Below are 56,758 nucleotides of genomic sequence, written 5' to 3'. Positions count from 1 at the left end.
GATGATTGCCGAAAAACCCGGATACTCTGTGGCCGATACCCGGTATTTCACGTCCATTTTGTTTTTAAGTGTCCCGATCAAGCGGAGGTCACGGTTACGGCGTGAGGCTTCCAACTTGATTCCGATATGCCGTTTCTTGTCATAGGGAACCTTGTAAATGTCCCCTTTCTTCATTGCGTCAAACAGACGCACAGTCTGATAGTTTTCGTCTACTGTAATTTCTCTTACCATAGTTTAAAAATTTGATTGTTTGCTGGCAGAACGGGACTCGAATCCGTGACCTTTTCGCTAACCCTACGAAATGTTCTACCGCCTGAACTATCCGCCAAAAAAAATGCCGAACTTCACAGCCCGGCATCCACTTTTATAACCAACACTAATCAACTAAAATGACCAACGATTTGACCATGTTCTTGAAGTTCTCGAACTTCTTCTCTATTTTGTTTTTCTCTTCACAATAAAAAGTGACTGAATTTCTTGATGATTTCAAGTCTACTTGTAACTCTTCTGCGTATGCCACAAGTTCATCCTGCGTCATAGCCTTCAATTCTTCAACTGTTTTCATGACTATTCTTTTTAATGTTCTTGATTTCCGTTTCTATCTCCTTATCAAACAGTTCCCGTCTGTCCAATTCCCTCGAACGGGCTACTAACAGCGCATTTATGTCTGCAAAATCATCGCAGATGCTCTTTATTATCTTTTGAAGTTCGTCCATTGTCCAGTCTGTTAGCGATTGAAAAACCTGTGATTATAAACCCGATAAATCCTATCCAGTACATAGCAGATAGGTCTTGATTGAAGTGCATCACCAGTACAGACAATGCACAGAGAAAAAGAAGTCTTTTCATAATCGTGCGTTTTAAAATTCGTTCCCGTGGGCGTTCCGGTGGTTGCCTTACTACTTATCCAAGGTTGGGTAAGCCACGGGTATATATAGTTCTTGCTGGTGTCTAATCAGTGAAGATTGTCTTTGTAGCCGGCCTACGGCCACCTGCAATCGTAAAAGTGTCTTTTTGTTGTCGCGGTGATTAATGCGCTGCGTTTGCTTATTGTCAGTCCCTTACTCGCACCCTTTTCACCGTGCCGTTATCGCTACTCAGTCGAATCCCTTTTGCGTCAGACGTAACGGTACGCCTAAAATTTCCATCATGTCAAAGAACCAATCAAGTAGAACCCTGCCCGATTCTCGCTATCGGTTGCCGTTCAGTCCGTCAGCAGGGTAGGTGAGTTACCAGCGTATCACAGGCAAACCTTGTGATAACTGAAGGTTGATGTAGTCCATACCGTCATCTTCTGGCAGGTTGTATTCTTCAAGAAGGGCTTCGTATTTGTCCACCTCTTCAGTAAGTACTTTGATGTATTCTTGCTTGCTGTCAGCGTTGAAAGTCCTGCATACAGTATCTTCATCTGCGTTATAGGCAAAATTCAGGTCTTTGTACAGCCCGTCAAGTTCTTCTTCGATTTCGTGACGTGTCATAGTCATGCGATATTTAAAAGGTTAGCTTTTTTGAAGCATCTGTATTCTTGTCTCTCTGTGTCGAAGTACACCTGAACGGTGTCGTTCTTCTTTCTGTTGTCACCATTTGTAGTAGGTATCAGATTTTCTTTCAGTGTGCCATAAGCCTCTCTGATGCTGCCATCTACCTTTTTGAAGTAGAACTTTACGATTCTTTGCTTCATTGCAGCTTTCAGCTTCATGTTAGCCCAAGCGCATTTCAACGCTTCACTCATAGAGAAACCGTTTCTCTTTACCAACTGCCATGCAAGGCTCATAATCTCGTGTAATACATTTCTTTTCATAATCGTGTGTATTATTGATGTTATTTGTTATCTTTGTTTCGTATCTTAGTTTCGATATGCAAATGTACTAATATTATTGATATATCACTGATATTACAGTGAAAATATCAGTGATATTAACTTTATTTTAGTTTTACCGAAATAATATTACTGATATGTACGATTTAAAAGGATTCAGACAAGCATTTGGACTTACCCAAAAGAATATTGCTGATATTCTTGAATGTGGTCAAGCTAATGTTTCAGGTATGGAAAAGTCTATGAGGGATTTAGAACCTGAACAATATAGAAAGTTGTGTGCTCGATTTGATGCTGCCTCTGTTGACAAGTTTAAGGTTTCCGATTTTATCATTGATAATAAGAAAACAGAAACTGAACCTGTAATAAGTTACACTAATGGTGTACCTTACTATAATGTAGATTTCATAGGAGGATTTGATATTGTCCTAAATGACCAGACTGCAAAACCGGAATACTTGATAGACTTCAAGAAGTACAACGAAGCCACATGCTGGTGTAATGTTACCGGACATTCGATGGAACCGGAAATTACTCATGGAGACATTATTGCATTAAAGAAGATAGAAGATAAGTCTTTTCTTCCACTTGGAGAGGTATATGCGATAGTAACGACAAACGGAATGAGAACGATCAAGAGATTAGGGCCATCAAGTGACCCCAAATGTTATACGTTGGTTCCTACGAATAAATCTCCGGAATATGGTATTCAGGAACTTCCTAAGGATATGATAGAACATATCTTCCAGGTTCTTGGTTGTATGAAAAGATTATAGACATGAAATTCAATAAATACCTTTGGAACCTGTACAAGAACTCTTCTGAAGGAAAGTCCGCCATAGCTGCATTTTCAGACAGAAAAGAATGGATGGAAGAGGAGTGCCTGTTCGAGAAGTACAATCCTAAAATCAAGGATTCTTTCAATTCAGAAGTGATTTGTGGAATCCTCGAAGACTTCTGGTGCTACAAGGTATCTGAACATGAAGGAGCAGAATTGAAGTCCTTGGAAGAAGCTGGTAAACTATATGAAGAAATTATATCCACCGGACTTATAATAGAATCAGAGGAAGTCTTAAAGATAGGGGACTTTGACCGGATGCTTGAGCTTATTCCATTCCTGTCAATGGAGTTGAATTATTTGTTTGGAGAATATTTCTTCCCATATATCTACATAGATGAATTCTATCAACTTACAAGGCTTGCGGACTACTTTGAAATAGAACTTCCTCCAGTTCCCAAGAAACCTGATTATAAATCCAGATGTATGTATTACTGGGAATTATGTAAGGTATTCTACCGATTCAGGACGGAGAACGGATTGTCACCTGACGAATTTAGTGCTTTCATGTATGATTATGCTCCGAATGTTCTTGGTACAGAAGAAAAAGGCAAAATGCCCAAACCGTCGGCTGCATGGTTTATTGGTGGATTGATTGAAGGATATGGTACTCATTGGACTACTGGATTCTGGCAGACAAACATGGACACTAAGAGGGGAGATATTCTTGTTCATTATGAGACTTCTCCTGTGAGTGCCATTACTTGCCTGTGGATTGCGCAGACCGATGGTGTGGTAGACCCATTCTTTCACTATTATAGCAATACATATATCGGAGACAGGATAGCTATACCTAAGATTTCATTGAAAGACCTGAAAGCTGATGGATACTTTTCAAACCATCCGCTCGTAAGGAAAAATTTCCAAGGAGTTAACGGGTGGCCGGTTACTGGAAAGGATTATTCTGAACTTCTTCGTATGCTCGCGGCCAAAGGGTTTGATACGTCCGCACTTCCACAAATCTACACACCTTCATTGCCGGAGGGAGTAACTGTGAATAATGAAAGAGATGTTGAAGTGAATTTACTGGAACCTTTGTTGAATAGTATGGGGTGGTATGAGCATAAGGACTACATCCGTCAGTTGCCAATCCATGCAGGGAGAGGGCACCGTATTTTCCCTGATTATGCGCTTCACTATGATAACAAGCCAGAAGAAGAAAAGGCAAAGGTGTTGATTGAGGCAAAATACCACATGAAGAATAATCAGGAAATAGAAGCGGCATTTCTTCAGGCCTTTTCTTATGCCAAGCTGCTTCTGTCTTCTGTAATCATCTTGTGTGACAAGGAATGCATCATGGTTTATGATGACAAGAATGGATTTAGTAGAAGCCGATACAGAAAATATTATTGGGAGGACATGAAGAATCCCGATTTGTATAATGAACTGAAGAACAAACTTAATACTTGATGTTATGAAGAATATATTGTTTTCTTTCTATGTGATACTGTCTTTTTTGCTTGTATCATGTTCGAATAATGACTCCCCCAAATGGACGGAAGAGACCTTAAGTTTGACTCAAGAAAATCTTGAAGATGGTGAAGGTACATATATTAAAAATTTCGATGGAGAAAATTATGTGTATCTGGTTTTCAAGAATGGCGAAATGAAGGTACTTCTTGTAAACGTATATCAACGCGAAAAGGGAACATATTTGTATCAGATAACAGGAAATGCAATTTCTCTTACAAATGAGGAAACAGGAGAAGTTCATCAGATAGGAGCAAAGTTATTAAGACAAGGAGAATCTAAAATTGAAACATATCTTATTTTAGATGGTGACAATCTCCCTGAATACATTCAGTCGGCAACATATACCAAGTTGTGATTATCGAAAAAATGTTCCAATGAGTATCCTTATTTAGCTCAAAATTAATTATAAATAACTGATAACCAGTGATTTCATTAATTCTTTAGATAATCATTCGTAATGAGTAAGTCGCGGGTTCGAGTCCCGCTTTCGGCTCCAATTAAAAACCACTTAATATCAGGTAAGCATACTATTTTCCGCCTTGACGCACATTATTCACAACCCTACCTTTGCGCCGTAACCTTTAACAATAATGATTATGGCAAAAGAGAAAGTAAACTACCAAGAGGTATATGACCTCTACCAGTTATGCAGCGAGACCAAGGATCTTCGGGAGTTCTGTGCGGATTATGGAGTAAATTACGACAAGTTCATGAACTGGCAGCGTCACCAGCTGTGGAGTGAGAAGTTAGGTAAGGCAGTTCAGACTGAACAACCCAAGGTTGCCAAAGTCCAGATAACCGGCAAGCCTTGCAACAGTCCAACCGTGAAGATGGAAGTGAAACAGCCTGAAGGCGAACCGCCAATAAAATGGGTTAAGTTACAACTGACATCCGGCGCAACACTGTTTCTAAGAAATACCACCGTTCTTGACCTGAGTCTGTTGCTTAATAAAATGATAGGATGATATGCTTGGACTGAGTGCTAACCTGAACTATTACCTGTTCAACGGTAATGTGGATTTACGGAAAGGTATCTTCCGTCTGTGTGAGAGTATAAGGGAAGAGATATCACTCGATCCGAGTGATACATCCAATGTATATATGTTCATGTCCCGTAACCGCAAGGTCGTGAAGATACTTCATTACGAACGCGGTTTTTATGTGCTTTATGAGAAACGTCCAGTCATGGGTAGATTCAAGAAACCTGTATTTGATGAGGTCTCCAAATGCTACCGGATACAATGGTCGGATATGGCCTATCTTACGGAAAGCATAGTGGTTGACAAGATGTACGTTAGTCCGAAATATTAATATTAATACACTGATTATCAATAAAATAATATAAAAATAAACGGTAAAAAGTTTGCGTAACTGCCTGATTTTTCGTACCTTTATATCATGATTGATGAAAGAGCATACGAGTTACTTTGCTGCCAGCTGGGTCTGGCAAATGAGGAAAAGGCAGGGCTTCGCAAACAGGTAAACGAACTGATTGCGAGGCTTAAGGCTATTGAAGAATCAAACAAAGAGAACTCCAAGGCTCTGGTTGATACAATCAATGAGTTGTCCGCAACAGTCGAAAACTATCGAAAAGAAATGGAACTTATGAGAAAGCAGCTTGAGGCAAAAGACGAGGTGAACATGATGCTGGCAAATGAGGTTTCCAATCTCAGGCTTCAGCTTGAGGACAGCAGGAAACATCGTTTCGGCCGTACCTCCGAACAAAGAAGGCTGCTGAACAACCGTAACATTGACAAGTCGGCAATGGAGAAGTCCGAGTATGACGGCTCTGATAAGAAAGATGATAATAATAAGGCAGATGGTAACGGTACTGGCAGCAATACCTCTTCCGGTAACGTACCTGCACAGAACTGCAGGCCTTCAAGGAAAAAGGAAACAGCTCCCCGTGCAGAAAAGACCAGGCTGAAGGTGGATAAGGTAGTTGTTCATGAAATAGAAGATTATTACCAACTCCCGGATGGTGCAAGGCTTATGAACCGTAACGGAATGGCTGATGTGTGGGAATACAGGGTCATAGAACATGTAAGGGCTCATAATGTGGAGCATGTGTACAAGGTGGCGAGGGTAAAGCTTGCCGACGGCACTTTCACAAGCACGATGGAGCATCCGCTGAAAAACCTTGGAGGAATCTTCTCTCCTGAACTGCTTGTCCGCCTGCTTTGTCTGAAATATGACTTCAGCATGCCTGAAAATAGACAGATAAGGCTGCTTGCAAGAGAAGGTATCCATATAAGCAACACCACGCTGAACAGCTATATCCATAACGGAATCGCCAAACTAAAGGAATTTATCGGAGATGCATTCAAGGAGTTTGTACAGAGGGCAAAATACCTTATGGTTGATGAGACTACCGAACTCGTTGGAGTTGAAACACCGGAAGGTAAGGCTTACAGGAGAAAGTACTTATGGGCTTTCTTTGCAAAGCATATAAAGATGGTCTATTATCACTATAACAACGGCAGCAGGTCTTCCGATACGGCAAAGTCGTTCCTGGAATATTTTATGGGAACCATATCCACTGACGGATATACGGTTTACAGGATGTTTGACGGAGAAGCCTCAAAGGTGCTTCACATAGGATGCTGGACGCACTGCAGGAGGTTGTGGGTTGATGCCTTGCCTTCAGACAGGACGGCGATGGACATAATAAATCCTATCGGTGATATGTTCAGAAATGAAGACCTGTTCCGTATGATGAAACTCAGCGGCGAGCAGATTAAGGAAAAAAGACTTAAGCTTACGGGACCGATTCTTGAGCGTATCCATCATAAGGTGGTCATGATGATGCAGGATACCAAAATCATGGCAAACGAACTGATGAGAAAGGCCGTGAACTATACGTTAAACCAGTGGAAGTCCTTGAGAAATATCCTCAAGGACGGTTCAGCGGAAATATCCAACAATCTCTGTGAGCAAAGAATGAAACCTGTAAAGCTGCTGCTCAAGAACTGTATGAATATAGGAAGTGAGGCAGCCGCAGAAAACTCGGCATTCATCTTCTCTCTGATAGAAAGCTGCAAACTTAATGACATAGATCCTCAGGATTACCTGAAGCACTTGTTTGAATGTATTCTTCATGGTAATAACTGCGACAGGAAGGCTCTTCTGCCATGTTTTTATAAACCGGAATGTTAAAACAAAAATATTTTCTTACGGACTTTTTTATTTTATCGGCTGAAAAACAGCCGATAAAATTGTCGTGGCGGAAAATAGAATGGTTACTAATATCAGCGTATTAAGTGGTTTTTTTATTTCCTAGAGAGGCACTCGGAATGGGGCTCAACGTAAAAGCGCAGTTCTCGGTAATAGGGGATAACTTTTTTTTATGATGAAATTTCAGGGAGATGTCGTACTTTTGTGTCACGAAACTAAAAAATTACGATTATGTACCAATCTATTCTTCGTCCCTGGTTGTTCCGTATCGATGCGGAGAAGATTCACAACCAGATTATTTCTTTGCTCCATGTGTATCGTCATCTTCCGTTGGTAAAAGGAATGCTACGTGCTTATTATTGTCCAAAGGCGGCTCCGTTCCAATGGCGGAATCTGACCTTCTGCAACCGGGTGGGTTTGTCTGCCGGGTTTGACAAGGAAGCAAGTTGCTTCGACGAACTGAGTGATTTGGGCTTCGGATTTCTGGAAGTAGGAACGGTGACCCCGGAAAAGGTGGCAGGAAATCCTTCCCCGCGCATTTTCCGTTTGCCGGGAGACCATGCGTTGGTATCGCGTACAGGTTTCAATAATCCTGGCAAAGAGGTCTTTCTGAAAAACCTGCAACGGAAACGGGAAGGAAAATACATTTTAGGAGTTAATATCAATACCAATACGCCAGCCGACGGGGAACGGGCCGCAGCGGATATTACAAGTTTGTATGAGGCGTTCAGCTGGTATGCAGATTACTATACGGTTAACTGGGGCAGCATGACACCTGAGATTCTGGCAGGGGTATTGACGGCCCTTGAATCCTATAAGCAGCGTTTGGAAAAACCGGTATTTCTGAAACTTCCGGCCGATGTGCCTTTGGAGAAATTGGAGGGTATTATTACCTTTGCAAAGACACATCATCTGGATGGGTTTATTGCTACAGGACCGACTCAAGACCGTTCGCTGTTGATTCATTCCAGTCAGTCGGAAGTGACGGAGGTTGGTGCGGGAGGTATCAGCGGACTTCCGGTCATTCATAAGTCGGTGGAGGTAATGAAATATCTGTCGGCTCATGCTCCCAAAGAGATGTTGTTAATCGGTGCTGGAGGAGTGATGACACCGCTGGAGGCCGATGCCATGCGGAATGCAGGCGCTCATCTGGTGCAAATATATTCCGCATTCATTTATGAAGGTCCCGGCGTTGTTAAGCACATAGCCGAGGCATGCGATGAATAAAAGAGGATTTAGAGCTACAAAATATGGAAATGAACGAGAAAAAAGCAGCCGACTGGCAGTTGCATGAATTGTCAGACCGGATGGTGACTTACAATGCAGGTGACCCGAAACGGATACAGCACCTCATCAAGGTGCATTATTTTGCCCGGATGATTGGCTTGTCGGAAGGATTGGACGCGGCTACGCAGCTGATTCTGGAAGCGACCGCGATTGTACACGACATTGGCATTCGGATTTCCGAGAAGAAATATGGAGTGTGTGACGGGAAACATCAGGAACAGGAAGGTTCGGCGGAGGCTCGGAAACTGCTGACCAAGATGGGCACATTCTCTGAAGCGCAGATTGAACGGATATGTTGGCTGGTGGGGCATCACCACACGTACGACTGTATAGAGGGAATGGACTATCAGATTTTGGTGGAAGCCGATTTTCTGGTCAATATTTATGAAGACAACCTGCCGGTAGAAGCTGTCCGGAAGGTACGCGAAAAAATCTTCAAGACAAAGACAGGCCTGTCATTGCTCGACAGAATGTATCTGTAAGCAAGACGGAAGCCGTTGGATGGCGTCTTTTTGAGGCGGTAAAGTGTCTCAAAAAGACGCTTTTTTTGTAGGGTCAGGTGAAAAATTCTGGCAGATACCGTCATTTTGTGGACGGATGATAGGGTGGTTGTCTGATGAAATGTGTATTTTTACCCGTGAATAGACAGATATACCATGAAAAAACAAACCTTATTTCTTTTTTTATGTGGCCTGTGTTTGTGGATGAATACGGCCACGGCGATTGAATATAATGTGCTTCGGCACGGAGTGGTGGGTGATGGAAAAACACTGAATACGGATAGCCTGCAAGCGGCTATCGATAATTTGCATGCATCGGGAGGCGGTCAGTTGTATTTTCCTGCCGGACGGTATCTCACCGGCAGTTTGCAGTTGAAATCGAATGTGGTGCTTTATTTGGAGAAGGAGGCGGTGCTGCTGGGAAGTACGAGCCCGTATGATTATCCGGGTTTCAGCACGGAGAAGGAACTGAAGGTGAACGATGACCATTTTGACCAGGCATTGATTTATGCCGAGGGGGCGGAACATATCGGTATCCGGGGTAACGGTTGTATTGACGGACAGGGTCGGGAACTGGCCTTGACGATTGACAGTCTGCATCATACGGGAGAGCTGGTGGATAAGCATTATAATACATACCGTAAGCGGCCGAATACGCGTCCGAAGCTCCTTTTCATCCGTGGGTGTCGCAATGTGGAGATTCGCAATGCCCGTTTCCGGAGCAGCGCCGCGTGGGGATTGTCGTTTTCATTGTGCTCCGACCTGACGTTGGACAGTCTGCATGTCGAAAACCGGGCTTACTGGAACAACGATGGGATTGACATCAGCGATTGTAAGAAGGTACGCATCTCGAACTGTTACATCAATTCAGCCGACGATGGCATTTGCCTGAAATCGCACAACCGAGGGGCCTGGAACGACGGGGTTTCTATTTCCAACTGTCACATCATCAGCAGTGCCAGTGCCATCAAGTTTGGTACGGAGTCACTTGGCGGATTCAAGCACGTGAAGATTGACAGTATCTGGGTAAAGGATACTTACCGTTCGGCTATTGCCATTGAGTCGGTCGATGGAGCGGAGATTGAGCATGTGCAGGTCTCCAATGTACATGCGGTGAACACGGGCAATGCGATTTTTATCCGTCTGGGGCATCGTTCGGGAGACCAGCCGGGTTACTTGCGTCATGTGTCCATCAAGAATGTGTATGTGGAAGTGCCTTTTGGCCGTCCGGACCTTAATTATGACTTGCGGGGACCTTCGGTGACGTTCTTCCATAACCCGTTCCCCAGTTCCATTTCAGGCATACCGGGGCATGACATTGAAGATGTGACCTTGGAGAACATCGAGATTGTGTATCCGGGCCGCGCTACGCGGGGGATGGCTTACATGCCGGTGAGCCGGTTGAAGGATGTGCCTGAAAATGAAAAGGGATATCCGGAGTTTACCATGTTTGAGGAACTTCCTTCGTGGGGATTTTATGTGCGTCATGTGAAAGGAATTCAGCTGCGTCACATCAAACTGCGTTTGCAGGAAGATGATTTCCGTCCGGCTTTTGTGTTCGACCGTGTAAGCGGTATTCGTCTGACAGGGATTGACCTGCCGGAGGACAAGCAGGCAGGACAGGTAGTCTTGCGGAAATGCACATTACAGGAAGTGGATGCCACCGCAAAGAACCAGTTGCAGGAGGTAGATTGAGTAGAGGCCGGAAAGGTCAATAATATATAAGGTGAAAAAACAAGTATGCCTTCCTGAAGCGCTTAACCGGCGGATTCAGGAAGGCATATTTTTATTCAGTTCGTTTCAAGTTATTCCAGACAAGCATCCAAGTCTTTAATCAGCTGTTCCTTGTCGAGGTGCTGGCCGATGAAGACAATCTTCTGCATGCGGTCACCGTAGCGTTCGTCCCAGTCTCTCACCAGTCCAGGTTCGCGTTTCATCATTTCAATAAGCTCGTCTTCGGGCATGGTGGCATACCAGAGTCCGGCTTCCGTAATCTGTTTCTGGCGTCCGGCCTGTTCGAAGAGGTACGACATGTCACGGTTGTGGGCAAAGTAGCATACCCCTTTGGCACGAATCACGTTGCGCGGCCATTTGGTTGCCAGGAAACGGTCGAACTTATGGATATCGAAGGCCGGACGGCGGTAGTACACGAAACTGCTGATACCGTATTCTTCCGTTTCGCCTTCGTCATGGTGGTGTTCGTGGTCGTGATGATGGTGTCCATGCTCGTGGTCATGTTCATGCGCTTCGTGCTCGTGGTCATGCCCGTGTTCTTCATGATCATGGTCATGGGGATGTCCTTCGTGAGCATGGGCTTCGGCCTCTTCTTCCTCGGTCACCGGACGTTCTATTTCGTGAATCCAGGCTGCAGAAGTCGCTACCTTTTCGTAGTCGAAACGGTGGGTACCGACAATCTTGTCCAAATCTACCTTTGCGTAATCACATTCGATGATTTCCGCACGGGGCTGGATGTTACGGATGATACTTCGGATGCGGGCCAGTTCTTCCGGGCTGACTTCAGAAGCTTTGTTCAGCAGGATAGTAGAACAGAACTCTATCTGCTGAATCAGCAGGTTGGCAATGTCTTCTTCTTCCAAATCCTTGCGGGTCAGTTCCTTTCCACAGTCAAATTCGCTTTGCAGACGAAGGGCATCGACCACCGTCACGATGTTGTCGAGGCGGCAGGTTCCGTATTTGGTATAGGCTCCACCCAGTTGTGGAATGGAACAGATGGTACGGGCGATAGGCTCCGGTTCACATACCCCGCTGGCTTCGATGACGATATAGTCGAAACGCTGCATTTTCATCAGTTCGAAAATCTGTTCGATGAGGTCGGTGCGGAGCGTACAGCAGATGCAACCGTTCTGCAGGGCCACGAGGCTGTCTTCCTTTTGGCCTACGATACCGCCTTTCTGAATCAGTTCCGCATCGATATTGACTTCACCGATGTCGTTCACGATGACGGCAAACTTGATTCCTTCACGGTTGCTCAGCAAATAATTCAATAAAGTGGTTTTCCCGCTTCCCAGATAACCGGTGAGCAGGAGTATAGGCATGTCTTTTGTTTTCATCTTATTGTTCTGTTTTTTTACGTGTCTGCAAAGTTAGTGTTTTTCTGCATATAGTGTCACTTCTTTTCGGCAGAACACGGGTTTAACTTTTGTTATAGGTTGGTGTCACATAGGTGACAAAGTTTCTGGAGGGGAGGCCTTATCTTTGCACTCGTAATCAATAAAATGGAAATCAATAAAAAAGAAAAGAATATGGAAACGAAAGAATGGAAATATACGAGTGTGGGACAAATTGTAGCCGATGACTTTGCAGCAGCTAGAGTGTTTAAGAAATATGGCATCGACTTCTGCTGTCATGGCGAGGTGACGCTGGAAAAGGCTTGTGCCGATTTGGGCTTGTCGGTGGAAGAAGTAGAGCAGGCATTGACGCGTCAGGAAGAGGCTGGGAACGGACAGATTCCGTTTGCTTCATGGCCGTTGGACTTGCTTATGGATTATATTCTGAAGATACACCACCGTGGTATCCGTGCGAATGGACCGGAGTTGTTGGCATTGCTTGAAAAGGTGGAGCGTGTGCATGGGGAAGCACATCCGGAGCTGCACGAACTGAAGGCGTTGGTGAGTGAGTCGCTGGAAGATTTGGAGATGCACTTGCAGAAAGAGGAGAATGTGTTGTTCCCGTATCTCTATGAGCTGTATGCGGCGAAGGAACAGGGGCAGCGTATGGCACCGATGCACTGTGGTACGATTTCCAATCCTATCCGGGTGATGAAGATGGAGCACGAAGGAGAGGGAAACCGCTACTTGCACATCATTCAGCTGACGAATCATTTCGCGGTGCCTCAGGATGGCTGTGGCAGCTACCGTCTGCTGATGCAGGAACTGGAGGCGTTTGTGGATGCCTTGTTCGAGCATATTCACCTGGAAAACAATCTGCTTTTCCCGCGCTTTGAGGAAATAGAACGAGTAACGGTGTATTAATTTAGTAGTATGAATGAAAAGGAGTGCTGCCTACCTGGAGGTAAGTGGCACTCCTTTTTGTATAGAGGGGTGAATCAGTAATCTATCTTATCCAGAATCCCCGCCAGGTAGGCAATGGTCACTCCGTAGTTGGTCATGGGAATCTGCTGGGTGCGGGCCCGGTCGATGCGGTTCAGCACATACTTACGGTTAAACATGCAGGCCCCGCAATGAATAATCAGGTCGTACGGGGTCAGGTCTTCCGGGAAGTCCGTGCCCGATACGATGTCGATTTGCAGGTTTTCACCGATGCGCTTGCGGAGCATGTTCGGAATTTTCACCCGCCCGATGTCTTCTGCCAGTGGGGCATGTGTACATGCTTCGGCAATCAGTACCCGTGATTCCGGGGTCAGCCGGGCAATGGCATTGGCTCCTTCCAGGTAGTAATCGATGTCGCCTTTGTATTGGGCAAAGAGGACGGAGAAGGAGGTGAGTCGGCTCTCGGCCGGTTTCTTGTCATATACCGTGCGGAACACCTGTGAGTCGGTGATAATCAGCTTCGGCGGACGGGCCAGGGCAGCCAGCATGGCATCAATCTTGTCGGTGGTACAGCTCATCACCAGGCATTTGCGGTCCAGCAGTTCCCGGATGGTTTGTACCTGCGGCAGGATGAGGCGGCCTTTGGGGGCCTGGATGTCCTGCGGCATGACCAGCATGACGGTGTCGTTTTCTTCCACCAGCCGGCCTACGATGCCTTGTGCCATGGTTTCATCCGGCAACTTGTGCCGGAGGCTGCGCAGAATGTCGTCCAGCCCTTGTCCGGTGAGGGTGCTCACCAATAAGGGTACTTGTCCGCATTGTTTTTCAATGCGGCGCATGGTCTGTTCGGCATCGGCCAATTGGTCACACTTGTTCAATATCCAGATGATGGGTACATTCTTTTCCTTCAGCAGGTGCTGCCAGTGCAGCTCTTCGTCCAAATGGTCGTCGGTGCAGACCATCAGGGCGATGTCTGTCTTTTCCAGCGCACGCTGTGTCTGGCGGATGCGAAGTTCGCCCAGTTCGCCTTCATCGTCGAATCCGGCCGTATCAATGAACACGCAAGGACCGAGGCCATGGATTTCCATGGCCTTGAAAACCGGGTCAGTGGTCGTGCCGGGGATTTCCGACACGAGGGCCGTGTCCTGGTGCGTCAGGGCATTGATCAGCGACGACTTTCCGGCGTTGCGTTTGCCAAACAGACCGATGTGCAGTCGGTTGGCACGGGGAGTATCGTTCATACGTTTAATCAGTCTTTAAGTCCTACATTTAGAAACGGAAGTCGCGTTTCCCTTCGGCAATTCGTTCTAGATTTTCCAACGCTCTTTTGCGGATGGCGGGATTGGGAATCTCTTCCATCTGCTTGCGGATCATGTCTTCTGCCAGACGGCGTGTCTCCGGTGAGGCATAGTCATAAAGATACTCCTGAAGTGTCATCAGGGCATTGGGGGCACAGCAGTTGGCAATCTGTCCGGTCTTGACCAGCGACATGAAACGGTCGCCCGTACGTCCTTCGCGGTAGCAAGCCGTACAGAAGCTGGGAATGTAGCCCAGTTTCAGCAGCCAGGCCACGATTTCATCCAGGCTGCGGTGGTCGCTCACGTCGAACTGGGCCGAGTTCTCTTCCGGCAGTTCTTCGGTGGCATAGCCTCCCACGCTGGTACGGGAACCACCGCTGATTTGTGATACGCCGAGGGCCAGCACTTTTTCGCGGGAACGCTGTGATTCACGGGTGGAGATAATCATGCCGGTGTAAGGTACGCTGATACGGATAACGGCCACAATCTTCTGGAATATTTCGTCGGAGATGGCGTTCTCGAAGGTAGAAGCATCGATGTCGTCGGCCGAGCAGATACGCGGCACACTGATGGTGTGCGGGCCTACGCCGTAGGTCGCTTCCAGGTGTTCGGCATGCATCAGCAGTCCCACAAAATCGTAGCGGTAAGTGTTCAGGCCGAACAGTACGCCGATGCCCACGTCGTCAATGCCTCCTTGCATGGCGCGGTCCATGGCTTCCGTGTGGTAAGCATAGTTGCTCTTCGGACCTCTGGGATGCAGTTTCTCGTAGTTCTCTTTGTGGTAGGTTTCCTGAAACAGGATATAGGTACCGATGCCGGCCTCTTTCAGGCGGCGGTAGTTTTCTACCGTAGTGGCGGCAATGTTCACGTTCACCCGTCGGATGGCTCCGTTCTTGTGCTTGATGCTATAGATGGTCTGGATGGACTCCAGAATGTACTCAAGTGGATTGTGGATAGGGTCTTCGCCGGCTTCCAGTGCCAGACGTTTGTGTCCCATGTCCTGCAGGGCGATGACCTCGCGGCGGATGTCCTCCTGTGTCAGTTTCTTGCGGGCGATGGTCTTGTTCTTCGCGTGGTAGGGACAATAGGTACAGCTGTTCACGCAATAGTTCGACAAGTACAGCGGGGCGAACATCACGATGCGGTTGCCATAGAATTTCTGCTTGATTTCGCGGGCCAGACGGTAGATTTCTTCCACCAGTTCCGGGTCGTTGCACTCCAAGAGTACGGCAGCTTCGCGATGGGAGAGTCCCTTGCACAGGCGGGCCTTTTCAATGATGGAACGTATCAGTTCCTTGTCCTGGCTCTTGCTTTGGGCATATTCCAGGGTATCCAGAATTTCTTCGTGGCAGATAAATTCCTCTGCCTTTTGAGAATCAATCTTGTACATAGTTGCAATGTAAGTTATAATGTCTTGCCGGGATAGTCTCCGCGGCTTTTATCTATTTCATATCCGATAGCTGCCAGCCGTTGTGCCAGCAGACGCAATCCTTCGGCGGCTTCCGAACCCATGGAGGCTTTGTGGTCGTATAAGGCATATTTCTTCCGTTGTTCCACCGGCGAAAGGTTGGGCATCACCACGTTACCGCCTGCCAGTATACCTTTCTCCCGTCCGTCGGGCGTGAGGCTGGCCAGTGCGGTGGTCGAGGGAATCAGTGCCTTCGGGTGCATCAGCCGGAAAATGGAGAGCAACGTCAGGGTCTGCGTCAGACTTCCGGGCGGACAGGAAGCAAAGGGAGTGTCGTGATGCGGCAGGAAAGGTCCGATGCCAATCATCTGAGGGCGGAACTGCTCAATGAAGAGAATGTCTTCCACCAGGTTATCGACGGTTTGTCCCGGACTTCCCACCATGATGCCGGTACCCGTCTGGAATCCGATGCGTTTCAGGTCGTCCAGACACCGCAAGCGGTTGGACAGTGACATGCTGTCGGGGTGCAGCCGGCGGTAATGGGTTTCGTTGTGCGTCTCGTGACGCAGCAGGTAGCGGTTGGCTCCCGCCTGAAAAAAACGTTCGTAGGAAACAGTGGGGCGTTCACCGAGGGAAAGGGTGATGGCCACATCGGGAAAGGCGGTGCGGATGGCGGTCACTACTGAGGTGACCCTTTCATCGGTCATATAGTTGTCTTCGCCTCCTTGCAGCACAAACGTACGGAATCCCAGTTCGTATCCGTGGCGGCAGCAGGCCAGAATGGTTTCCTCATCCAGGCGGTAGCGTTCCAGGTGGCGGTTGCTTCTCCGGATGCCGCAATACAGACAGTCGTTGTGGCAGCAATTGCCCACTTCGATGAGGCCGCGGATATAGATTTTGTTGCCGAAATGGCTTTGAGCCACCGTGCGTGCCTTTTGCATGAGAAAGTCGAGGTCTTCCCCCCGGCACTCCAGCAGAAGGGTACGCAATTCACCGGGAGCCAGTGTCTGCTCCCGGTAAAGGCGTTCTATCAATTCTTTCATGGATTATTCCTGATTGCTGTTTTCGTACTTGAGGGTACGTTTCAGCAAATCCTGGTTCAACTGGCGTTTTCCGGCCACCGGGTCGTTGTGTGCGCTCGGACCGGTCACGCATCCGCCTTCGCAGGCCATCATTTCAATGAACTGGGCGTCTACCTTACCCGTCTTGGCGTATGCACGGAGCACACCGATGTTCTTCTTCGTGAAGTCGGAGAACTGCATAATCTTGATGCCGTTGGCTTTCGGGCCCAAGTAAGCTTTCACTGCTCCGGCCACACCGCCAGCCTGTGCGAATCCGTGTGCCTCGCAGACCGATTCGTAGGCCACCTTATACGGATTGGCCTTTTCCAGTTCGATGCCCAGTCCGCGGAACATCGGGTGAAGTTCTTCGAAGGTCAGCACGTAGTCCACACATTCGTCGCGCTGTGCCTCTTTCCGTTTGGCGATACACGGGCCGATGAAGACCACCTTGGCATTCGGGTATTTCTGTTTGGCGATGCGAGCTGCGTAATACATCGGAGAGCCGGTGCTCGATACGTAAGGCTTCATGGCCGGAATGTGCTTGTTGACCAGCTCGATATACGACGGACAGCAGGAAGTAGTCATGAATTTCTGTCCTTCTTCCAGTTTCTCCAGCAGTTCGTGTGCCTCGTTGCTGGTGGTATGCATGGCACCTTCGGCCACTTCAATCACATCGGCAAAACCGATTTCTTTCAATGCCCCGTATACTTGGTCGATGGTGGCATTGAACTGTCCCAATACCGATGGAGCTGGGATGGCAATCACCTGTTCCCCCTTGCGGATGGCTTCCAGTACGTCGAACACTTGGGAAATTTCGAAAATGGCACCAAACGGGCAGGCATTCAGACACTTGCCACAGTAGATACATTTGCTTTCGTCGATGTGTTCGATGTAGTGTTCGTCCTTGCTGATGGCTTTTACAGGACAAGCTTCCTCACACGGCACCGGGATGTACACGATGGCGTGGTACGGACAGCTCTTGTGGCAGATACCGCAGCTGATGCACTTGTCGTGGTCAATACGTGCCTGACCGGTTTTCTTGTCGAAATGCACGGCACCTTTCGGACAGTTCATGTAGCAGCTTCTGGCCACACAACCCCGGCAAAGGTTACTTACTTCGTAGTTCACCTGCACGCAGGAAGAACAAGCCTCGTCGATGACACAGAGGATGTTTTCCTTGATTCGTTCCTTGCGGTCCAGTGTCTTGCGGGCATATTCAGAAAGGGGAGTCAGCTCGTCCGTTTCGTCGGTCATATCCCAACCCAGCAGCGGGAGCAGCTTATATTTGGTAACGGCACGTTCCTTGTGGATACAGCAGCGTCCCACCGGCTGTGAACGGCGCGGACTGAGTTCCAGAGGAATACGGTCGATTTTCTCTACTAATTGATTTTCTTTCCATAAAGCAACCAGGTTTTCCAGCAGTTTGTGCCGGACAATCATTACGTTGTTTGTAAAAGCCATAATTGAGTAAAAGGTTTGTTAGTGTTATAGTTATCCTAAATTGTATATACGAAGATAAGTGCGGCGGTTATTCTTCCGTTTGTCCTTCTGCCGCTCTCAGAATCAGGGTTGTGGCACCGAGGGTGATGACGGCTCCGTCTTCAATGCGGACGCGCTCTTTCGGGCCCAGTATTTCGTTCATCAGAAAAGTGCCCGTGATGCTGTCGTTGTCACGGAGCGTATAAATGATTTTTCCTTGTTTGTCTTTTTTGACGTTGATGTAGCAATGCCGGCGGTCCAGGCTCGGGTCGTTGCTCTCGATGGGAATGTCGATGTCGTTTCCCTTGCACCGGCGTCCGATGAGGTTGTCGCCTTCATGCAGCGGCAGCACCTGTTTGTAGGCAAACACGTTCTCTACGGCCAGTACATTGCCGAAGTCCTGCACGCCTTCCTTTTCGTCCACCACCTCAGCCTTGCGGTTGGCCGCGTTCAGTTTGGACTTGCCGATACGGATGCTGAACTGTTTCTTGCAGTTGTCACAAATAAAGACGAGTGACTGTCCTTCTTTATATTTTGTTTCATCAAACTGGATGAAATTGTCACATTTGGGGCATCTTACTCTTTTCATCTGTCTTTAAAGCGTATTTATTTTGAAGTGAAAACCCAAGCATTCTTGAATCCTTCCTGATTGCGCAGTTCCTGTACCTTTTTATAGGCTTCTCCCGAACTGGCATAGCCATCCAGTGCGATGCGGAAACGTCCGTCAGACTCCAGCACTTTGCAGTTCTTGTAACCTTTTTGCTGCAGCTTTTTCAGCTCTTTCTGGGCATCACTGTCCGTGGTCAGGCTGGCCACGATGATATAAGCCTTCTTTTTGCTTGTAGCGGTGGAAGGTGCCGGTGCGGGAGCAGCCGCCGGTTTGGCTGCCGGTACTTTTTTGACAGCCGGTTGGGTTTCTTTCTTGACAGCCGGAACGGCTGCAATCTTTTCCGTCTTGACTGCTACGGGTTTGAGCGTATTGACATTGTTGCGTACGCGTTTCTTCTTTTGCTGTTTTTGGGCAGTCTTTTGAGAGGTAGACTGCGGGGCTGTAGTCTGTATGCTGGTGGCTACCGACTGGTTACGGATGGCATCGAACATACTGAACGAGCCGAGGGATGCATAGTTCGCATCGTCCATGTAGGTGTTTTCTACGGGTACGGACAGGATGAAGAACAGGCATACGGCGGCAGCGATGGCCACTGCGTTGCGCGTGAAATGCCGCAGGGAGAAATGTCGCTTTTTGTCCGTGGCAGGACGGCTCACCTCCGGAAGTTTGTATTCCTTCGGTTCGTCTGCGGGAAGCGCTTTCAACAATGGGAGCGTAAAACTTTCCAGTCCATACAGTCCCGGTGTAAAGAAAGACGGGGAAGCCGGCTCGAAGGCATAGCCTCCATTCATATTATAATAAATCGTACCTACATGGTCGAGGGTAACCTGTCCCTGCTGGTACAACTGGTCTTTCATTTCAGTGACTACCTTTTCAATCCGGCGGGTCGCATCGGGGAAGTCGGTGTTATAGGCCTGCATGTACGACTGGACCAGAAGTCCGTCGTTCATCACCAGCTGCGGATTGAATCCAATGGTGCGGAGGGGCGGCTGGAATTCTCCTGTTTGTGTGGAGATGGCCGCTTGCCGTCTGTGGGCGATGAATCCTCCCAAGCCGGGAACGATAACGCAATCGTTTTCCAGCAGTAATACTTCTATGTGTTTTGCCAATTCAATCATATTGCAAAAATAATACATTTTTCTTTTACGTGGGACATCTTTCAGGGGGCATTTTTCGGTTGGCATTTAATTTTGTTGTATTTTTGCTGCCGGTAAATGTAGAAATCGATTGACGCATGAAAAAAACAGGCTTGATAATGCTTCTGGGGGGTATAGGATGTCTGGCAGGATGTATGTCTCCCCAGCAGAAAGAAGCGGAAAAGCAGGAAGAAGACCGGGAGGCCATGCAGCAGTTGCAAGGCATCTGGCTGGACGACAACACCGAGGCTCCTTTATTCAAAATTCAGGGGGACAGCATTTATTATGCCAGCCAGATTAATGCACCCATGCCTTTCAGCGTGCGTCATGACACGATGACCATCCACAGTGCCCGTCCTATCTATTATTTCATTGAGGAACGGAAGGCGTACAGCTTGCGTTATCGTACCTCGATGGGAGAGGTGGTCAGCCTGCATAAGGCCGAGTCGGACACGCTGTCGTTCGGGACGGTGGTTCCCGTGCGTGAAACGGAAAGCGAAGTGTTCGAGAAAGATTCCGTCATCCTGTATGGGGGAGATCGCTACAGAGGATATGCCTACATCAATCCAACCAAGAAACGGGTGACACTGGTCAGCATCAATGAGGAAGGTCTTCCGGTGGAGAATGTCTACTACGACAACATCATTCATATCTGCGTATATAAAGGAAAGGAACGTTTGTTCTCCAAAGACATCAATAAGGAAATGTTTGCCCGTGTGGTGCCGGCCGATTTCTTGCACACTGCCATTCTGAGCGACATGGATTTTGTGAAGGTCGACGAAAACGGTTACCGCTATGTGGCCACGCTTTGTATTCCCGATGGGGCTTCGTGCTACAATGTGCGGCTGGATGTGAGCAAAGAAGGCAACATCGTCTTTTCCCGCTGAGTGGTGGAATCCGATGGAAGTGACTTTTTATAATCATAGACAAATCCTCCTGTGTGAGTCCTTTTTCAGGTAACTTCACACAGGAGGATTTGTATGTGTGGGCTTTGTGTTATTCGGCCTGTTCCTTGAGCGAACGGTTGATTTGTTCGATGTAGTCCAGGATTTCTTCCCGTCCGGTCTTCTTTTCAGAAGAAGATACGAAATATGGAGGCAGTTCCTCCCATTGTTCTTTCAGTTTCTCCAGGTAGCGGCTGACGTTGGTCTTAGTCTTTCCCGCACTCTGCTTGTCAGCCTTGGTGAAAATCAGGGCGAAAGGGATGCCGTTCTCGCCCAGCCATTCGATGAATTCCAAGTCGATGCGCTGAGGGTCCAGGCGGCTGTCCACCAGTACGAAAAGACAGGTGAGCTGCTCCCGCTCCAGTACATAATATTCGATGAGTTTCTGGATTTTCTCCATCATCTTCTTCCCCCGTTGGGCATAGCCGTAGCCGGGAAGGTCTACCAGATACCATTCCTTGTTGATGAGAAAATGGTTGATGAGCAAGGTTTTTCCCGGCGTGGACGAAGTCATGGCCAGTTTGGGATTCTTGGTCAGCATGTTGATGAGACTGGATTTCCCCACGTTGGAACGCCCGATGAAGGCATATTCCGGCAGTTGGGTCTGTGGGCACATGTCGGCCCGTGAGTTGCTTACGACAAACTCTGCGCTGGTAATGTCCATAGGTCGAAATTGAGTTGTTTGATGCAAAGGTAATCGTTTTTCCCGTTCCCTGCATACAGTCAAAGGATTTTATCCGTATTTTTGCCTTCCGTAAATAAAGAAAACAAGCATGAATCAACAATATCCTTCCGTTTTATTGGAAAAGGCAGTGGGCGAGTTTGCCAAACTTCCCGGCATCGGGCGGAAAACGGCCATGCGGCTGGTCCTGCACCTGTTGCGTCAGGACAATGCCACGGTGGAAGCGTTCAGCAGCGCCATTTCCACGCTGAAAAAAGAAGTGAAGTATTGCAAGGTGTGCCACAATATCTCCGATACGGACGTGTGCCGTATTTGCTCCAACCCTTCGCGCGATGCGACCACGGTGTGCGTGGTGGAGAACATACGCGACGTGATGGCGGTGGAGAACACCCAGCAGTATCGCGGACTGTATCATGTGCTGGGCGGGGTGATTTCGCCCATGGACGGCATCGGGCCTTCCGACCTGGAGATAGACAGCCTCGTGGAGCGGGTGAAGTCGGGCACTGTCAAGGAGGTGATTCTGGCGCTGAGCTCTACCATGGAGGGCGACACGACCAACTTCTATATTTTCCGGAAACTGGCTGGATGTGACGTGAAGATTACGATGATTGCCCGTGGAATTTCCATCGGCGATGAATTGCAATATACGGACGAGGTGACGCTGGGACGTTCTATCGTGAACCGCGTGGCGTTTACCGGAACCCTTTAAATGATAGGAAACAATGGAAAAGAAAATCAATCGATTGCTCCGTGTGCTGGAGGTGGAATTCGCCCTGTTCTGGGTGTTGGCCGTGGCGTGGTGCGTGTTGTATGAAACGGATATCCTGCTTCAGGGCAGCCGGGTGGGAGATGCTCGGGCTGAATACATCCTGCAGACGGTGGGGATTCTGCTGGCGGTGTGCATGATACCGTTGTCGTTGCGCATGTTCAGCCTGTCGCTGGTGCGCCGGGTCCGTGAGTTGTCACTGCCGGAGGCATTGGTGAGCTACCGCCGCTGGTGTGAAATCCGTCTGGCTTTGCTGCTGGCTCCGGTGCTGTTCAACCTGACGGTGTATTATTCTACGTTCAACCTGACCAGTCTGCTGTGTGTCGGTATGTTGCTGGTGGCCTCGCTCTTCTGTGTGCCGGGTCGCAGCCGGCTGATGCGGGAGCTCGATTTGGAAAAAGAAAAGGAGGAACAGTAGGATGGGACTGACAGCCAAGTCATCGCAGGAAACAATCCGTCTCCGGGCACCCGAACCGGAGGATTTGGAGGTGATGCTTTCGTTTGAGAATGAGGCGGAGCTTTGGGAGCTGGGTACGGCTACGGGGCCGTATTCGCGGTATCAGATGAAGCGTTACATTGCCGAAAACCAGAATGATTTGTTTGCCGACGGCCAGTTGCGTCTGATGATGGTGCGGGGTACGGAGGAAGTGGCCGGCATGATTGACGTCTTTTCGTTCGATGCGCGTCACAGTCGGGCAGAAGTGGGACTGGTGGTGCGGAAAGACTTGCGCGGAAAGGGCATCGGAGGAATGGCGCTCGCGTTGCTGGAGTCGCATTGCTTCGGGTTGCTCGGCCTTCACCAGTTGTATGCCTATATCCCGGTGGGGAATACGGCAAGCCGGAAACTGTTTGCGGCGGCAGGTTATACGGAATGTGGCATCCTGAAAGGCTGGATACGGGTGGGAAACTCGTATCAGGATGTCTGTTTGTGTCAGAAAATCAATTGTTTATAATTCTGTAGACATTGTTTGAAAATCGTGTAAAAAAACGCCTTTACGTTTGTCTCAAAACGTACTTGCGTTTTACTTCAAACGTACTTACGTTTCAGTTGAAACGCACTTGCGTTTTGCTTGAAACGTAAAGGCGTTTTGAGGCGGGTGGAAAAAGTCTTCGGAAATCCTCGAATAACCTCAAAAAAGAAAGGCAGCTCATCACATCGGATAAGTTGCCTTTTTTCTGTCGGGGTAGCGGGATTCGAACCCACGACCCCCTGCTCCCAAAGCAGGTGCGCTAACCGGACTGCGCTACACCCCGAACGTTTGTAATAACTTTTACTTTTCTTGACTTCTGTCGGGGTAGCGGGATTCGAACCCACGACCCCCTGCTCCCAAAGCAGGTGCGCTAACCGGACTGCGCTACACCCCGAAGTGTCTTTCTCAAAAGCGATGCAAAGGTAGGGCTTTTTATTTTAATATGCAAATCCGGACACCTCTTTTTTGCGTATTTCAGGGAAAAAACGCTGTAAAAAAGGTGCCCGGAAAGGTTTTAGGGCTTATTTCTGTGGTTTCAGCCAGCGGTCAAGCCAGTTGAAGAAGGTGCGTTGCCAGAGGATACCGTTCTGTGGTTTCAACACCCAGTGGTTCTCGTCCGGGAAAATCAGCAGTTCGGCAGGGATACCTCTCAGCTTGGCGGCGTTGAAGGCAGCCATTCCCTGTGAAGCCAGAATACGGTAGTCTTTCTCGCCGTGGATGCAGAGAATCGGAGTGTCCCATTTGTCTACGAACAGATGGGGAGAGTTGGCGTAGCTGCGCTGTACGGCCGGGTTGCTCTTGTCCCAGTACGGACCACCCAAATCCCAGTTGGTGAACCAGAGTTCCTCGGTTTCGAGATACTGCTGTTCCATGTTGAAGAAGCCGTCGTGGGCGATGAAGGCTTTGAAGCGCTTGTTGTGGTGTCCGGCCAACCAGTATACTGAGTAGCCTCCGAAGCTGGCTCCCACGCATCCCAGACGGTCTTTGTCCACGTAGGGTTCCTTGGCGATGTCATCGATGGCGCTCAGGTAGTCGTCCATGCAGTGGCCGCCATAGTTGGTGCTGATTTCTTCCAGCCATTCCATACCGAATCCCGGCAGTCCGCGACGGTTGGGGGCAATGATGATGTAGTCGTTGGCGGCCATGATCTGCAAGTTCCAGCGGTAGCTCCAGAACTGGCTGACGGGGCTTTGCGGTCCTCCTTCACAGAACAGGAGGGTGGGGTATTTCTTGTTCGGGTCGAAGTTGACCGGATAAACCACCCATGAGAGCATGTCTTTTCCGTCGACAGTCTTGGTCCAGCGGGGCTCAACCTTTCCCAGTTTCAGCTGGCTGAAAATGTGGTCGTTTTCTTTCGTGATACGGGTCACCTCGTTTTTCTTTTTCAGGTCGACCGTAAACAGTTCGTCGGCTTCGCTCAGGGAGTGGCGGGTGGTGAGCAGTTGCTTTTCGTTCAGCATGGCCACGGAAGCATAGTCATACATGCCGTCGGTGAGCTGTTTCACTTCCCCTTTCAGGTTGGTGCTGTGAATCATGCTGGTGGCATGCCATACGCCTGTGAAGTAGAGGGTCTTGTTGTCGGGTGCCCAGCAGTAACTGTCCACGCCCGACTGGAAGGCTTCGGTCACGTAGGTTTTCTTTCCGCTGTTCAGGTCCATCACGCAGAGACGGTTGCGGTCGCTTTCGTATCCGTCGCGTTCCATGCTTTGCCAGGCGATGTTCTTTCCATCGGGTGAGAACTGCGGGTTGGTGTCGTAACCCATGTTCTTGTCGGTGGCATCTTCCTTGCAGAGGTTGCGGGTCTGCTTGGTTTCCACATTGTATAAATAGATGTCTGAATCGGTGGATACGGCATAATCCTTTCCGGTCTTTTTGCGGCAGGTGTAGGCCACAGACTTGGAGTCGGGGCTCCATGCGAGCTGTTCGATGCCGCCGAAAGGTTTCATCGGCGATTCGTAGGGTTCACCGGCCAGGATGTCGGTGGCTTCACCTACTTTATTGTCGGTAAAGGAAGCCACGAACGGATGGGGAACGGTTTCTACCCATTCATCCCAGTGCTTGTACATCAGGTCGTCGATGACTTTTCCGCTGGCTTTGTCCAGGTCGGGGTATTTGTCGGCGGTACGTTCGCCATATTTCACTTGTGAGATGAAAAGCACTTTGGTGCCGTCGGGAGAGAACTTGAATCCGTCGATGCCGCCTGCATAGTCAGAGAGTTGCTGGCGTCCGGTTCCGTCGGGATTCATTTCCCAAATCTGTCCTTTCGTGATAAAGGCCAGTTTGCTTCCGCCTTTAATCCATGCCGGTTCGCCTTCGCTGTCGGCAGAGGTGGTCAGCAGCTTGTTGTCGGAGCCGTCGGCGTTCATCGCATAGATTACCTGATGTCCCTTGTTCAGCTTCACGCTGTAGTAGGATACGGTGTAAGCAATCTTCTTTCCGTCGGGAGACACACAAGAGCTTCCGATACGTCCCATGGCCCACAGGGTTTCCGGGGTCATCCGTCCGTCTTTCACGGTGATTTCCTGCTTGCCGATGAAAGGAGCGTCGCTTCCTTCCGCCTGTACGGCGGCCATCGGAGCCGAGGCCATCAGCACGGCCGCAGTCATGTTCATTAAATCTGTTTTCTTCATGTCTTTATTTTTAATTTTAGAGTATGCGAGTTTTTGTACGCGTTTCCGTCGTGCAAAGGTAAGATAATAAATGGAAAAAGAGAAGGCAAAAAGAAAAAGAGCGGAACGAAAGGCCTTCGATTTCCTTTCTGTTCCGCTCTTTCTGTTCCCTTTCGGGACGTTTTTATTTCTTCTTGTTCAGGTGCTCCTGACGTTCTTTCTGCAAGCGTTCCTGTTCTTTCTGCAGGGCTTCCAATTTGGCCATCAGTCCGCTGGCTTTCTGCTGTGAAGGTTCCTTCTTGTTGGCTTCCAGTTGGGCGAGCAGTTTCTTCTCGTCGGTCATACGGCGCATAATCCACATGGTGATGATACCAATCAGACCGGAGATGAAGTAGTAGTAGCTCAATCCCGATGCATAGTCGTTGAAGATGAAGAAGAACATCACGGGCATGATGTACATCATCCATTTCATGGCGGCCATCTGCGGGTTGTTGCCCATGTCCTGCTGCTTCATCATGATAATCTGGTTCAAGACTGTGGTGATGCTGAACAACAGACAGAACAAGCTCAGGTGGTTACCCAGCAACGGAATGTGGTAGCTCCAGCTAATCAGGTCATCGTATGCCGAGAGGTCGGTTGCCCACAGGAATCCTTGCTGGCGAAGCTCGATGGCATTCGGCACGAAGAAGAAGAGAGCCATGAACACCGGTGTCTGCAACAGCATCGGCAGACAGCCTCCCATCGGGCTGACATTGTACTGTCGGTAGAGGGCCATGGTTTCCTGCTGTTTTTTCAGGGCATCTTCCTGTTTCGGATATTTGGCATTGATTTTGTCCACATACGGTTTCAGGGCTCGCATCTTAGCCGAGGAAATGAAGGATTTCCAGGTGGTAGGAAGTACCAGTACCTTGACGATGATGGTCATGAGCAGGATTACCATACCCATGCTCAGTCCCCAGCCCGACAGCCAGTCGAACAGGTTGATGGTGAACCAGCGGTTAATGAGTCGGATAATCGGCCATCCCAGATAGACCAAATCTTCCAGTTCCTGGTCTTTGTCTTTAAAGCTCAAGTCGTTGCTGGCAAGCAAAGTCTTGAAGTGGTTCGGACCGAAGTAGAACTGCAGGTGTGAGGCCTTGGCACCCGTCGGGTCGAAAGCCGTTTTCATGTCGGCAGTATAGTTTTTCATATAACCGCTGCCTTGCTGTTCCATTTTGGATTCGAGGGTAGCATTGTCGAAGTTCTGCTCTGCCATGAAGACGCAAGAGAAATACTGGTTCTTGAAGGCTACCCAGTCGAGAGCTTCCGGAATGGTTTCTTTGGCATCCTTTGTCTCGCTCAGGTAGTCGAAGCTGTCGTCCACCGGTTTATAGGTCAGCGAGGTGTAACGCTGTTCGAAGTTGTAGCCTTTCTCCATCTGGCGGGCTCGCTGTTTCCATTCGATGCTCATTGTCTTGGTGGAAGGAGAGAAGAAATTCTGCAAGCCGCTGGCCTGGATGGTGAAGTCCACCATGTAGGAATTCGGCAGCAAGCGGTAGTTGAAGTCCAGGTGTCCGCCGTTGGCCGCGTTCAACCGCATGGTTACGGTAGAGTCGGTCACGTTGGTTGCCTCGAAATACATCTGGTCGCTCAGGATGTTTTCTCCCTTTCCTTCGAAGCCGAAATTCATGGAAGCATCTTTTCCGTCGAAAAGAACGAGCGGCTGTTTCTTCTGGTCTTTATACTCTTTCAACAGGGCCTTGCTTACCCGTCCACCTTTGTTGGAGAAGGTCAGCTGCACCAAGTCGTTTTCCAGTACGGTGAACTGTTCCGTACCTTGTGCAGACTGGAAGAAGAGGGAGGAACTGTCCGGACGTGCAGCTTCAACGGCTGCCGCGGCCTTTTTCTCCTGTACTTCCTGCTGTTGCTTGATGACCTGCTGGATAGAGTCTTGATAGTGCTGTGCGCGTGCTCTTTCTTCCTGGCTGGGGCGGTTGTAGATACCAAAACCTACAATCACCGCTCCAATCAGGACAAAGCCCACTAACGTGTTTTTGTCCATTTCTGTTTCTTTACAATGTTATTTTTGACTTACTTGTTGATGGCTGCCTTGATGAAGGACAGGAACAACGGATGGGGTTTCAGTACCGTACTGCTGTATTCCGGATGGAACTGTGTACCGATGAACCATTTCAGAGTCGGGATTTCGATGATTTCCACCAGGTCAGATTCTGGATTGATACCTACGCACTTCATGCCGGCCTTTTCGAATTCTTCCTTGTAGCTGTTGTTGAATTCGTAGCGATGACGGTGGCGTTCCTGAATGTGCTCGCTCTGGTAAGCCTGATAGGTTTTGGAAGTCGGGTCGATGACGCACTCGTAAGCTCCCAGACGCATGGTACCTCCCATGTTGGTGATGGATTTCTGTTCCTCCATGATGTCGATGACATTGTGCGGAGTCTTTTCGTCCATCTCGCGGCTGTTGGCATCGGCATAACCCAGTACATCGCGGGCAAATTCGATGGCCATGCACTGCATTCCCAAACAGATACCGAAGGTCGGCACGTTGTGTGTACGGCAATATTTGATGGCGATGAACTTACCTTCGATACCACGCTGGCCGAATCCCGGACAGATGATAACTCCGTCCATGTCTTTCAGCTTTTCTTCAATGTTTTCTTCTGTCAGGTTCTCACTGTTGATGAAGTGGATGTCTGCCTTGCGGTCGTTGTAGGTAGCCGCCTGTGAAAGGGCTTCGAGGATAGATTTGTAGGCGTCCTGCAAATCGTATTTCCCTACCAGACCGATTTTTACCTTTTCAGTGGCATTGTGACGGCGGTTCAGGAAGTCTCTCCACGGGCCGAGGGTCGGGGTTTCGCCTACCGGAAGTCCCATCTTTTCCAGAATGGTGACATCAAGCTTCTGTTCCTGCATGCGCAAAGGTACTTCGTAAATGGTCGGCATATCCATTGACTGGATAACTGCGCTTTCGTCTACGTTACAGAACAAAGCGACTTTCTTGCGCAGGTTCGTGCTCAGTTCGTGTTCGGTACGCAACACCAGAATGTCCGGCTGGATACCTACTGACTGGAGTTCTTTGACAGAGTGCTGGGTCGGCTTGGTCTTCAGCTCTCCGGCGGCAGCCAGATAAGGCACGTAGGTAAGGTGTACGCACAAAGCGTTTTTGCCCAGCTCCCTTTTCAGCTGGCGGATACTTTCCAAATAAGGGAGTGATTCGATATCACCCACTGTTCCTCCGATTTCAGTGATAACAAAGTCGAATTTGTACTTGTTACCCAGCAGTTTGACATTGCGCTTGATTTCATCGGTGATGTGAGGGATAATCTGGATGGTCTTACCCAGATAGTCACCCCGGCGTTCCTTGTCGATTACACTCTTGTAGATACGGCCGGTAGTAATGTTGTTGGCTTTGGTGGTCTGGATACCCAGGAATCGTTCATAGTGTCCCAGGTCGAGGTCGGCTTCGTGTCCGTCTACGGTTACGTAGCATTCTCCGTGTTCATAAGGGTTCAGAGTTCCCGGGTCGATGTTGATATACGGGTCGAACTTCTGGATGGTTACGCTGTAGCCTCTGGCCTGCAGCAACTTACCGATAGATGATGAGATGATTCCTTTTCCCAGTGAAGAGGCTACACCACCTGTTACGAAAATATACTTTGTTTCTGCCACAATATGAATATTTAAAAATTAAATTTCAATAAAATCTCCGTTTCTCTTTGTCCCTTCGGAAACGGTTTCATAACTATTTGGAACTGTTTTTCCTTCCAAAAGTGAAGAACTACTTCTTCAAAGTTGCAAAATTAGGAAAAAAAGCTGAACTCACAAAAGCAGAAGGGGGTAAAACCTTATTTTGGTGGAAATATCCGTGGGGTTTTGGAGTGTAGATAAATTGTTTTAAACAAAGAATGCGGGAAATATGTTTATTATATGATTAATTGTATAATTACCCGTTGGAAAAACGGCATTCTTTTAGAAATAAATCGTACTTTTGCACAAAAATGAAGAGTAAAGTAAAATGAGAAAGATAGGCTTATTCGTGATATGGTGTATGATATGTGGTGGATTGGCAGCACAACAGACAGGGATTTCTTCAGATACAATCGATAGTGGAGTGGATTCGCTTCGGTTAAGCGTACCAGCCGCGACTGTCCGGAATACTTCTTCAGGGGTGAAACGGGGGGGAGTTTCATCCTTAAAGATGAATGTACCTTCTTGGGAGGTGAGTAAATTCTGGCAGCTGTTGCAGAACTTTCGCAAAGACTACGATGCGCAGCTGGAACGTTGGGATGATATTTATTTGTTGATTACAGGCATTCGTCCGAATCCGGATTATTATAAATTGTCTATGCCGGCTACTTATTATGAGGCTCCCATTGAGCAGGCATTCAGTATCTCAGATTGGAAACCTGAAATACCTTTTATAAAGGAAGACACGTTGAAGAAGCAATTGCCTCAGCTGAAGGATTTGCGTCATTCACAGCAGGTAGATAAATTTGTAAACCGCCAGTTGCTTTCTTTTTACCTGGCATACCCGAATCTGGTGAAACAGAATGAAGAAAATCTGGAAGGTCTGAAACCTATTTATGGTGAGATTTTAGTGGATGAGCCGAGAAAGGAGAATTTGCTCGACATGATGCAGAATGACGAACTGCCTAACCAGGTTTCCGAGAAGGATCTGCTGGTCATCAAGCCTAATTTCTGGACATTTGGAGGAAACGGTTATCTGCAATTCTCACAGAATTATATATCAGGTAACTGGTACAAGGGTGGTGAGAGCACGAAATCTTTACTTTCAGGATTTACCTGGCAGGCAAACTATGATGACAGGCAACGTATTCAGTTTGAAAATAAGATTGAATGGAAACTGGGATTCGTGACGGCGCCATCCGATACGGTACACAGTTACAAGGCTAATAATGACTTGTTGCGATTAAGTTCCAAACTCGGTTATAAAGCTTTCAGTACCTGGTACTATACTTTATCTGCTGAATTCAAGACGCAGTTCTTTTCTAATTATGATACCAACTCCGACAACCTGGTGTCTGCATTCTTCTCTCCAGCGGAACTGAATATCGGTCTCGGTATGGATTATAAGTATGTGAAGGATGGGGTGTGCAACCTGTCTGTGTTGATTAACCCAATCAACTATACTTTATATAGTGTGGCCAGTGATAGGGTAGACCCGACTAAGTTCAACATTGAGGCCGGACATAAACGGGAAAGTGTATGGGGTTCCCGTCTGGAGTCTACGTTGAAATGGAAGGTCTTCTCCATGCTGATGTGGGAATCTCGTTTTTCTTACACCACAAATTATGAGAAGGTGTTGGCCGAATGGGAAAATACCTTTACGTTCTCTATTAATAAGTATCTTTCTACTAAATTGTTCGTGCACGGCCGTTTCGATGATGGAGTGTCACGGGAAGTTGATGACAGTTATTTTCAGTTGCAGGAATTGCTTAGCTTTGGTTTGAGTTATACTTGGTGAAACATTGACTATGGAAACTTTTTTTCAGATACCTTCGTTCGTCACGATTCTGGATTTTGTGGGGACATTCGCGTTTGCCATTAGTGGCATTCGGCTTGCATCGGCCAAACGTTTTGACTGGTTTGGCGCCTATGTGGTGGGGTTGGCTACGGCCATTGGGGGAGGAACCATCCGTGATCTTTTACTGGATGTGACCCCTGCATGGATGACCGATCCCATGTATTTGATTTGTACGGCGTTTGCCATGTTTTTTGTAATTCTGTTCGGAAAGTATGTCATTCGTTTGAACAATACCTTTTTCTTGTTCGATACCATCGGACTGGCATTGTTCACCATTGTAGGCTTCAGTAAGGCCTATACCTTGGGGTATCCTTTTTGGATTGCCATCATCATGGGGAGTATTACGGGAGCAGCCGGTGGAGTGTTGCGTGACATCTTTATCAATGAGATTCCTTTGATTTTCCGTAAGGAGATATATGCAATGGCTTGCGTAATCGGTGGACTGGTATATTGGATTTGCCTGATGCTGGGTGTGGAGTCGGTTCTTTCCCAGATTATTGGAGGGCTCACAGTGTTTGTTACCCGTATCCTTGCGGTGAAGTACAAGATAACTCTCCCCATTCTGAAGGGTGACCCCGAGAATCCCTGATGCCTTATTGTTTTTCAGGTGCAGGGAAAGTGGGGACACATTTCATCAGGTACATGATTTTACGCTGTCGCTTGTACATGTAGGGGCTGGGGTTTCCGGAATCGAATTTCCGGGGATTAGGAAGACTGGCTGCAATAAGTGCGCACTGTTTGCGGGTAAGTTTAGCGGCCGTGGTGTGGAAGTGGGCTTTGGCTACTGCTTCCGCTCCATAGATACCGTCTCCCATTTCGATGGAGTTCAGGTACACCTCCATAATTCTTTCTTTGTCCCAGATGAGTTCAATCAGTACCGTAAAATACACTTCGAATCCTTTTCTTACCCACGATGAGGATGGCCATAAGAATACATTTTTGGCTGTTTGCTGGCTGATGGTGCTGGCCCCCCTGGCTTTTTTCCGTTTTTTGTTTTCTTCCATCGCCTTGCTGATTTCCTTGAAGTCGAATCCGTTGTGGCTTGCAAAGCGGTTGTCTTCCGATGCGATGACCGCCATGGGGAGATGATGTGATATTTTTTCTTTCGGCACCCAGTGGTGTTTCATGACCAGTTTTTCTCCTTTGGCCAGTTGTTCTACGCTGCGTATCACCATTAGCGGGGTGATGTAGACAGGGATAAACCGGAGAGCGACTACAGAAAGAAGGGTAGAGGCGAAAAAGAAAATAATCAGGTTACGAAGGCATTTGAATATCCATTTCTTGTTCATCTTGAGTCTGAATGTGTTATATGAAAATTATGCCGGATCCAGAGACCCGGCATAATGTGTCTTTATCAGCCTGATACGGCCTATAATTATTGTAATGTACCTGCTTCAGCCTGCTGAATCATTTGCTGGCTGGCATACATATATACTTCTACACGGCGGTTCTGCTCACGTCCGGCTGCGGTAGAGTTGTCTGCCACCGGATTCTCTTCACCCATACCGGTAACAGATTTAATCTGGCTGGAAGAAGCGCCGCATCCCAGCAGGTAGCTGGATACGCTCTGTGCACGTTCCTGTGACAAATCAAGGTTTTTCTGCTTGCTCTGTTCGGCAGTACTGTTTTTCCATCCGGTATTGTCTGTGTATCCGTAGATGGCCACATCCATGTCTTTGTTCTGGTTGAGCACATTGTTGGCAAATTTGCTCAGAGCCGATTTGGCAGAAGTGCTTAGTGTGGCACTGCTTGTGCTGAACAAGATACCCGAGTCGAAGGTTACTCTTACTGCCTGCAAACCGTTGTTGTCGGTCACTTGTTCCACTTGTGCTCCTTCAATCTGTTCTGCTTGTGCAGCAGCTTTGTCCATCTTTTTACCAATCAATACGCCGGCACCGGCACCTACCGCAGTTCCTACAGCGGCTCCGATGGCAGCACCTTTTCCGTGGCCGATGACTCCACCTACCAATGCGCCCAATGCAGCACCGCTACCACCTCCGATTAATCCACCTTTGGCTGTATTTGTCATACCACAACTGCTAAATACCAAGCATGCGCTCAGTAAGATAGCCATAGAATTCATCGTTTTCATTTTTTCCCTCCGTTTAGTTAATATGCGAATATAGGATAGTTCTTCATGGTTTCATTCACCCGGTGACGTACAGAAGCGATTACTTCCTCGTTGTCTACATTCGACAGGACAGTTTCAATCATTTCCGCAATTTCGTACATCAGGTCTTCCTTTGCTCCACGGGTTGTGATAGCCGGAGTTCCCAGACGGATACCGGATGTCTGGAAAGCAGAGCGGGTGTCAAACGGAACCATGTTTTTGTTGACTGTGATGTCGGCTGCAACCAGTGCTTTTTCGGCCACCTTTCCAGTCAGGTCAGGATACTTGGTGCGTAAGTCCACCAACATGGAGTGATTGTCAGTTCCTCCTGATACGATGGTAAAGCCGCGGTCCATCAGCGCTTGTGCCAATACGCGGGCATTTTTCTGCACTTGAATCTGGTACTCCTTGTATTCCGGTTGCATGCATTCGTAGAAGGCAACTGCTTTTGCAGCAATCACGTGTTCCAGCGGACCGCCTTGGATACCTGGGAATACGGCAGAATCCAGCAGCTGTGACATCATCTTGATTTCACCTTTCGGCGTTTTCTTGCCCCATGGGTTGGGGAAGTCTTTTCCCATCAGGATGATACCTCCACGCGGGCCACGCAATGTCTTATGCGTAGTAGAAGTCACGATGTGGGCATATTTCACGGGATTGTCCAGCAATCCGGCTGCAATCAGTCCGGCAGGGTGGGCCATATCAATCATCAGCAAGGCACCTACCTTGTCGGCGATGTCGCGCATCCGTTTGTAATCCCACTCGCGAGAGTAGGCAGAACCTCCACCGACAATCAACTTCGGATGTTCCCGCAGTGCGATTTCTTCCATCTGGTCGTAGTCTACACGACCTGTTTCCTTGTTCAGGTTATATTCGCACGGCGTGTACAGAATTCCTGATGTGTTGACAGCAGACCCGTGAGACAGATGACCTCCGTGGGCCAGGTTCAGTCCCATGAATTTGTCGCCCGGATTCAGTACGGCCAGAAATACGGCTGCATTGGCCTGGGCACCGGAATGCGGTTGTACGTTAGCCCATTCCGCGCCAAAAATCTTTTTGATACGGTCGATAGCCAGCTGTTCGCTTTGGTCCACTACCTCACATCCTCCATAATATCTTTTTCCAGGATATCCCTCCGCGTATTTATTGGTGAGGCAGGAACCCATGGCCTGCATGACTTGGTCGCTTACGAAATTTTCAGAAGCAATCAGTTCGATACCTTTCAGTTGTCTCTGATGTTCTTTTTCAATGATGTTAAAAATTGAATCGTCTCGTTTCATGATATATTCTTTTAAAGTGAGAAATCAGATTAGAAAATAACTCCCACGGAAAAACTCAAAATATTCTTGCGTTGCCGCAATCGGATTTCTCCTTCGTTGTGGGGAGATTCGGTGGTATTCGTATTGTAAGACATGTCCCGAATAGAGTTGTGCAAGCCTATCTCATACCGGAAGTCAAAAAAGATGTTGGAGACATTGACCGCCAATCCTACTACACCGCTATATTGTAAAGGGTATTGTTCTTCTTTTATTTCCTGTTGATGGAAACCGGAGAACTCGGTAGAACTGTGTCGTTCCCAGATCCAAGTCACTTTCGGGCCAACAAAGAAAGCCATCCCGTACGGATGTACATCCACAAACTTATAGCCGTAGAGGATAGGGACATCGAAAGTGGTCATTTTCCTCTTTATCAGAGCATTGTCCGACAGAAGTTCCGAGTTTGCCAGAGTAAGCGGGATGGACACACTTCCTTGAGTGATGTTGCACGAAAACTCGGGTTGGATAAAGTGATGTTTTTTGATGTTGAACCGGCAGAATACTGCGGCGAAATACCCCACCTTGTAATTGTTTTGTGCTTGTTCCAAGTCTTTCCCGTTGATGGATACCTCATCGGTAAAGAACATGGAAGAATTGAAGCCCGCTTTCACCCCTAAATTGAAACGAGGTTGCCGTAGTGTGACCATAGGCGTAGTGGTAGCTTGCGCCTGCAGCTCACACACTGCTAGCACTCCGCTTCCAATTACGGTGAGTATGGCTTCTTTCATCATATCTGGTTCATTTCTTTTTCTCCACCGACCAGCCGAACTTGCCAATCTTTTCTCCCAGCTCGTAATAGCCGCCGTGGGCATAGACCAGCAAATTGGCACGTGCCAGTTCGAATTTTCCGGTTTCGGTGTTCAGGTATTTGTCATCGGCTTTCACATTGACCACGTCGGCGATGAACATGTGGTGTGAACCCAGGGCCACGATTTCCTTTACCCGGCATTCAATGCAGAGGGGAGACTCTTCAATGAGAGGTGCCTGCACCATGGAAGCCTTTCCCGGTGTAAGCTTCATCTCTTTGAATTTGTGGTAGTCTTTTCCGGAGCGTACGCCACACCAGTCTGTCGCAAAAGCCATGTCTTTTGTAGTCAGGTTGATGACGAACTCCATATTTTTCTTCAAAATGGGATAGGAGTATCGTTCCGGCCTGACCGAAATATAGCACATAGGTGGGTTGGTACAGATTGTACCCACCCACGCTATGGTAATGATATTGTATTCTTCTTCACAACTTCCGCACGTAATCAAGGCGGCCGGAAGCGGATAAATCATCGTTCCTGGTTTCCAGTCCTGCTTCATCGTTTACAGCAGTTTGATGTTATCCTTCTGCTGTTCCTTCTCGCAGTAGTGGCATTTCAGCAAGCCCTTTTCCTTGTCAATCACGTGGAACCAGGTTTGCATCGGTTCGTTGTTGGTGATGCATTTCGGGTTGTTGCATTTCACGATACCTTTTAGCTCGTCCGGCATCTCTACCTCTTTCTTTTCCACAACCTCATAGTCACGGATAATGTTCAACTTGATTTTGGAAGCCACTACCGACAACCGGCTGATTTCCTCTTCCGTAAAGAAACGGTCGGCAATCTTGATGATGCCTTTCTTTCCCAGTTTCTTGCTTTCAAAGTTATTGCCGATGGTGATGTTGGCATCTTCATTCTGCAGTCCAAGCAGAGATACCACTGTAAACAGCTTGTTGGATGGTATATGGTCGATAACCGTACCGTTTTTGAGTGCGGCTACCTGTAATTCTTTCTTTTCACTCATAGTCACTTGAATTGAATAGGTTTCCGGATTATTTTTCAGTATCAGCTTTCACCTCGTCGAGTGTGATGCCCAGCACGTCGCAAAGGATGGCCTGACGGGCGTAAAGACCGTTCTTGGCCTGTTGGAAATAGTAAGCTTTCGGGTTGTCGTCCACGTCGTAGGTAATTTCGTTTACGCGAGGCAGCGGGTGGAGGATTCGCAGGTTCGGACGTGTATGTTCCAGCATCTTGTTGTTCAGGATGTACACGTCTTTCACTCTTTCATATTCCATCAGGTCGGTGAAGCGCTCGCGCTGCACACGGGTCATGTACAGGATATCCGCATCTGCGATGGTTTCTTCCGTAAAGTCCGTATGCTCCACATATTTGATGTGATGTTCCTCGCAGTACAGCTTGTATTCGTCCGGCATTTTCAATTCGTCCGGCGCGATGAAGTGGAAAGTAGGGTTGAAATGACGCATCGCCATCAGCAAGGAGTGAACGGTTCTTCCATATTTCAGGTCGCCCACCAGATAGATATTCAGGTTTTCCAGTGTACCTTGCGTCTTGTAGATGGAATACAAGTCGAGCATGGTCTGTGAAGGATGCTGGTTGGCACCGTCTCCTGCATTGACGATCGGTACAGGGGCTACTTCACTGGCGTAGCGAGCGGCTCCCTCCAAGTAGTGTCGCATCACGATGATGTCGGCATAGTTGCTCACCATCATAATCGTATCCTTCAGGGTTTCTCCTTTGGAAGAACTGGTCACCTTCGGGTCTGTAAATCCGATGACTCTCGCTCCCAGACGGTTGGCTGCCGTTTCAAAACTCAGCCGGGTACGGGTGGACGGCTCAAAGAACAAGGTGGCGACTACTTTTTCGGCCAGCAGGCGGCGGTTAGGTTTCTTTTCGAACTCTCTTGCCATTTCCAGAAGATACAGGATTTTCTCTTTGGAATGTTCGGCGATAGTAACTAAACTTCTATTTTCCATGTTAGCTGTTTTTGATTACTTTTATAATACCGGAGTTCAAAGGTAGGCAAAAAAAATAGAAAATCCACCGTTTTGGAGAGATTTCGGACAACCTTTTCGCATTTAGGAGGATATTGTGGAAAATAAGCCGTTGTTACAAAGATTTTCCGTAAATTTGCGACTTCATAGAAATAATAAAAGAATTGATAAGCGTATGAGAAAGGTCTTTATATATGTATTGTGGGGATTTGTACTCCTCTGCATGCTCGTGGTAGCCATTATTTTTACGGCTATTGCCAAAGGAAAAATTGGTTATGTTCCTCCTGTGGAAGAACTGGAAAACCCGAATCTGAAATTTGCCACCCAGATTATTTCCGACGACGGAAAATTGTTGGGCACCTGGTCGCTCAGTAAGGAAAATCGTGTGTATGTGGGGTATGAAGATCTCTCTCCCCATCTGGTGCATGCCTTGGTGGCCACCGAGGATGTCCGTTTTGAAGACCATTCCGGTATCGATGCCCGGGCGTTCATGCGTGCGGTCATCAAGCGTGGAATTTTCATGCAGAAGCATGCCGGTGGAGGTAGTACCATCACCCAGCAGCTGGCCAAGCAGTTCTATTCGCCTACGGCCGACAACGTCATGGAGCGTCTGCTGCAGAAACCCATTGAGTGGGTCATCGCTGTTAAGCTGGAACGGTATTACACGAAGGAAGAAATCCTGACCATGTACCTCAACAAGTTTGACTTCTTGAACAATGCCGTAGGTATCAAGACGGCTGCCAAGACGTATTTCGGGAAAGATCCCAAGAACCTGAAGATAGAAGAGGCTGCTACCTTGATAGGCATGTGTAAGAATCCTTCGCTCTATAATCCCCGCCGTTTCAATGAGCGTTCGCGGGGGCGCCGTAATACGGTACTCGACCAGATGCGCAAGGCCGGTTACCTGACGCAGGAGGAATGCGATTCTCTTCAGGCACTTCCGCTGGTATTGAAATTCCAGCCGGTAGACCATAAAGACGGTCTGGCCACCTATTTCCGTGAATATCTGCGTGGCATCATGACGGCCCACAAGCCAGACCGTAGTGATTATCGTGGCTGGCAGATGCAGAAGTATTATGAAGATTCTTTGGCTTGGGAAACCAATCCGCTTTATGGCTGGTGTGCCAAGAACAAGAAGAAGGACGGTACGAACTACAATCTTTACGTAGACGGGTTGAAAATCTATACTACTATCAACTCTCACATGCAACAGTATGCCGAAGAGGCTGTGTATGAGCATGTAGCGAAATATTTGCAACCACGGTTCTTCAAAGAGAAGAGAGGACGCAAGACGGCTCCTTACACCAATCAGCTCACTCCGGAGGAAGTGGAACAGATTCTGAACCGCTCCGTGCACCAGAGCGACCGTTACCGTACAATGAAGGCCGACGGTTGTTCGGAAGCCGAAATCATGAAGGCATTCAATACCAAGTATGAGATGTCGGTGTTCTCTTGGGAAGGGGAGAAGGATACCATCATGACACCGCTTGATTCTATCCGTTATTACAAGCACTTCCTGCGGGCCGGATTCATGTCGATGGACCCTATTACCGGTTACGTGAAGGCTTACGTGGGTGGGCCGAACTATAACTATTTCCAGTATGACATGGCCATGGTGGGCCGTCGTCAGGTGGGTTCAACCATCAAGCCTTACTTGTATGCGCTGGCCATGGAGAACGGATTCTCCCCTTGCGATGAGGTCCGTAACGTGGAGCAGACGCTTTTTGACGAAAACGGAAAAGCCTGGTCACCCCGAAACAGTTCCAAATCGCATTATGGGGAAATGGTGACCCTGAAGTGGGGTCTGGCCAACTCCAACAACTGGATTTCGGCTTACCTGATGAGCAAGCTGAGTCCGTACGACTTGGTTCGTCTGATACATTCGTTTGGGGTGTTGAACAAGGATATCCAGCCCACGGTTTCTTTGTGTTTGGGACCGTGTGAAATCTCTGTGGGAGAAATGGTAAGTGCCTATACTGCCTTTGTAAATAAAGGTATCCGTACCGCTCCGCTGTTTGTCACCCGCATTGAGGACAACGACGGGAATGTGGTGGCTACCTTCACACCTCAGGTGAACGAAGTCATCAGTGAGTCCACTTCTTATAAGATGCTGGTGATGTTGCGTGCCGTAATCAATGAAGGTACGGGCGGTCGTGTACGTCGTCTGTATGGCATCAAGGCTGATATGGGAGGTAAGACGGGAACCACCAACCGTAACTCCGACGGATGGTTTATGGGCTTCACCCCGTCGCTGGTTTCCGGATGCTGGGTAGGCGGTGAAGAACGAGACATTCATTTCGATACGATGCGCGACGGACAAGGTGCTTCTATGGCATTGCCTATCTGGGGAATCTATATGCAGAAGGTCTATGCCGACAAGTCTTTGGGGTATTCACCCGATGAAACGTTCGACATACCGGGCGATTTTGATCCTTGCAAGGACCGTCTGACGGAAATCGAAGAGGAAAACAATACCCGCCTGGACGATGTGTTCTTCCAGTAAAGAGACGGGCGTAATATAAAAGAAATGCGGAAAACCACTGTTTCATCAGATGGGTTTTCCGCATTTCTTTTATAACTCAAATCCGTCTCCGGTGTCAAAGGCTTATAACTTCTTGACATACCCCACAGGGATTTCCACGGTGGCATATCCCAAGTGGTCGATACGTATCATTACTTCCGAGTGTCCAGCCAGTTCTACCAGTTCCCCTTGCAGTCCTTTCAACGGCCCTTTGATGACCTCTACCTTTTCTCCTGGAGCTAATGGCTCGTTTTGGAAGCGGACAGTCTCTTCTGAGTAGTCCAGCATGAATTTGAACTGCTCCATCTCTTCATTCCGGATGATGGCCGGCCGTTTGGTAGCAGGGTCTATCAGGCATCCCGTCAATGACGGAAAGTTTTGAAGCAATTCGATGCGTCCTTTTTCGTCCGTACGAATGAAAATCAGCATAGGAATTATGACTTGTTTGATTTTCTTTTTCCGGTCGCTCCATTGGCGGACTACTTCCTGTATGGGCAGGAAGTGAGTGACGCCCAGCATTTCGAGCTTCTCAGCTGTTTTCTTTTCATGATGCATCCTTACATAGAAGGCATACCAGTGCATCTCTTTGTTTGTTTCCATTCTTTTCTTATCCGGCTGTTGAGGCAGGAATGTTGTCTGTTTCCAGTTGTTTGTTATTGTTTTCAGCTATGCGTCTGCGTGCGGAATTCCTTTTTATTCTTTTCCAAAATCCGGACGGCAAGGCATATTTTAGCTACAAATATAAGCAAAAAGCCTTGACCTCCAACGGGGACAAGGCTTTTTATTCGGATTCGGAAATTTCTTTTGTCAGAATTTTCGGAGTTTCAGCAGGGCATAGTCTGATTCCAGAGTCATCTGCTTGCCATCCGATTCAATAACCTTGAACGTGGTATTGACATCGTTCAACCCGTAGGGGTTTAATTCCCAGACTTCTGCCGGACGGGAATTTTCCGGGGTAGCATACGTACTCATCTCCGATAGCCGGATAGAACGGTTGGACTCGTCATATTGGTACCGTCCGCGAAAGGGAGTCAGTCCTTGCGGACCTTGTTTTTCGGCCACTTCCACCACCCATAACTGGATACTGTAGTAAATGCGTGTACACGGATGGACCTCACCGTCTGCTTTGGTGGTAAATTCCAGCAGCTGCCAGTGCCCTTCAATATCCCGGTTAATCGGTTCTTTCTCGCAGCTGTTGCATAGGATGGCCAGCAGGAGTATACCCCATATAGAGAGAATTTTTTTCATGATTGTCTATGATTTGATTATTAGAAGAGAATGCCTGTCTTTTGGAGGGTCAGCATGCCTCCCGTGGAGTTCCCCAAGTAATTTCCCCGGTCCAGACCCAGTGCCAGTGAGGCTTTCCAGCCTTTGGCCCAAGCGGGGGTATAGGTCACCTCGTAGAGCGAGCTGAACTGTTTGCACTGTTTGTCAAGAGGGGCCTTATAGGTACCCCAGTGTTTGGCGAACGAAACCAGTACCCGGTATCCCCATTCCGGGGAGGGCTGTCCGTTGAAGCCCAGATGATGGGCTGTCACCCGGTTGCTCCGGAAGGAAATGCGGTGGTCGGCGTTGTAGGCCGGTCCCGGAAGAAGTGGGTTCCCCATGCCCATGCCTTGATACTGCCAGGCCCCGTAAAGGTAGTGGTTATAATAATCATCGTCTGCGCTGATTTGATACTCAGGAAATTGTCCCCAGAAACTGTCGTATTGCAAGGGACCTGTCTGGTCTTTTGTGCTCAGCCCTTCCCACACCACGCTGCTGATCCATCGGTTTTTTGGAAAAGTGATTTCCAGTCCCAGCTGTCCGTCCTTCCAGCATCCGTATTGCCAGAACATCTGGGAATGGTCCTCAAAATAATGTTCCAGATATGCCCGGAATCTCCATTCGCCCAGATAGCAGTTCAAGGCAAAATTCCAGCTGCCCAACATATTTCCTTCTACGTTCACCTGTTCTCCTTCGGGGGTGTCATCTCCTCCAGCCTGTGGCCAGAATGCTTTCCAGTAGGCCTTCAGGTTATTAGGCATGTCGAGCACCTTTTGGGCGCTTCCGTCTGCCAGTTTCAGGTATTTGTCACCCCCAAACTGGGTAGCCATCAGGATGCCGAACTCGAACTCCAACGGCAGTTTCTCCTTGTTTCCCAGACGCATCATCAGCGATTTGCTGTGGTAGAGCACATTCTTTACGTAATATTGTCCGGGCCGTACGAAGTCTTTCTGCCAGCCGTTTTCCGGAAAAGAGCCATAAGCAATGTGCCCCTTGAAGGCGAACCACCCTTTGGTGCCCGGCACATTCAGGTATTCTTTTATTTCCCCTCTGATTTGAGGGACAGGCTGGGTGTTGGGGCCTTCTACCATCATTCCGCTGCTGAGTGCCGTGTTTTTGGTCAGCGGAAATCCGGGACGTTCTTTGCTTCCCATGCTGAGGGTCAGCATTTTCCAGGAGAAGTCACTGTATATCTGATGGATGGATACGGGTTGTGTATGGTGGATGCCTCCTGCCATGTCCAGACCTGCTTCAATCCGCCATCCGCGCGGAAACTGCTTGTCGTAGGCAATCCCGGCCCGCAGGTAACCCGAGTTGGGGTTGGTGCTCGACAATCCATAGCGGTTGGCCGTGAGCCACAAGGGGGCGTAGGTTCCGTTTCCGCCAGTACCTCCCAGTTCCAGACGATAGGTGAGAGAGGAAGTGTCGGGCTGTGCTTTTACCAGACCGGCAGACAGGATGCTGAACAATAAAAATGCATTTAGTTTCATGGGGTAGGAAGGTTAGTTTTCTTTTTTCAGGGTATGTTTGAATTGACGGTATGTATCTTTTCCGAAGAGAATCCAAACAGATTCAAGTAGTAAAGCCAGAAAGGCAAAGCCCACCATTATCAGTATCTTTCTGGGAGAAGAAGGTGCCAGGGGTACGGTAGCCGGTTCGACCACCGCAAATACGGGCTTGGCTTCCTGCACCTTTCCTCGAAGCACTTGCAGTTGCCCCATGGACTGGCTGTAGATTTGCTCTGCCAGGCTCAGGTTCTTTTGCAGTCTTTCCTTTTCGGTGGTGACCGTCTGGAGGATGACGTTCCGGTTGGCATCGGCAAACCGGGCATAGGCCTGTTGTGCCTCAAAATATTCTTTCTTATATTGTTCGCACAGGCTCAGTTGAAAATCATAATCCTGTTTGGCCTTCCGCGTGCGGTAGTCGGTGATGTATTCCTGCAATTTGTGTACGGCACTGTCGGCCACTACCGCAGCGGCCAGTGGGTCTTGCAACGACACACTGACCTTGGTCATGTTGGTATTCTTGTCGGTTTCCACCTTTAATACCTTTTTCAGTCGCTCAATGTGTCCGCTTTGAGCGGGTGTGAGATGAAACGGGTCGATGGTCCGCACGGTATCGGCTTCTTTGTCTTTAAACAGTGACAGCACCATTCCGGGGGCCTGGGCGATATAATTCCACCAAGGTTTTTTCTCCGTGTCCAGGTAATCATACAGCAGGATTTGCTTCTCTTTCTGGGTCCGAATCGGAATCTGGAGCATCTCCAGGGCAAAAGGATTTGTCTTTACGATTTCCGGAAACATGTTGAAGGTGAGGGCGTCCTCTCCGAAGCCGCTGGAGCCGTTGCCCAATCCGAACATCGAGGCGATACCCGACAGGCCGCTGGTCCCGTTTACCCCCGATTCCGGTGACAGACTCACATCCACCTGATAGGTTTTGGGGAGGCTGAAACCGACGACGAGTCCGGCCAGAATACCTATGCCTGCCGCTTTATACAGTTTTTTCCGGTGAGAATATAATTTCTGGAATAACACGCTCAGGTCAATTTCCTTTATTTCTTTCTTTTGTATTTTGCTTTCTTCTGCCATTGTAATGAAAGTTATTCGTTGTCTAAAAAATTTTGAGGTTATTTGCGCAACATTTTCCGGTATATCACACTGCGTAGTCGGTTGGGCGTCAGTCGGACCGTAAGGCGGATGAGCAGGTTGCAGACTAATGTCGGAAGATTTAAAAAGCCCATCCGGTAGAAATCTATCTGCGACTTCATGTCGGCAAGGGCATAGCGCCATCCGCCCCGGCGCTTCACCATGCTGGGCGAGAAGCGGAAATAAAGCAGACTCTCCTGCAGGTTGTAGAACCGCGCTCCTTTCCCAAGCATCTTCACCCATAGACGGTAGTCTTCTGGGAATCCTTCGTAACCTCCGGCTTTTAGCACGGCTTCCTTTTTATACATCACTACCGGATGGTTGATGGGGCAGCGGTGCCGGGCGTATTTTTGGATTTCCGCATGCGTTTCCGGCAGTTTCTTGATGGCCAGGATGCGTGTCGGCGTATCTTCAAACTCTTCAATCCAGGCACTGCATATATCCACTTCCGGATGCTGTTCGAACACCTGAAGCTGTTTCTCAAACCGGTCGGGCTTGGCTATGTCGTCCGTGTCCATCCGGGCAATCAAAGGGTAACGGCAATGCTTCAGCCCTTCGTTGAGCGCCTTTCCCAACCCTTGGTTGACCGGCAGGCTGACGGTATGGAGCAGGGGATATTGTTGCTGGTACTGGGCGAGGACGGTTTCCAGCTCTTCCGTCAGAGGCCCGTCCTTCACGAGGATAATCTCCGTGGGAGGTACCGACTGATGCAGGATGCTGTCCAGCGCCTGCGACAAATGGTGTACGTTTTCTTTGTAATAAACCGATAAAAGAACGGATAGCATGATTCTTTTTTCTATGTATGTTGGTAAATCTGGTGGTATCTCTCGTAGAAGGCTTCCGGCGAAAACACCTGAAGGTATCGTTGGTATAGTTTCTGCCCTAGCTCCGGGCTTCCGGCAGCCTGCTGAAGAGCTTGGACGAGGGAAGGAATCTGTTCCAGCTCGAAGAAAACCACTTCGCCTTGCGGACAGAGTTCTTCAAAGATGGGAATCCGGGAGCAGACCACCTTTTTCCGGTATAAGGCCGATTCCATCAGGGTAAGCCCAAATCCTTCGCTCCGGCTCGGCAGCACGAACACGTCGTAATAGGGCAAAAGACGGTAAGCGTCTTTCCGGTAGCCCAGAAACAATACCCTGTCTGCCACTTGCTCGTCGACGGACAGCTTCTCCAGAGAAGCCTTGCTTTTTCCGTCTCCGGCGATGATAAGTTTGTATCCCGGCAATTTTGTCAAGGCCTTGATTACCTGGTCTATGCCTTTGCGGTCGGTCAGGGCGGCATTGACTCCCAGTGTTACGGCTCCCTGCTTGAATTGCAGAATCTGCTGCCGGGTCTGTACATCCAGCGGAGCTTCCAGAACCATCTGGCGGGTGTTGTAGGCATAGGTGAGCTTCCGTGCCGGCAACCTGTGGCGGTAATATTGCAGGGCATCCTTGCTTAACGTGACGATGGTATCGTGTCTTCTGAGGGCCAGCATCCATAAATTGCCGACGGTGTAGGCAATGAATTTGTTATACTGGTAGGAGAAGTCGGGAATGATGTAGTTGTGCAGGGTCGTGAGGCAGCGGGCCTTGCACCGTAGAGGCTTGTGCAGGAAGAGATAGCAGTCGGGTCGCAGGCCATGGGAGTGTACGATGTCAAATTCACGGAAATTGATTTTCTGGAAGAAAGAGATTCGTTGGGTTTTGCAGGGAAACAGAATTTCGTCTCCTTCGTCAAAATAGTATACCGTACAGTCGTGTCCGTGTTCGGACATTGCCTTGACGAGTTCCAGCACCACGAGGATGGGACCTGTATTGGCGGGTTTGGGAATGAGATAAGCTATTTTCATAAAGAAAAGATAAAATGCCTCATGAGAAATATTCCCATGAAGAGGCTACTTGCAGCAGCTTGAGGTAGTTCATGGCGAAAAGCAGAGCGGCCAGCAGCACGTAAAGGATGTATCCGCCCAGGCGAGGCCGGATGGTGGTAGCCAGTGCCGGCAAGATAAAGATTTCGCAGGTGGCGAAGATAGTGGCCAGTCGTCCGCCGATTTCTCCCATGTTGCACGTAAGCAAGAGCAGGATAGTGGAATACAGGTAAGCATTGCGCATGAGATAGTATCCTTTCTGCCTGTCTTTCAGCAACGGTTCAAAGTAGCTGAACAGGAAACAGATGCCCAGCTGGAAAATCAGTACCGGGTTCAGAAGACCCAGATTGGCCGTGCCCACATACCGCAGGAATACGATGTTTCCCGTGGCGATGAGCAGTTTCTTTAAGACCACGCTGCCCAGAAATCCGGTCACCAGACTGAGCGCCAGAAGACCAGTGGTCTGTTTCAGATTGGGCCGTCGGTCATACAGCCAGATAAACGGCAGGACAATGATGGAACTGTAATGGATGAAAGTCATGGCCAGAATGACGCAGGCAAAGGCTTTTTTCCGGTGGCTGAGCAGCAGCTTGAAGGCATAGACGATGACCACCATGGCCAAAGCCTGCCGTATCTGGTTCATGTCACGGATGATGAGGAATCTGGAGTAATACACGCAGAATCCCAGCAGGGGATAGATGGAAAATTCCTTCAGCGATTTTACCAGAAAGAAAATGGTCAGCGCGGAGATGGCTGTAAAATAAAAATCCACGTTGTTCCAGATACTTTTCAGGAGCACCGACAGATAGTAGAATCCATATTCGGCATATCCCTTTTCCACTCCTTCCCAGTTCCAGATGGTATCCGTGTTGTAATTGAAGAAGTCGATATAGACGGGGGAGTCGGCTCCGCTACTCCCTCTGAGGCCGACAAAGAGCACCAAGAGGACTCCCAGCACGTGGAGAGCCTTGTGCTTTTGACTCTCCTTGGCAAAATCAGCCACCAGAAAGAGTAGAATAAGAAGATATATTCCGATGTATATCAGCATGATAACGGCATGTTAGCAGTGATGGAAGAGGGTGAGGAAATCCTGTACCTGGCGGGTGCACGAATAGGCATCCTGATAGTCGGCTGCGATCTGTGCCCGTCGGGCAGGAGAAGGCGGATTCTGCAGGGTACGGAGAAGGGTCTCGGCCAGTGCTTCCGCATCCTGTGGGGGCTGGTAATAGACCAGTTGCCGGCGGGTGGTGTCGGGCAGGGCCTCACAGGTGGAGCAGACCACAGGGCATTGGCAGAGGGCGGCTTCAATGGGGGTATAGCCGAAGCCTTCGCGCAAGGAAGGGGTGATGAACAGACGGGCGTGTTCGTACAAGTACCTGAGCTCCTCTTCGCGGAGGTTCTGCAGGTGGAGGATGCGCGACTCCAGCTGATGTGCCTGTAGATAAGGCAGGAGTTCCTCCAGCCAGTAGGAGGTTTCTTTCCCGACGAGGACCAGCGAATGGCTGATTTTGTTTTTCAGCAGTTGGAAAGCCTTGAGCAGTGTCAGCGGGTTCTTGTGAGGTTGCAACGTATTGACATATAGAAGGTAGTCTTCTGGAGCAGAGGCATTCTTGAAAGGAGAAACTGCTTCTTGGGCCAGCAGGACACTGTTGTAAATGACTTTTATTTTCTCGGGTCGGACGGAAGGATAATGTGTCAGGATATCCTCTTTGGTGTAGTTGGAAATGGCCACAACCACCTCCGCATGCTTCATGAAAGAGGCGTAGAAACGGAAATTGAGGTAGCGGGCTATCTTCCCTGCCCACGAGCGGGGCGTATCCTTGATGACCTTCAAGTCGTGTATCACCACCACTTTCTTCAGGCGGGTCCGGATGTGGGTGTAAGGATACAAGTCGTTGGCAATGAAAAGAATGTCGCAGCCTGACGAATTCACGATGCGTCTGTACACCCGTATCTGTTGGGCGATTCTGAGCAGCTTGTGGCGGGACACGTGGGCCCGGGTTGCCGGAAAAAGCAGGTACGCATACTCTGGATACCGCCGGCGGGTGAAGTCTTCCAGTTCCGAGGGAATGAGCAGGGTGAAATGCTTCCTCTCGGCAGCGGGCATGGCATCCAGTATCCGGAACACATAGATGGATAAGCTGGCATACAGCTTGTCGGGCGTGATATGGGTCATGTCTACAAGGACGTTCATGGGCGGGGAGCATTTTGGGTCAGATACTGATAGACTTTTTCGGCTTGTACCGCATAATCGTATTGACGGCGTAATTTCTCGGAAATCCGTGCCAGCTTTTCGGCTGAAGGCGGATTGGCGAGCAGTTCCCGTATTTTTTGAGCCAGCGCCTGCGGGTCGGTGGCCGGTTCGTAATAGTTGAGCAGTCCCATCGTACTTTCGTATAAAGCGGTTTCTTTGGTGGTCAGTACCGGAGTCCGGTGGATGGCCGCTTCGATGGGCGGATAGCCGAAACCTTCCAGCAACGACGGATGGATGAAGAGGTCGGCAAACTGGTAGTATTGGGCCAGCAGCTGGTCGCTGACGGGTTGGCGGAGGTGAAGAATGTGCGGCTCCAGATGGTGGGCCTGGATATAAGGCACACATACTTTCTCCCAGTACCCATCCATGGGTTTCCCGATGATGACCAGTTTGTGCGGAATCTGGTCTTTCAGCAGATGGAGAGCCTGCAACAGCGTGAAGATATTCTTATACTCCCACAGTGTGCTGACGTACAGCAGGTACTTTTCCGGCAGCGGGGACTCCGGGTAACGGGTGGGGTCTACGCTTACACAGTTGGATATAGTGTGCATTTTCCGGGAGGAAATGAACGGATAGATGCGTTTGATTTCCTTTTGTACGAAGTCTGTAATGGTGATGAGGCGGTGGCTTCTGAGCAGGACAAGCGGCAGGAAGATGCGGAAGGCCCATAACGTCCTGCCCTTGTAAATCTTCAGAGGTTGCAGGTCGTGGACGGTCTGGATGATTCTTTTGGAACTGAAGTAGGTCAGATAAGGGTTGGGCGAGAAAATGACGTCGCAGTCGATGTTCCGTACCTGCCGGTGCCACTTCCATCCGTTCTTGAGAAGCGAACCGTTCTCGTTGTGAATATCCGCCTGGATGCAGGGGTATTCCGGAAAATGGGTCGTGAGGTAATCGCAGATGGCGGAATTACCCAAAAGGATGATATGGGGATAGCGATGTTCCTGGAATCCTTTCAGGATACGCAAGGCATACACCGTCACGCCATCGTATATATTCTGGTTGCTGGATAAGTCAAAAAGAAGTTTCATTACTTTAGCTTGGTTCGTGAAGTCTGAATGAAAAATAGTTTGTTCTTGGGGTAAACGCTTTGTCTTATTTCGAGAACAGCCTGTGCGACAGGTGGATGAAAAGCCATAAAGGTTGGCTCCCCCATCTCTGTTTCAGCAGGTACAAGACCAGCTTCTGTCGCGGAGTCCGGGACAGGAAATACTGTTCGAAAAGGGACGTCCTTTTTTGGGCCGAGGCAATGACGCTCCGGAAATTCGAGGCATCCATGTGATACAAGGCCTGCATAAGCTGTTCCAGTCCGTAAGCGGTGTACACTTCCTTCAGGTAGCGGCTGCCCGTGAGGTGACACTTGACTTCCAGAATGGAAAGGCTGGCCAGCAGGCTGTCCGAAGCCGCCAGCCATACGGAGGGAGGGTAAGTCTTGTTGCTCAAGGATTCGCCCAACTTTTTTTCGTAATGATAGGAGGCACTCTCCATCAGTCTGACACGGGTAATCTGGCACAGGTAATCCCATACGAACGCATGGTCTTCGTGGATAGAAATGGCCGTGTTGAACCGGATAGAATGCCGTTGCAGTTTCTCCTTGTGGTAGAGTTTGGCAAAGGGATACCCATTCTGTAGAAGGTCATACCGGGCTACATCCTCGCCCGAGGAAAGGGGAAACACGCATTCTTTGTAATAGCCGAACCGGAAGTCTTTTTCGGGGTGCTGCTCATGGTTGTGGGTGAAGCCTTGCAGGATGAAGGTGTCCGGTTCAGCTTCCTCCAAACGGAACTGTGCCAGAAAATCCGTTTCCACCCAGTCATCGCTGTCGACGAATGTCACCCATTCGGCCCGTGCCTGTTCGATGCCCAGGTTGCGGGAGGAGCTGACCCCCCGGTTGGGCTGGTGGAACACGCGGATGCGCGGGTCCTTCTGGGCGTACGCGTCGCAGATATTTCCGGAATGGTCCGGACTTCCGTCGTCTATCAACAGTAGTTCAAAATCCTTGAATGTCTGTGCAAGCAGGCTGTCGATGCAGCGCGGAAGGTATTTCTCGGCCTTGTAGACCGGCACGATTACAGACAGGGAGGGAATGGTCGGGTTCATCTTTTCAGTCGGTTTCTCAGTTTATGGGTAATGATACTACGTTCCTTTTCCGTACATCCGAAGAAATACGTACACGAGGTGACGGACAACACACATGCGCTTCCTACCACCAGAAAGGTGAATATGTTCTGCGGAAGGTAGCTGTATAAGAGTAGCGGAATGACAGGAGCCGTTAAGGCTACCTTTACAATCGGCCTGATTACTTCCCTTATATAGGTCTTTCTATCCATGTTAATCATTGGCAACACGATGCGTACCCGGGCATACTGGGTACACAGTTCTACGACGATATGCACCACAAACACGCTCTCCGGAGGTACGTGGAAAAATCGCAGCAGAAGATAGGACAGGGGTACAATCATCAGGAGCATACTGCCCTCGATGAGTTGGAACCGTTTGATGCGTCCGGTGGCATGCACGGAGGTGATGAGCGGGTTGGCCAGACAAAACAGAATACTGGTGAAAAGAATCAGCCGCAGGAACATACGGGTATGTTCGGGATAACTTCCCAGCCACCATTTCAGCACCTGGTCAATCTCCAGGGAGAGCGGAAGACAGATGAAGCACATGAGGAACACCGAAAACTTGGAACTCATCACCAGCAGCTGGTGCATGCGTGCATAATCTTCCTGCGCATAACTTTTGGTGAGTTGCGGATTGACTGCCGTCTGAAAATTGACGCTGAAGTTGTTGATGATGTTCTGTACCTGTACGGCGATGCCTCTCGCTGCATTGACCGCCGGATTGAAAAAAATGTTGAGCAGGATATTCAGGCCCTGCGTATAGCCGAACACGGCCAGGTTGCCGTTCATGGTCCAGCCGGTGTAGTAGAAAATCTCCTTGAACAGGGATTTGTTTATTTTGAGGTGGAGCGATTGCGTCTCCTCGAATTTTCGGGAGCAATACGCGATGTAGACCAGAAAGTCGAAGAACTGGATACACAGGATGAACAACGCATAGAGAATCAGTTTGTCGTAAGGCAGATACATGAGGAGGAACACCGACGCCAGTTTCAAGACGGCATCGCCTATGGTGAGGTAGGCAAAGGCCGACATCTTTTCGTGCGCGATGATGACCGCATTGTAGGGCATGCTGACGAGGCTCCCTATGGCAGTGAGGATGGAGAACTGGTACACCCAGAAGGCCGCCGTTTCTCTTTCTGGAGGAATGTTCAGCTGGGTAGAGACGAACCACAGGCCGAGGGTTTCCCCCAGCGCCAGAATGAGAAGAGCAAAGAGCAGGTGAATGAGGAGGATGTTCCCAAAAGTCGCTTTGAGTTGAGGTAAATCCCCTTTTCCCAGAGAGAATGTGATAAATCGGGATGAGGCCCCGGAAAGGGAGCCGGTGAGAAATCCGAGGAAAGAGATGATGCCGGCCACGACATTGTGGATACCGAAATCTTCCACGCCCAGTGTCTTCAGGACGATACGTGAAGTGTACAGGCTAATCAGTACGAGAAACAGCATTCGTACATATAGCAACACCGTATTTATAGCGATTCGTTTGTTGGAGGAATCGGACATTCGTTCTAGTTTAGGTACGCTTCGCCGTTACCTGTCCCATACCTGTCCATCCGGCCAGATAATAAGGTATGCAAGGTAAGCGTGAGATTTTTCGGATGCAAAAGTATTTCTTTTTGCTGAAAAGCCAAAATAACCCATCTCAAAAAGGCTTTTCCCGAGGGCGTTCAGTAAACAAATGCGTTGTATGGAGAAATACTGCATCCTCTGTTCCGCATTTTTTCAAGCTGTTTTCATGTCGTGAAAGCCACAAATACGGGGCCGGAAAAACGTCCTTACGTTTTACTTGAAACGTAAGTGCGTTTGGATTAAAACGTACTTGCGTTTGAGTTGAAACGCACTTGCGTTTTGAGGTGGGTGTCAAAAGTCTTCATTATCACCTCCAAAGCCTTCGAAAATCTTCGGAAGTCTTCAGGATATGAACGGATTTACAGGGGGATTTGTTCATTTCTTTGTGTATGGATGATTTTTTCGTAGTATTTTACATCTTATCCGCTAAATATTCCATTTCCTGCCCTGTTTGTTTTTTGTTATTTTGCATCCGTAATACAATATAACAGAAAATATCATGAGAAATACACTTATCGCTTGGCTGTTTTGTCTTCCTTTTGTTTCGTGTACAAGTCCTGTCATGCAGGTAGATCTTTCCGGAGAGTGGACAGTATGTCTGGATAGTACAGATGTGGGGATGGACGCTTCTTTTGGCGGAAAATTGTTTGATACTTCCATCGTACTTCCGGGTACGACGGATGAGGCTCATCTGGGCACTAAATGTACATTAAAACCTGCATTGGAGAAACCGCAGCTGCTTCATCTGACCCGTGCCTACAGTTATGTAGGTCCGGCCTGGTATTCACGCGAGATTCAGGTACCTTCCGGCTGGAAAGAAAAAGATTGTATCCTTCATCTGGAACGTGTGTTGTGGGATACACAGGTATGGATAGACGGACAGAAGGTAGCAGGCCATGAGGAAAGTCTGACTACTCCGCATGAGTATGACCTGACTCCTTATATTCGGCCAGGGAAAAAACAAGTGCTGACTGTCAGGGTGGACAATCGCAAGCGCTATGATATGTCGGTGAATGACTTGGCCCATGCCTATACTGATGCTACTCAGGTAAAGTGGAACGGTATTTTAGGTGATATGTACATCAAGGCAGTGGAAAAAACACGCGTAGAAAGTTTGCAGCTTTATCCGGATGCTGCTTCACGCACAGTAAAGACTGTTGTTTCTATTTATAACTCTTCTGCTCAAGCTGAGTCTGTCAATCTTTGTTTACAAGTGAAAGGAAAGGGTGACGGCAAATCATACGCTTCTGCCGAGGCCAAAGCAGAAGCTGTGAAAGGCTATTCAACGGTAGAACTGACCTGCCAATTAGGAGATAATGCTCCTCTGTGGGATGAATTCAATCCTTATCTTTACGATGCTTCTGTAGAATTAGTATCCGGAAAATCGACTTCTCTTACAACTGAAACATTCGGATTGCGCGATATACGCCATGAAGGAAACAAACTGGTGATGAACGAAAAACCGATATTCCTTCGTGGTACATTGGAGTGCTGTATTTTTCCTTTGACCGGCACACCTCCTACAGATGAGGCTTCGTGGGAAAAACTTTATGCTTCTGCACGCGAATATGGAATTAATCATCTCCGTTTTCACTCCTGGTGTCCGCCGGAAGCTGCGTTCAATGTAGCCGATGAAATGGGATTCTATGTGCAGGTAGAGCTTCCAGTATGGAGTGTGACGCTTGGAAAAGATTCTGCTACGGTCGAGTTCCTGCGTGCCGAGGCAAAGCGTATAAGTAAGGAATATGGCAACCATCCTTCTTTCTGCTTCTGGAGCATCGGAAACGAGCTGCAATATGATTTCAATATTTTGGCATCCATGTTGGGTGAAATGAAGGCTGCAGACGACCGCCATTTATATACCACCACTTCCTTTACATTCGAAAAAGGTCACGGCGACTGGCCGGAAAACCAGGATGATTTCTTCGTCACTCAGTGGACCAAGAAAGGATGGGTACGTGGACAGGGAGTATTCAATCAGGAACTGCCGTCATTCGATAAAGATTTCCGTGCATCCATAGAAGGTATGGAAGTGCCTTTGGTAACCCATGAAATAGGACAATATTCTGTCTATCCGGATCTTACGGAGATTCCCAAATATACGGGAACTTTGATGCCGCTGAACTTTATGGCTGTGAAGAATGATTTAGAAAAGAAAGGACTGACAGACAAGGCACCTCAGTACCTGCAGGCTTCCGGGAAATTAGCTGCTATTCTTTATAAAGAAGAAATAGAACGTGCTTTGAAGACACCGGGTATCAGCGGTTTTCAACTGCTTGATTTGCACGACTTTCCCGGACAGGGAACGGCTTTGGTAGGATTGCTCAATGCATTTTGGGAAAGCAAAGGCATTCTTACAGGTGAAGAATTCCGTGAATTTTGCGCACCGGTAGTTCCATTGCTGCGTTTCCCGAAAGCTGTATATACGAATAATGAAACATTCGAAGCACAAATAGAACTTTGTAATTACGGAAAGGATGAGTTGAAGAACAGCACTCTTTCTTGGGAGATTACTGCAGACGGACGCTTGTTAGTCAAGGGAAAGACTCCGGCAGCTGCATTGGCTTTCGGGCATAACGGTGGACTGGGAAAAATTTCATTTCCTTTGCAGCAGGTAACCAACGCTTCGAAATTAGAAGTTTGCTTGTCGCTTGACGGAACAGAATACCGTAACCACTGGAACGTATGGGTTTATCCGTCATCCGTAGACACAAAATGGGGAGACGTGAAATACACCCGCAGTTACGACGAAGCAATGGCGTTGCTCAAGAAAGGTGAGAAAGTATTGTTCAATCCCGACTGGCGCACACTTCAAGGCATTGAAGGAAAGTTTGTGCCGGTTTTCTGGAGTCCGGTACATTTTCCGAATCAGGCTGGCACTATGGGGGTACTTTGCAACCCTGCCCATCCGGCATTAGCTGATTTCCCGACTGATATGCATACCGATTGGCAATGGTGGGATTTGAACATTAATTCGACTACCTTGGTAGTAGACAGCCTTCAGGGAGGTGCTCCTGTGGTAGAGATGGTAGACAATTTTGTTCATAACCGTCGCCTGGCTTCCTTGTATGAGGGCAGTGTGGGTGAAGGAAAACTGATGCTGGCCACTTTTGATTTGCAGACAGCCCTCGACAAACGTCCGGTAGCCCGTCAGATGCTTTATTCAATTCTGAATTACATGAACAGCAAAGAGTTTGCTCCAGCTCCGGTGGAAGGACTGGATAAAATAAAAGGTGTGTTTGGAACCGCCCATAACCAGAAGCAGTCCGCTAAAGGTATCTATTAATAAAACATTTATTTTAACCGTATAATCATGAAAAATCATCAGTTGTTTATCTATTTCATTTGCTTGGTTTCGGCCATGGGAGGCTTGCTTTTCGGGTACGACTGGGTAGTGATAGGAGGTGCGAAACCTTTCTATGAAGAATATTTCCATATTGCCGGTGATGAAGGGATGCAGGCACTGGCTATGAGCATAGCCTTACTGGGTTGTCTGTTGGGAGCCACTATGGCAGGTTTTCTGGCCGACCGTTACGGGCGCAAGAAATTATTGGTGTTGTCTGCTTTTATCTTTTTGGCTTCTTCCTGGGCTACTGGAGTTTCTACGGGCATATCCACCTTTATTGTCGCTCGTCTTGTGGGGGGAATGGCCATCGGGCTGGCAGCCGACCTTTCTCCGATGTACATTGCAGAAGTGGCACCTACCCGGATTCGTGGTAAACTCGTCACATTGAACCAGCTGACCATTGTGTTGGGAATACTTGGTGCACAGATTGTGAATATGCTCATTGCAGAGCCGGTGCCGGAAGGTGCTACGGCAGCCGATATTCTGAACTCATGGAACGGACAGACCGGATGGCGCTGGATGTTCTGGGCTGTATGCGTGCCTTCGGGACTTTTCTTTCTGCTGGCGCTGTTTATTCCTGAAAGTCCGCGCTGGCTGGCCAGTATGAAGCAGATGGAGAAAGCTAGAAAAGTGCTGTGTTCCATTGGGGGAGCTGCGTATGCAGACAGTGAAATTGAAAATTATACTCGTGCAGGTGCTGCTTCGCATGCAGAAAAAGGCGTATTGTCCTTGCTCTTCTCTTCTAAAATGCGGAACGTGCTGATTATCGGCATTGTGGTTGCCATGTTCCAGCAGTGGAGCGGTACCAATGTTATTTTCAATTATGCGCAGGAAATCTTTCAGGCAGCAGGTTATGGCATTTCAGACGTACTGATGAATATTGTTGTGACGGGTATTGCCAATCTGGTCTTTACATTTGTAGCCATCTATACCGTCGACCGCCTAGGAAGAAAGACGTTGATGCTGACTGGTTCCATCGGACTGGCAGGTATCTATACCTTGTTGGGATTAAGCTATTTCTTTGAGTTCAAAGGCTTCATCATGATTGTGTTTGTGGTATTGGCCATCGGATTCTATGCCATGTCGTTAGGTCCTGTCACTTGGGTGCTACTTTCTGAAATATTCCCCAATAAGGTGCGTGGCGTAGCCATGGCTGTATGTACGGCTGCGTTGTGGATTGCTTCCTTCCTGCTTACCTATACTTTCCCTTTCCTGAATTCCGGACTGGGTACAGGCGGTACTTTCCTGCTTTATGCTGTCATCTGTTTCTGTGGCTTCCTGTTCGTTTGGCGCCGTATTCCGGAGACGAAAGGCAAGTCCTTGGAGGAACTGGAAAATGAATTGATTAAGTAAAGGTTTGATGTTTTAGGGTTATAAATTAATGGGTATGAATAAGT

General features: G+C 48.5%; 54 protein-coding genes and 3 tRNA genes (2 of these 57 running past the window's edge). 20 read left to right on the top strand and 37 right to left on the bottom strand.

The annotated features are described in order from the left end of the window. The 6 genes from OIM59_RS08795 to OIM59_RS08770 all read right to left on the bottom strand — a co-directional run. Window positions 1-231: the 5' portion of a hypothetical protein gene (locus tag OIM59_RS08795; protein ID WP_303896220.1), read on the bottom strand. It extends 12 nt beyond the left edge of the window; 231 of the gene's 243 nt are visible here — the first part of the coding sequence; it begins with the start codon at window positions 229-231; the stop codon falls past the left edge of the window. A gap of 22 nt (window positions 232-253) precedes the next feature. Continuing rightward, window positions 254-328 (bottom strand) — tRNA-OTHER (locus OIM59_RS08790). A gap of 48 nt (window positions 329-376) precedes the next feature. Next, window positions 377-565: a hypothetical protein gene (locus tag OIM59_RS08785; RefSeq protein WP_303896217.1), complete on the bottom strand. Its 189-nt coding sequence runs from the start codon at window positions 563-565 to the stop codon at window positions 377-379. Beyond that, entirely contained in the window at window positions 552-716 is a 165-nt protein-coding gene (locus OIM59_RS08780) for a hypothetical protein (protein WP_303896216.1), read from the bottom strand. The genes OIM59_RS08785 and OIM59_RS08780 overlap by 14 nt, the downstream gene beginning before the upstream one ends. 513 nt (window positions 717-1,229) lie before the next feature. Then, on the bottom strand, window positions 1,230-1,478 hold the full coding sequence (locus OIM59_RS08775) for a hypothetical protein (RefSeq protein ID WP_303896214.1): 249 nt from the start codon (window positions 1,476-1,478) through the stop codon (window positions 1,230-1,232). Window positions 1,479-1,480: 2 nt separating this feature from the next. Continuing rightward, the gene (locus OIM59_RS08770) at window positions 1,481-1,801 is read right to left on the bottom strand and encodes an SH3 beta-barrel fold-containing protein (RefSeq protein WP_303896212.1); all 321 of its coding nucleotides are present in this window, start codon (window positions 1,799-1,801) and stop codon (window positions 1,481-1,483) included. A gap of 155 nt (window positions 1,802-1,956) precedes the next feature. Here OIM59_RS08770 and OIM59_RS08765 point away from each other — a divergent pair, with 155 nt between their 5' ends. The 9 genes from OIM59_RS08765 (at window position 1,957) to OIM59_RS08725 (ending at window position 10,786) form a co-directional block, all read left to right on the top strand. Then, window positions 1,957-2,595: an XRE family transcriptional regulator gene (locus OIM59_RS08765; RefSeq protein ID WP_303896210.1), complete on the top strand. Its 639-nt coding sequence runs from the start codon at window positions 1,957-1,959 to the stop codon at window positions 2,593-2,595. A 2-nt stretch (window positions 2,596-2,597) separates the two neighbouring features. Further along, on the top strand, window positions 2,598-4,067 hold the full coding sequence (locus tag OIM59_RS08760) for a type I restriction endonuclease subunit R (RefSeq protein WP_303896208.1): 1,470 nt from the start codon (window positions 2,598-2,600) through the stop codon (window positions 4,065-4,067). A gap of 4 nt (window positions 4,068-4,071) precedes the next feature. Continuing rightward, window positions 4,072-4,485, top strand: a complete 414-nt coding sequence (locus tag OIM59_RS08755; protein WP_303896206.1) for a hypothetical protein — start codon at window positions 4,072-4,074, stop codon at window positions 4,483-4,485. A gap of 241 nt (window positions 4,486-4,726) precedes the next feature. After that, window positions 4,727-5,095 carry a hypothetical protein gene (locus tag OIM59_RS08750; RefSeq protein WP_303895024.1) on the top strand — a complete coding sequence of 123 codons (369 nt, stop codon included), beginning with the start codon at window positions 4,727-4,729 and terminating at the stop codon, window positions 5,093-5,095. 1 nt (window position 5,096) lies between these two features. Further along, window positions 5,097-5,441: an IS66 family insertion sequence element accessory protein TnpB gene (tnpB, locus tag OIM59_RS08745; RefSeq protein WP_303895021.1), complete on the top strand. Its 345-nt coding sequence runs from the start codon at window positions 5,097-5,099 to the stop codon at window positions 5,439-5,441. 87 nt (window positions 5,442-5,528) lie between these two features. After that, window positions 5,529-7,286 (top strand): IS66 family transposase, encoded by a 1,758-nt coding sequence (locus tag OIM59_RS08740; protein WP_303895019.1) that lies wholly within the window; start codon window positions 5,529-5,531, stop codon window positions 7,284-7,286. Window positions 7,287-7,535: 249 nt separating this feature from the next. Then, the gene (locus OIM59_RS08735) at window positions 7,536-8,531 is read left to right on the top strand and encodes a quinone-dependent dihydroorotate dehydrogenase (RefSeq protein WP_303896205.1); all 996 of its coding nucleotides are present in this window, start codon (window positions 7,536-7,538) and stop codon (window positions 8,529-8,531) included. Window positions 8,532-8,560: 29 nt separating this feature from the next. Then, window positions 8,561-9,073: an HD domain-containing protein gene (locus tag OIM59_RS08730; RefSeq protein ID WP_303896203.1), complete on the top strand. Its 513-nt coding sequence runs from the start codon at window positions 8,561-8,563 to the stop codon at window positions 9,071-9,073. 174 nt (window positions 9,074-9,247) lie between these two features. Beyond that, window positions 9,248-10,786 (top strand): glycoside hydrolase family 28 protein, encoded by a 1,539-nt coding sequence (locus OIM59_RS08725; RefSeq protein WP_303896202.1) that lies wholly within the window; start codon window positions 9,248-9,250, stop codon window positions 10,784-10,786. 110 nt (window positions 10,787-10,896) lie between these two features. On the opposite strand, the gene OIM59_RS08720 is transcribed toward OIM59_RS08725, so the two are convergent. Beyond that, a complete protein-coding gene (locus OIM59_RS08720) occupies window positions 10,897-12,162 on the bottom strand; it encodes a GTP-binding protein (RefSeq protein WP_288354594.1) in 1,266 nt (421 codons plus the stop codon). A 192-nt stretch (window positions 12,163-12,354) separates the two neighbouring features. Here OIM59_RS08720 and ric point away from each other — a divergent pair, with 192 nt between their 5' ends. After that, window positions 12,355-13,083 (top strand): iron-sulfur cluster repair di-iron protein, encoded by a 729-nt coding sequence (gene ric / locus OIM59_RS08715; RefSeq protein ID WP_299171783.1) that lies wholly within the window; start codon window positions 12,355-12,357, stop codon window positions 13,081-13,083. A 74-nt stretch (window positions 13,084-13,157) separates the two neighbouring features. On the opposite strand, the gene hydF is transcribed toward ric, so the two are convergent. The 6 genes from hydF to OIM59_RS08685 form a co-directional block, all read right to left on the bottom strand. After that, window positions 13,158-14,342, bottom strand: a complete 1,185-nt coding sequence (gene hydF / locus OIM59_RS08710) for a [FeFe] hydrogenase H-cluster maturation GTPase HydF (protein ID WP_303896199.1) — start codon at window positions 14,340-14,342, stop codon at window positions 13,158-13,160. Between the two features lie 28 nt (window positions 14,343-14,370). After that, complete coding sequence (gene hydG / locus OIM59_RS08705) at window positions 14,371-15,789, bottom strand: [FeFe] hydrogenase H-cluster radical SAM maturase HydG (protein WP_022354153.1); 1,419 nt, start codon at window positions 15,787-15,789, stop codon at window positions 14,371-14,373. A gap of 14 nt (window positions 15,790-15,803) precedes the next feature. Then, complete coding sequence (hydE, locus tag OIM59_RS08700; protein ID WP_303896197.1) at window positions 15,804-16,850, bottom strand: [FeFe] hydrogenase H-cluster radical SAM maturase HydE; 1,047 nt, start codon at window positions 16,848-16,850, stop codon at window positions 15,804-15,806. A 3-nt stretch (window positions 16,851-16,853) separates the two neighbouring features. After that, complete coding sequence (locus OIM59_RS08695; protein WP_299171773.1) at window positions 16,854-18,329, bottom strand: 4Fe-4S dicluster domain-containing protein; 1,476 nt, start codon at window positions 18,327-18,329, stop codon at window positions 16,854-16,856. A 67-nt stretch (window positions 18,330-18,396) separates the two neighbouring features. Further along, on the bottom strand, window positions 18,397-18,936 hold the full coding sequence (locus tag OIM59_RS08690; protein WP_148327984.1) for an FHA domain-containing protein: 540 nt from the start codon (window positions 18,934-18,936) through the stop codon (window positions 18,397-18,399). A gap of 17 nt (window positions 18,937-18,953) precedes the next feature. After that, complete coding sequence (locus tag OIM59_RS08685; protein ID WP_299171768.1) at window positions 18,954-20,075, bottom strand: SPOR domain-containing protein; 1,122 nt, start codon at window positions 20,073-20,075, stop codon at window positions 18,954-18,956. Window positions 20,076-20,191: 116 nt separating this feature from the next. Here OIM59_RS08685 and OIM59_RS08680 point away from each other — a divergent pair, with 116 nt between their 5' ends. Further along, window positions 20,192-20,980, top strand: a complete 789-nt coding sequence (locus tag OIM59_RS08680) for a DUF4738 domain-containing protein (RefSeq protein WP_299171765.1) — start codon at window positions 20,192-20,194, stop codon at window positions 20,978-20,980. 109 nt (window positions 20,981-21,089) lie between these two features. On the opposite strand, the gene yihA is transcribed toward OIM59_RS08680, so the two are convergent. After that, complete coding sequence (gene yihA, locus OIM59_RS08675; protein WP_072542793.1) at window positions 21,090-21,701, bottom strand: ribosome biogenesis GTP-binding protein YihA/YsxC; 612 nt, start codon at window positions 21,699-21,701, stop codon at window positions 21,090-21,092. 109 nt (window positions 21,702-21,810) lie between these two features. Between yihA and recR the strand changes: the two genes are divergently transcribed. Genes recR through OIM59_RS08660 form a run of 3 tightly spaced genes read left to right on the top strand, consistent with a single transcriptional unit; the run spans window position 21,811 to window position 23,438 of the window. Continuing rightward, window positions 21,811-22,428 (top strand): recombination mediator RecR, encoded by a 618-nt coding sequence (recR, locus tag OIM59_RS08670; RefSeq protein WP_072542792.1) that lies wholly within the window; start codon window positions 21,811-21,813, stop codon window positions 22,426-22,428. 13 nt (window positions 22,429-22,441) lie between these two features. Beyond that, the gene (locus OIM59_RS08665; protein WP_299171758.1) at window positions 22,442-22,903 is read left to right on the top strand and encodes a hypothetical protein; all 462 of its coding nucleotides are present in this window, start codon (window positions 22,442-22,444) and stop codon (window positions 22,901-22,903) included. A 1-nt stretch (window position 22,904) separates the two neighbouring features. After that, window positions 22,905-23,438 (top strand): GNAT family N-acetyltransferase, encoded by a 534-nt coding sequence (locus OIM59_RS08660; protein WP_303896192.1) that lies wholly within the window; start codon window positions 22,905-22,907, stop codon window positions 23,436-23,438. 226 nt (window positions 23,439-23,664) lie between these two features. Here the strand turns inward: OIM59_RS08660 and OIM59_RS08655 are convergent. From OIM59_RS08655 to OIM59_RS08635, 5 genes are all read right to left on the bottom strand, one after another. Beyond that, window positions 23,665-23,739 (bottom strand) — tRNA-Pro (locus tag OIM59_RS08655). Window positions 23,740-23,775: 36 nt separating this feature from the next. Then, window positions 23,776-23,850 (bottom strand) — tRNA-Pro (locus OIM59_RS08650). Between the two features lie 127 nt (window positions 23,851-23,977). Next, a complete protein-coding gene (locus tag OIM59_RS08645) occupies window positions 23,978-26,068 on the bottom strand; it encodes a S9 family peptidase (RefSeq protein ID WP_299171819.1) in 2,091 nt (696 codons plus the stop codon). A 181-nt stretch (window positions 26,069-26,249) separates the two neighbouring features. Continuing rightward, window positions 26,250-28,106, bottom strand: a complete 1,857-nt coding sequence (gene yidC, locus OIM59_RS08640) for a membrane protein insertase YidC (RefSeq protein WP_072542749.1) — start codon at window positions 28,104-28,106, stop codon at window positions 26,250-26,252. A 29-nt stretch (window positions 28,107-28,135) separates the two neighbouring features. Continuing rightward, on the bottom strand, window positions 28,136-29,734 hold the full coding sequence (locus tag OIM59_RS08635; RefSeq protein WP_148327967.1) for a CTP synthase: 1,599 nt from the start codon (window positions 29,732-29,734) through the stop codon (window positions 28,136-28,138). 346 nt (window positions 29,735-30,080) lie between these two features. Between OIM59_RS08635 and OIM59_RS08630 the strand changes: the two genes are divergently transcribed. Then, entirely contained in the window at window positions 30,081-31,550 is a 1,470-nt protein-coding gene (locus tag OIM59_RS08630) for a DUF3078 domain-containing protein (protein ID WP_303896190.1), read from the top strand. A 10-nt stretch (window positions 31,551-31,560) separates the two neighbouring features. After that, window positions 31,561-32,199 (top strand): trimeric intracellular cation channel family protein, encoded by a 639-nt coding sequence (locus OIM59_RS08625; protein ID WP_299171744.1) that lies wholly within the window; start codon window positions 31,561-31,563, stop codon window positions 32,197-32,199. A gap of 4 nt (window positions 32,200-32,203) precedes the next feature. Here OIM59_RS08625 and mtgA read toward each other — a convergent pair whose 3' ends face one another. The 7 genes from mtgA to pyrB form a co-directional block, all read right to left on the bottom strand. Continuing rightward, complete coding sequence (gene mtgA / locus OIM59_RS08620; protein ID WP_299171742.1) at window positions 32,204-32,899, bottom strand: monofunctional biosynthetic peptidoglycan transglycosylase; 696 nt, start codon at window positions 32,897-32,899, stop codon at window positions 32,204-32,206. An 86-nt stretch (window positions 32,900-32,985) separates the two neighbouring features. Continuing rightward, on the bottom strand, window positions 32,986-33,702 hold the full coding sequence (locus tag OIM59_RS08615; protein ID WP_299171739.1) for an OmpA family protein: 717 nt from the start codon (window positions 33,700-33,702) through the stop codon (window positions 32,986-32,988). Window positions 33,703-33,719: 17 nt separating this feature from the next. Beyond that, complete coding sequence (gene glyA / locus OIM59_RS08610) at window positions 33,720-35,000, bottom strand: serine hydroxymethyltransferase (RefSeq protein WP_072542744.1); 1,281 nt, start codon at window positions 34,998-35,000, stop codon at window positions 33,720-33,722. 29 nt (window positions 35,001-35,029) lie between these two features. Continuing rightward, window positions 35,030-35,767 (bottom strand): porin family protein, encoded by a 738-nt coding sequence (locus tag OIM59_RS08605; RefSeq protein WP_299171735.1) that lies wholly within the window; start codon window positions 35,765-35,767, stop codon window positions 35,030-35,032. A gap of 7 nt (window positions 35,768-35,774) precedes the next feature. Then, entirely contained in the window at window positions 35,775-36,341 is a 567-nt protein-coding gene (locus OIM59_RS08600) for a flavin reductase family protein (protein ID WP_288354470.1), read from the bottom strand. Between the two features lie 3 nt (window positions 36,342-36,344). Further along, window positions 36,345-36,809, bottom strand: coding sequence for an aspartate carbamoyltransferase regulatory subunit (gene pyrI / locus OIM59_RS08595; RefSeq protein WP_072542742.1), 465 nt, complete (start codon window positions 36,807-36,809; stop codon window positions 36,345-36,347). A 22-nt stretch (window positions 36,810-36,831) separates the two neighbouring features. Next, entirely contained in the window at window positions 36,832-37,773 is a 942-nt protein-coding gene (gene pyrB, locus OIM59_RS08590; RefSeq protein WP_299171731.1) for an aspartate carbamoyltransferase, read from the bottom strand. A 193-nt stretch (window positions 37,774-37,966) separates the two neighbouring features. On the opposite strand from pyrB, the gene OIM59_RS08585 reads away from it, so the two are divergent. Then, window positions 37,967-40,294: a transglycosylase domain-containing protein gene (locus OIM59_RS08585; RefSeq protein WP_299171729.1), complete on the top strand. Its 2,328-nt coding sequence runs from the start codon at window positions 37,967-37,969 to the stop codon at window positions 40,292-40,294. A 102-nt stretch (window positions 40,295-40,396) separates the two neighbouring features. Here the strand turns inward: OIM59_RS08585 and OIM59_RS08580 are convergent, their stop codons facing one another. From OIM59_RS08580 to OIM59_RS08530, 11 genes are all read right to left on the bottom strand, one after another. After that, on the bottom strand, window positions 40,397-40,912 hold the full coding sequence (locus OIM59_RS08580) for a UpxY family transcription antiterminator (protein ID WP_299171726.1): 516 nt from the start codon (window positions 40,910-40,912) through the stop codon (window positions 40,397-40,399). A gap of 207 nt (window positions 40,913-41,119) precedes the next feature. Next, window positions 41,120-41,560 carry a lipocalin-like domain-containing protein gene (locus tag OIM59_RS08575; RefSeq protein WP_303896184.1) on the bottom strand — a complete coding sequence of 147 codons (441 nt, stop codon included), beginning with the start codon at window positions 41,558-41,560 and terminating at the stop codon, window positions 41,120-41,122. Window positions 41,561-41,580: 20 nt separating this feature from the next. Next, on the bottom strand, window positions 41,581-43,068 hold the full coding sequence (locus OIM59_RS08570) for a capsule assembly Wzi family protein (protein ID WP_303896182.1): 1,488 nt from the start codon (window positions 43,066-43,068) through the stop codon (window positions 41,581-41,583). A gap of 12 nt (window positions 43,069-43,080) precedes the next feature. Then, on the bottom strand, window positions 43,081-44,166 hold the full coding sequence (locus tag OIM59_RS08565) for a chain-length determining protein (protein WP_299171718.1): 1,086 nt from the start codon (window positions 44,164-44,166) through the stop codon (window positions 43,081-43,083). A 38-nt stretch (window positions 44,167-44,204) separates the two neighbouring features. Next, entirely contained in the window at window positions 44,205-45,011 is an 807-nt protein-coding gene (locus tag OIM59_RS08560) for a glycosyltransferase (protein ID WP_303898197.1), read from the bottom strand. 8 nt (window positions 45,012-45,019) lie between these two features. After that, complete coding sequence (locus OIM59_RS08555; RefSeq protein WP_303896179.1) at window positions 45,020-46,054, bottom strand: glycosyltransferase family 4 protein; 1,035 nt, start codon at window positions 46,052-46,054, stop codon at window positions 45,020-45,022. Window positions 46,055-46,073: 19 nt separating this feature from the next. Then, window positions 46,074-47,120 carry an EpsG family protein gene (locus tag OIM59_RS08550; RefSeq protein ID WP_299171713.1) on the bottom strand — a complete coding sequence of 349 codons (1,047 nt, stop codon included), beginning with the start codon at window positions 47,118-47,120 and terminating at the stop codon, window positions 46,074-46,076. Between the two features lie 12 nt (window positions 47,121-47,132). Next, window positions 47,133-48,266 carry a glycosyltransferase family 1 protein gene (locus tag OIM59_RS08545; protein WP_299171710.1) on the bottom strand — a complete coding sequence of 378 codons (1,134 nt, stop codon included), beginning with the start codon at window positions 48,264-48,266 and terminating at the stop codon, window positions 47,133-47,135. Further along, a complete protein-coding gene (locus OIM59_RS08540; protein ID WP_299171707.1) occupies window positions 48,263-49,357 on the bottom strand; it encodes a glycosyltransferase family 1 protein in 1,095 nt (364 codons plus the stop codon). Before OIM59_RS08540 ends, OIM59_RS08545 begins: the two co-directional genes overlap by 4 nt. Window positions 49,358-49,421: 64 nt before the next feature. Then, complete coding sequence (locus tag OIM59_RS08535; RefSeq protein ID WP_303896176.1) at window positions 49,422-50,426, bottom strand: glycosyltransferase family A protein; 1,005 nt, start codon at window positions 50,424-50,426, stop codon at window positions 49,422-49,424. Next, complete coding sequence (locus tag OIM59_RS08530) at window positions 50,423-51,949, bottom strand: lipopolysaccharide biosynthesis protein (RefSeq protein ID WP_303896174.1); 1,527 nt, start codon at window positions 51,947-51,949, stop codon at window positions 50,423-50,425. The genes OIM59_RS08535 and OIM59_RS08530 overlap by 4 nt, the downstream gene beginning before the upstream one ends. A gap of 565 nt (window positions 51,950-52,514) precedes the next feature. Here OIM59_RS08530 and OIM59_RS08525 point away from each other — a divergent pair. The 3 genes in view from OIM59_RS08525 to OIM59_RS08515 are tightly spaced (at most 34 nt apart) and all read left to right on the top strand, a layout consistent with a single transcriptional unit that may run on beyond the window. Then, entirely contained in the window at window positions 52,515-55,301 is a 2,787-nt protein-coding gene (locus OIM59_RS08525; RefSeq protein ID WP_303896171.1) for a glycoside hydrolase family 2 protein, read from the top strand. 27 nt (window positions 55,302-55,328) lie between these two features. After that, on the top strand, window positions 55,329-56,714 hold the full coding sequence (locus OIM59_RS08520; protein ID WP_303896168.1) for a sugar porter family MFS transporter: 1,386 nt from the start codon (window positions 55,329-55,331) through the stop codon (window positions 56,712-56,714). Window positions 56,715-56,748: 34 nt separating this feature from the next. Continuing rightward, window positions 56,749-56,758, top strand: the beginning of a protein-coding gene (locus OIM59_RS08515) for a glycoside hydrolase (RefSeq protein WP_303896165.1). Its footprint extends 1,568 nt past the window's final position; the window shows 10 of its 1,578 coding nt (coding positions 1-10); the start codon lies at window positions 56,749-56,751; its stop codon lies off the right edge, out of view.

Source organism: Bacteroides mediterraneensis, from assembly GCF_025993685.1.
GTDB classification, from domain to species: domain Bacteria; phylum Bacteroidota; class Bacteroidia; order Bacteroidales; family Bacteroidaceae; genus Phocaeicola; species Phocaeicola mediterraneensis_A.
Note: the sequence above shows the minus strand (reverse complement) of the source record. Positions and strands in the feature narration are given on the sequence as shown.

What these genes read in the sequence shown, in the direction of transcription:
- OIM59_RS08760 (WP_303896208.1), top strand. Translation starts at nt 2,598, where the DNA reads ATGAAATTCAATAAATACCTTTGGAACCTGTACAAGAACTCTTCTGAA.
- hydF (WP_303896199.1), bottom strand. Translation starts at nt 14,342, where the DNA reads ATGAACGATACTCCCCGTGCCAACCGACTGCACATCGGTCTGTTTGGC.
- pyrB (WP_299171731.1), bottom strand. Translation starts at nt 37,773, where the DNA reads ATGGAAAATAGAAGTTTAGTTACTATCGCCGAACATTCCAAAGAGAAA.
- OIM59_RS08755 (WP_303896206.1), top strand. Translation starts at nt 4,072, where the DNA reads ATGAAGAATATATTGTTTTCTTTCTATGTGATACTGTCTTTTTTGCTT.
- OIM59_RS08695 (WP_299171773.1), bottom strand. Translation starts at nt 18,329, where the DNA reads ATGGCTTTTACAAACAACGTAATGATTGTCCGGCACAAACTGCTGGAA.
- recR (WP_072542792.1), top strand. Translation starts at nt 21,811, where the DNA reads ATGAATCAACAATATCCTTCCGTTTTATTGGAAAAGGCAGTGGGCGAG.
- OIM59_RS08720 (WP_288354594.1), bottom strand. Translation starts at nt 12,162, where the DNA reads ATGAAAACAAAAGACATGCCTATACTCCTGCTCACCGGTTATCTGGGA.
- OIM59_RS08525 (WP_303896171.1), top strand. Translation starts at nt 52,515, where the DNA reads ATGAGAAATACACTTATCGCTTGGCTGTTTTGTCTTCCTTTTGTTTCG.
- OIM59_RS08690 (WP_148327984.1), bottom strand. Translation starts at nt 18,936, where the DNA reads ATGAAAAGAGTAAGATGCCCCAAATGTGACAATTTCATCCAGTTTGAT.
- OIM59_RS08600 (WP_288354470.1), bottom strand. Translation starts at nt 36,341, where the DNA reads ATGAAGCAGGACTGGAAACCAGGAACGATGATTTATCCGCTTCCGGCC.
- yidC (WP_072542749.1), bottom strand. Translation starts at nt 28,106, where the DNA reads ATGGACAAAAACACGTTAGTGGGCTTTGTCCTGATTGGAGCGGTGATT.
- tnpB (WP_303895021.1), top strand. Translation starts at nt 5,097, where the DNA reads ATGCTTGGACTGAGTGCTAACCTGAACTATTACCTGTTCAACGGTAAT.
- OIM59_RS08785 (WP_303896217.1), bottom strand. Translation starts at nt 565, where the DNA reads ATGAAAACAGTTGAAGAATTGAAGGCTATGACGCAGGATGAACTTGTG.
- OIM59_RS08555 (WP_303896179.1), bottom strand. Translation starts at nt 46,054, where the DNA reads ATGAAAATAGCTTATCTCATTCCCAAACCCGCCAATACAGGTCCCATC.
- OIM59_RS08540 (WP_299171707.1), bottom strand. Translation starts at nt 49,357, where the DNA reads ATGAAACTTCTTTTTGACTTATCCAGCAACCAGAATATATACGATGGC.
- OIM59_RS08520 (WP_303896168.1), top strand. Translation starts at nt 55,329, where the DNA reads ATGAAAAATCATCAGTTGTTTATCTATTTCATTTGCTTGGTTTCGGCC.
- OIM59_RS08740 (WP_303895019.1), top strand. Translation starts at nt 5,529, where the DNA reads ATGATTGATGAAAGAGCATACGAGTTACTTTGCTGCCAGCTGGGTCTG.
- OIM59_RS08530 (WP_303896174.1), bottom strand. Translation starts at nt 51,949, where the DNA reads ATGTCCGATTCCTCCAACAAACGAATCGCTATAAATACGGTGTTGCTA.
- glyA (WP_072542744.1), bottom strand. Translation starts at nt 35,000, where the DNA reads ATGAAACGAGACGATTCAATTTTTAACATCATTGAAAAAGAACATCAG.
- hydE (WP_303896197.1), bottom strand. Translation starts at nt 16,850, where the DNA reads ATGAAAGAATTGATAGAACGCCTTTACCGGGAGCAGACACTGGCTCCC.
- OIM59_RS08750 (WP_303895024.1), top strand. Translation starts at nt 4,727, where the DNA reads ATGGCAAAAGAGAAAGTAAACTACCAAGAGGTATATGACCTCTACCAG.
- mtgA (WP_299171742.1), bottom strand. Translation starts at nt 32,899, where the DNA reads ATGAACAAGAAATGGATATTCAAATGCCTTCGTAACCTGATTATTTTC.
- OIM59_RS08730 (WP_303896203.1), top strand. Translation starts at nt 8,561, where the DNA reads ATGAACGAGAAAAAAGCAGCCGACTGGCAGTTGCATGAATTGTCAGAC.
- OIM59_RS08585 (WP_299171729.1), top strand. Translation starts at nt 37,967, where the DNA reads ATGAGAAAGGTCTTTATATATGTATTGTGGGGATTTGTACTCCTCTGC.
- OIM59_RS08665 (WP_299171758.1), top strand. Translation starts at nt 22,442, where the DNA reads ATGGAAAAGAAAATCAATCGATTGCTCCGTGTGCTGGAGGTGGAATTC.
- OIM59_RS08780 (WP_303896216.1), bottom strand. Translation starts at nt 716, where the DNA reads ATGGACGAACTTCAAAAGATAATAAAGAGCATCTGCGATGATTTTGCA.
- OIM59_RS08535 (WP_303896176.1), bottom strand. Translation starts at nt 50,426, where the DNA reads ATGAACCCGACCATTCCCTCCCTGTCTGTAATCGTGCCGGTCTACAAG.
- OIM59_RS08580 (WP_299171726.1), bottom strand. Translation starts at nt 40,912, where the DNA reads ATGGAAACAAACAAAGAGATGCACTGGTATGCCTTCTATGTAAGGATG.
- OIM59_RS08615 (WP_299171739.1), bottom strand. Translation starts at nt 33,702, where the DNA reads ATGAAAACGATGAATTCTATGGCTATCTTACTGAGCGCATGCTTGGTA.
- OIM59_RS08545 (WP_299171710.1), bottom strand. Translation starts at nt 48,266, where the DNA reads ATGAACGTCCTTGTAGACATGACCCATATCACGCCCGACAAGCTGTAT.
- OIM59_RS08685 (WP_299171768.1), bottom strand. Translation starts at nt 20,075, where the DNA reads ATGATTGAATTGGCAAAACACATAGAAGTATTACTGCTGGAAAACGAT.
- OIM59_RS08550 (WP_299171713.1), bottom strand. Translation starts at nt 47,120, where the DNA reads ATGCTGATATACATCGGAATATATCTTCTTATTCTACTCTTTCTGGTG.
- OIM59_RS08570 (WP_303896182.1), bottom strand. Translation starts at nt 43,068, where the DNA reads ATGAAACTAAATGCATTTTTATTGTTCAGCATCCTGTCTGCCGGTCTG.
- yihA (WP_072542793.1), bottom strand. Translation starts at nt 21,701, where the DNA reads ATGGACATTACCAGCGCAGAGTTTGTCGTAAGCAACTCACGGGCCGAC.
- OIM59_RS08565 (WP_299171718.1), bottom strand. Translation starts at nt 44,166, where the DNA reads ATGGCAGAAGAAAGCAAAATACAAAAGAAAGAAATAAAGGAAATTGAC.
- OIM59_RS08575 (WP_303896184.1), bottom strand. Translation starts at nt 41,560, where the DNA reads ATGAAAAAAATTCTCTCTATATGGGGTATACTCCTGCTGGCCATCCTA.
- hydG (WP_022354153.1), bottom strand. Translation starts at nt 15,789, where the DNA reads ATGTACAAGATTGATTCTCAAAAGGCAGAGGAATTTATCTGCCACGAA.
- OIM59_RS08645 (WP_299171819.1), bottom strand. Translation starts at nt 26,068, where the DNA reads ATGAACATGACTGCGGCCGTGCTGATGGCCTCGGCTCCGATGGCCGCC.
- ric (WP_299171783.1), top strand. Translation starts at nt 12,355, where the DNA reads ATGGAAACGAAAGAATGGAAATATACGAGTGTGGGACAAATTGTAGCC.
- OIM59_RS08775 (WP_303896214.1), bottom strand. Translation starts at nt 1,478, where the DNA reads ATGACACGTCACGAAATCGAAGAAGAACTTGACGGGCTGTACAAAGAC.
- OIM59_RS08630 (WP_303896190.1), top strand. Translation starts at nt 30,081, where the DNA reads ATGAGAAAGATAGGCTTATTCGTGATATGGTGTATGATATGTGGTGGA.
- OIM59_RS08725 (WP_303896202.1), top strand. Translation starts at nt 9,248, where the DNA reads ATGAAAAAACAAACCTTATTTCTTTTTTTATGTGGCCTGTGTTTGTGG.
- OIM59_RS08770 (WP_303896212.1), bottom strand. Translation starts at nt 1,801, where the DNA reads ATGAAAAGAAATGTATTACACGAGATTATGAGCCTTGCATGGCAGTTG.
- OIM59_RS08625 (WP_299171744.1), top strand. Translation starts at nt 31,561, where the DNA reads ATGGAAACTTTTTTTCAGATACCTTCGTTCGTCACGATTCTGGATTTT.
- OIM59_RS08660 (WP_303896192.1), top strand. Translation starts at nt 22,905, where the DNA reads ATGGGACTGACAGCCAAGTCATCGCAGGAAACAATCCGTCTCCGGGCA.
- OIM59_RS08735 (WP_303896205.1), top strand. Translation starts at nt 7,536, where the DNA reads ATGTACCAATCTATTCTTCGTCCCTGGTTGTTCCGTATCGATGCGGAG.
- OIM59_RS08605 (WP_299171735.1), bottom strand. Translation starts at nt 35,767, where the DNA reads ATGATGAAAGAAGCCATACTCACCGTAATTGGAAGCGGAGTGCTAGCA.
- OIM59_RS08680 (WP_299171765.1), top strand. Translation starts at nt 20,192, where the DNA reads ATGAAAAAAACAGGCTTGATAATGCTTCTGGGGGGTATAGGATGTCTG.
- OIM59_RS08765 (WP_303896210.1), top strand. Translation starts at nt 1,957, where the DNA reads ATGTACGATTTAAAAGGATTCAGACAAGCATTTGGACTTACCCAAAAG.